The organism is Streptomyces sp. NPDC001544 (genome assembly GCF_042894285.1).
Lineage (GTDB): Bacteria > Actinomycetota > Actinomycetes > Streptomycetales > Streptomycetaceae > Streptomyces.
The window spans coordinates 1-42167 of record NZ_JBIAVN010000021.1 but is presented as its reverse complement, the minus strand read 5'-3'; the positions used below and the strand labels follow the sequence as shown (position 1 = coordinate 42167).

The 42167-nt window shown below is 72.3% G+C and carries 40 protein-coding genes and 3 pseudogenes; 15 read left to right on the top strand and 28 right to left on the bottom strand.

Annotated features, from left to right (window positions below; genetic code table 11):
• Nucleotides 1-124: 124 nt before the first annotated feature.
• The 5 genes from ACFY0F_RS34695 to ACFY0F_RS34675 all read left to right on the top strand — a co-directional run bounded on the left by ACFY0F_RS34695 (nucleotide 125) and on the right by ACFY0F_RS34675 (nucleotide 5760).
• Nucleotides 125-307 (top strand): hypothetical protein, encoded by a 183-nt coding sequence (locus tag ACFY0F_RS34695; protein ID WP_388803537.1) that lies wholly within the window; start codon nucleotides 125-127, stop codon nucleotides 305-307.
• Complete coding sequence (locus ACFY0F_RS34690; protein ID WP_388803534.1) at nucleotides 304-846, top strand: SixA phosphatase family protein; 543 nt, start codon at nucleotides 304-306, stop codon at nucleotides 844-846. Before ACFY0F_RS34695 ends, ACFY0F_RS34690 begins: the two co-directional genes overlap by 4 nt.
• A 26-nt stretch (nucleotides 847-872) precedes the next feature.
• Nucleotides 873-1499, top strand: coding sequence for a YigZ family protein (locus ACFY0F_RS34685; RefSeq protein ID WP_388803531.1), 627 nt, complete (start codon nucleotides 873-875; stop codon nucleotides 1497-1499).
• A gap of 107 nt (nucleotides 1500-1606) precedes the next feature.
• Complete coding sequence (locus ACFY0F_RS34680; protein WP_388803528.1) at nucleotides 1607-2770, top strand: exonuclease SbcCD subunit D; 1164 nt, start codon at nucleotides 1607-1609, stop codon at nucleotides 2768-2770.
• Nucleotides 2767-5760, top strand: coding sequence for an AAA family ATPase (locus tag ACFY0F_RS34675; RefSeq protein ID WP_388803525.1), 2994 nt, complete (start codon nucleotides 2767-2769; stop codon nucleotides 5758-5760). The genes ACFY0F_RS34680 and ACFY0F_RS34675 overlap by 4 nt, the downstream gene beginning before the upstream one ends.
• A 2-nt stretch (nucleotides 5761-5762) precedes the next feature.
• Here ACFY0F_RS34675 and ACFY0F_RS34670 read toward each other — a convergent pair whose 3' ends face one another.
• Nucleotides 5763-6209 (bottom strand): Lrp/AsnC family transcriptional regulator, encoded by a 447-nt coding sequence (locus ACFY0F_RS34670; protein ID WP_388803522.1) that lies wholly within the window; start codon nucleotides 6207-6209, stop codon nucleotides 5763-5765.
• Nucleotides 6210-6302: 93 nt separating this feature from the next.
• Here ACFY0F_RS34670 and ACFY0F_RS34665 point away from each other — a divergent pair.
• A pseudogene (locus ACFY0F_RS34665) lies at nucleotides 6303-6467 on the top strand (rhodanese-like domain-containing protein); the annotation flags it as partial.
• Between the two features lie 270 nt (nucleotides 6468-6737).
• The gene (locus tag ACFY0F_RS34660) at nucleotides 6738-7721 is read left to right on the top strand and encodes a phosphotransferase family protein (protein WP_388803519.1); all 984 of its coding nucleotides are present in this window, start codon (nucleotides 6738-6740) and stop codon (nucleotides 7719-7721) included.
• A 46-nt stretch (nucleotides 7722-7767) separates the two neighbouring features.
• Here ACFY0F_RS34660 and ACFY0F_RS34655 read toward each other — a convergent pair whose 3' ends face one another.
• From ACFY0F_RS34655 to ACFY0F_RS34640, 4 genes are read right to left on the bottom strand one after another with little or no spacing between them, the layout of a single operon-like run.
• A complete protein-coding gene (locus tag ACFY0F_RS34655; protein WP_388803516.1) occupies nucleotides 7768-8193 on the bottom strand; it encodes a hypothetical protein in 426 nt (141 codons plus the stop codon).
• Complete coding sequence (locus ACFY0F_RS34650) at nucleotides 8190-10274, bottom strand: hypothetical protein (protein ID WP_388803513.1); 2085 nt, start codon at nucleotides 10272-10274, stop codon at nucleotides 8190-8192. Before ACFY0F_RS34650 ends, ACFY0F_RS34655 begins: the two co-directional genes overlap by 4 nt.
• On the bottom strand, nucleotides 10271-12133 hold the full coding sequence (locus ACFY0F_RS34645) for a hypothetical protein (protein WP_388803510.1): 1863 nt from the start codon (nucleotides 12131-12133) through the stop codon (nucleotides 10271-10273). The genes ACFY0F_RS34650 and ACFY0F_RS34645 overlap by 4 nt, the downstream gene beginning before the upstream one ends.
• Complete coding sequence (locus tag ACFY0F_RS34640; RefSeq protein ID WP_388803506.1) at nucleotides 12130-13482, bottom strand: tyrosine-type recombinase/integrase; 1353 nt, start codon at nucleotides 13480-13482, stop codon at nucleotides 12130-12132. The genes ACFY0F_RS34645 and ACFY0F_RS34640 overlap by 4 nt, the downstream gene beginning before the upstream one ends.
• 161 nt (nucleotides 13483-13643) lie before the next feature.
• Between ACFY0F_RS34640 and ACFY0F_RS34635 the strand changes: the two are divergent.
• Both ACFY0F_RS34635 and ACFY0F_RS34630 read left to right on the top strand, forming a co-directional pair.
• Nucleotides 13644-13964: pseudogene (locus ACFY0F_RS34635) on the top strand (rhodanese-like domain-containing protein); the annotation flags it as partial.
• An 11-nt stretch (nucleotides 13965-13975) separates the two neighbouring features.
• Nucleotides 13976-14491 carry an immunity 21 family protein gene (locus ACFY0F_RS34630; protein WP_388803503.1) on the top strand — a complete coding sequence of 172 codons (516 nt, stop codon included), beginning with the start codon at nucleotides 13976-13978 and terminating at the stop codon, nucleotides 14489-14491.
• Between the two features lie 18 nt (nucleotides 14492-14509).
• On the opposite strand, the gene ACFY0F_RS34625 is transcribed toward ACFY0F_RS34630, so the two are convergent.
• The 5 genes from ACFY0F_RS34625 to ACFY0F_RS34605 all read right to left on the bottom strand — a co-directional run bounded on the left by ACFY0F_RS34625 (nucleotide 14510) and on the right by ACFY0F_RS34605 (nucleotide 19751).
• The gene (locus tag ACFY0F_RS34625; protein ID WP_388803500.1) at nucleotides 14510-15745 is read right to left on the bottom strand and encodes a cytochrome P450; all 1236 of its coding nucleotides are present in this window, start codon (nucleotides 15743-15745) and stop codon (nucleotides 14510-14512) included.
• A 38-nt stretch (nucleotides 15746-15783) separates the two neighbouring features.
• The gene (locus ACFY0F_RS34620; RefSeq protein ID WP_388803497.1) at nucleotides 15784-17172 is read right to left on the bottom strand and encodes an NAD(P)/FAD-dependent oxidoreductase; all 1389 of its coding nucleotides are present in this window, start codon (nucleotides 17170-17172) and stop codon (nucleotides 15784-15786) included.
• On the bottom strand, nucleotides 17162-17404 hold the full coding sequence (locus tag ACFY0F_RS34615) for a ferredoxin (RefSeq protein ID WP_388803494.1): 243 nt from the start codon (nucleotides 17402-17404) through the stop codon (nucleotides 17162-17164). Before ACFY0F_RS34615 ends, ACFY0F_RS34620 begins: the two co-directional genes overlap by 11 nt.
• A 128-nt stretch (nucleotides 17405-17532) precedes the next feature.
• Complete coding sequence (locus ACFY0F_RS34610) at nucleotides 17533-19224, bottom strand: DUF885 domain-containing protein (RefSeq protein ID WP_388803491.1); 1692 nt, start codon at nucleotides 19222-19224, stop codon at nucleotides 17533-17535.
• A 32-nt stretch (nucleotides 19225-19256) separates the two neighbouring features.
• Nucleotides 19257-19751, bottom strand: a complete 495-nt coding sequence (locus ACFY0F_RS34605) for an Lrp/AsnC family transcriptional regulator (protein ID WP_388803488.1) — start codon at nucleotides 19749-19751, stop codon at nucleotides 19257-19259.
• 60 nt (nucleotides 19752-19811) lie between these two features.
• Here ACFY0F_RS34605 and ACFY0F_RS34600 point away from each other — a divergent pair, with 60 nt between their 5' ends.
• Nucleotides 19812-21017 carry a trans-sulfuration enzyme family protein gene (locus ACFY0F_RS34600; protein WP_388803485.1) on the top strand — a complete coding sequence of 402 codons (1206 nt, stop codon included), beginning with the start codon at nucleotides 19812-19814 and terminating at the stop codon, nucleotides 21015-21017.
• 45 nt (nucleotides 21018-21062) lie between these two features.
• On the opposite strand, the gene ACFY0F_RS34595 is transcribed toward ACFY0F_RS34600, so the two are convergent.
• From ACFY0F_RS34595 to ACFY0F_RS34580, 4 genes and pseudogenes are all read right to left on the bottom strand, one after another.
• Nucleotides 21063-22523 carry a GNAT family N-acetyltransferase gene (locus tag ACFY0F_RS34595; protein WP_388803481.1) on the bottom strand — a complete coding sequence of 487 codons (1461 nt, stop codon included), beginning with the start codon at nucleotides 22521-22523 and terminating at the stop codon, nucleotides 21063-21065.
• 195 nt (nucleotides 22524-22718) lie between these two features.
• Entirely contained in the window at nucleotides 22719-24302 is a 1584-nt protein-coding gene (locus ACFY0F_RS34590; protein ID WP_388803478.1) for an alkaline phosphatase D family protein, read from the bottom strand.
• A gap of 155 nt (nucleotides 24303-24457) precedes the next feature.
• A pseudogene (locus ACFY0F_RS34585) lies at nucleotides 24458-24850 on the bottom strand (PLP-dependent aminotransferase family protein); the annotation flags it as partial.
• A 252-nt stretch (nucleotides 24851-25102) separates the two neighbouring features.
• Nucleotides 25103-25933, bottom strand: a complete 831-nt coding sequence (locus ACFY0F_RS34580; RefSeq protein ID WP_388803475.1) for an alpha/beta fold hydrolase — start codon at nucleotides 25931-25933, stop codon at nucleotides 25103-25105.
• A 322-nt stretch (nucleotides 25934-26255) separates the two neighbouring features.
• Between ACFY0F_RS34580 and ACFY0F_RS34575 the strand changes: the two genes are divergently transcribed.
• A complete protein-coding gene (locus tag ACFY0F_RS34575; RefSeq protein WP_388803472.1) occupies nucleotides 26256-27017 on the top strand; it encodes a GntR family transcriptional regulator in 762 nt (253 codons plus the stop codon).
• A 50-nt stretch (nucleotides 27018-27067) separates the two neighbouring features.
• Here ACFY0F_RS34575 and ACFY0F_RS34570 read toward each other — a convergent pair whose 3' ends face one another.
• Nucleotides 27068-28225 (bottom strand): ROK family transcriptional regulator, encoded by a 1158-nt coding sequence (locus ACFY0F_RS34570; protein WP_388803469.1) that lies wholly within the window; start codon nucleotides 28223-28225, stop codon nucleotides 27068-27070.
• 238 nt (nucleotides 28226-28463) lie between these two features.
• Between ACFY0F_RS34570 and ACFY0F_RS34565 the strand changes: the two genes are divergently transcribed.
• Nucleotides 28464-28739: an SHOCT domain-containing protein gene (locus tag ACFY0F_RS34565; protein WP_388803466.1), complete on the top strand. Its 276-nt coding sequence runs from the start codon at nucleotides 28464-28466 to the stop codon at nucleotides 28737-28739.
• A 60-nt stretch (nucleotides 28740-28799) separates the two neighbouring features.
• On the opposite strand, the gene ACFY0F_RS34560 is transcribed toward ACFY0F_RS34565, so the two are convergent.
• Both ACFY0F_RS34560 and ACFY0F_RS34555 read right to left on the bottom strand, forming a co-directional pair.
• Nucleotides 28800-29468, bottom strand: coding sequence for a response regulator (locus ACFY0F_RS34560; RefSeq protein WP_388803464.1), 669 nt, complete (start codon nucleotides 29466-29468; stop codon nucleotides 28800-28802).
• Nucleotides 29469-29482: 14 nt separating this feature from the next.
• A complete protein-coding gene (locus tag ACFY0F_RS34555; RefSeq protein WP_388803461.1) occupies nucleotides 29483-30640 on the bottom strand; it encodes a sensor histidine kinase in 1158 nt (385 codons plus the stop codon).
• Between the two features lie 108 nt (nucleotides 30641-30748).
• On the opposite strand from ACFY0F_RS34555, the gene ACFY0F_RS34550 reads away from it, so the two are divergent.
• From ACFY0F_RS34550 to ACFY0F_RS34540, 3 genes are read left to right on the top strand one after another with little or no spacing between them, the layout of a single operon-like run.
• Nucleotides 30749-31669, top strand: coding sequence for an ABC transporter ATP-binding protein (locus tag ACFY0F_RS34550; RefSeq protein WP_388803458.1), 921 nt, complete (start codon nucleotides 30749-30751; stop codon nucleotides 31667-31669).
• Nucleotides 31670-31671: 2 nt separating this feature from the next.
• Entirely contained in the window at nucleotides 31672-32397 is a 726-nt protein-coding gene (locus tag ACFY0F_RS34545; RefSeq protein ID WP_388803455.1) for an ABC transporter permease, read from the top strand.
• A gap of 41 nt (nucleotides 32398-32438) precedes the next feature.
• Entirely contained in the window at nucleotides 32439-32882 is a 444-nt protein-coding gene (locus ACFY0F_RS34540; RefSeq protein ID WP_388803452.1) for a hypothetical protein, read from the top strand.
• A gap of 4 nt (nucleotides 32883-32886) precedes the next feature.
• On the opposite strand, the gene mug is transcribed toward ACFY0F_RS34540, so the two are convergent.
• From mug to ACFY0F_RS34485, 11 genes are all read right to left on the bottom strand, one after another.
• A complete protein-coding gene (mug, locus tag ACFY0F_RS34535) occupies nucleotides 32887-33384 on the bottom strand; it encodes a G/U mismatch-specific DNA glycosylase (RefSeq protein ID WP_388803449.1) in 498 nt (165 codons plus the stop codon).
• Between the two features lie 44 nt (nucleotides 33385-33428).
• Nucleotides 33429-34871, bottom strand: coding sequence for an adenylosuccinate lyase (gene purB / locus ACFY0F_RS34530; RefSeq protein ID WP_388803446.1), 1443 nt, complete (start codon nucleotides 34869-34871; stop codon nucleotides 33429-33431).
• Between the two features lie 93 nt (nucleotides 34872-34964).
• Nucleotides 34965-35759 carry an SGNH/GDSL hydrolase family protein gene (locus ACFY0F_RS34525; protein ID WP_388803443.1) on the bottom strand — a complete coding sequence of 265 codons (795 nt, stop codon included), beginning with the start codon at nucleotides 35757-35759 and terminating at the stop codon, nucleotides 34965-34967.
• A 485-nt stretch (nucleotides 35760-36244) separates the two neighbouring features.
• Nucleotides 36245-37258, bottom strand: coding sequence for a hemolysin family protein (locus ACFY0F_RS34520; RefSeq protein WP_388803440.1), 1014 nt, complete (start codon nucleotides 37256-37258; stop codon nucleotides 36245-36247).
• Nucleotides 37255-38586 carry a hemolysin family protein gene (locus ACFY0F_RS34515; RefSeq protein WP_388803437.1) on the bottom strand — a complete coding sequence of 444 codons (1332 nt, stop codon included), beginning with the start codon at nucleotides 38584-38586 and terminating at the stop codon, nucleotides 37255-37257. Before ACFY0F_RS34515 ends, ACFY0F_RS34520 begins: the two co-directional genes overlap by 4 nt.
• A 168-nt stretch (nucleotides 38587-38754) precedes the next feature.
• Complete coding sequence (locus tag ACFY0F_RS34510) at nucleotides 38755-39183, bottom strand: GNAT family N-acetyltransferase (protein WP_388803434.1); 429 nt, start codon at nucleotides 39181-39183, stop codon at nucleotides 38755-38757.
• Between the two features lie 41 nt (nucleotides 39184-39224).
• Entirely contained in the window at nucleotides 39225-39473 is a 249-nt protein-coding gene (locus ACFY0F_RS34505) for a hypothetical protein (RefSeq protein ID WP_388803431.1), read from the bottom strand.
• A gap of 60 nt (nucleotides 39474-39533) precedes the next feature.
• The gene (locus ACFY0F_RS34500) at nucleotides 39534-39695 is read right to left on the bottom strand and encodes a hypothetical protein (protein ID WP_388803429.1); all 162 of its coding nucleotides are present in this window, start codon (nucleotides 39693-39695) and stop codon (nucleotides 39534-39536) included.
• 62 nt (nucleotides 39696-39757) lie between these two features.
• A complete protein-coding gene (locus ACFY0F_RS34495) occupies nucleotides 39758-40051 on the bottom strand; it encodes a DUF1330 domain-containing protein (protein ID WP_388803426.1) in 294 nt (97 codons plus the stop codon).
• 33 nt (nucleotides 40052-40084) lie between these two features.
• Nucleotides 40085-41488: an MFS transporter gene (locus ACFY0F_RS34490; RefSeq protein WP_388803423.1), complete on the bottom strand. Its 1404-nt coding sequence runs from the start codon at nucleotides 41486-41488 to the stop codon at nucleotides 40085-40087.
• A gap of 26 nt (nucleotides 41489-41514) precedes the next feature.
• Entirely contained in the window at nucleotides 41515-41877 is a 363-nt protein-coding gene (locus ACFY0F_RS34485; protein WP_388803763.1) for a MarR family winged helix-turn-helix transcriptional regulator, read from the bottom strand.
• Between the last annotated feature and the right edge of the window lie 290 nt (nucleotides 41878-42167).

The following is a 42167-nucleotide window of genomic DNA, read 5'->3' as shown; positions in this document are numbered from 1 at the left end:
CGAGCCGGTCCGGCCGGGTGTGGCCGAGTGCTGGTCGGGGCGTCGTGATGTGCCCGGGGCGGGCCGTTCTCCGGTGGGCGCCGGTGTCGGTGCGGACCCGGTGCGGGGACCTCGGGAGGCTGTCATGAGGGTTCGCGCGGGTGTCGGCCGGTTGCGGCGGGTGGTGGTGCTGTGGCATGCCGAGCCGGTCCGGCCGGGTGTGGCCGAGTGCTGGTCGGGGCGTCGTGATGTGCCCGGGGCGGGCCGTTCTCCGGTGGGCGCCGGTGTCGGTGCGGACCTGGTGCCGGACTTCGGGGGCCTGTCGTGAGGGGCCCCGCGGGTACGGGCCCGCTGCGCCGGCTGGTCGTCCTGCGGCACGCCAAGTCCGCCCGGCCCCCGGGCGTCGCCGACCACGAGCGCCCGCTGGCGCCCCGCGGGCGCCGTGACGCGCCCGCGGCGGGCCGCGCGCTGGCCGAGGCCGACCGGCTGCCCGACCTCGCCCTGTGCTCCACCGCCGTACGCGCCCGCCAGACCTGGGAGCTCGCCTCGGCGCAGTGGGGCACCCCGCCTCCCGTACGGTTCGATCCGCGGCTGTACGCGGCCGACGTGCCGGAACTGCTCCACGTCGTGCGTGAGGTGGCGCCCGAGGTCGCGACGCTGCTCCTCGTCGGGCACAACCCCGGCCTCGAGGACCTCGTCCTGGACCTGGCCGGGGACGACCTGGGCGACGCCCTGGGGCAGGTGCGCACGAAGTTCCCGACCTCGGCGATCGCCGACCTGACCTGGCACGGCCCGACCTGGCGGGACCTGACTCCCGGCACGGCACTGCTGACGTCGGTGACCGTGCCCCGGGGCCGGAAGGAGTAGGCGTCCGACGGGCATAGGCTGGCCGGATGCAGGACGAGTACCGCACAGTCGCCCGCGCGGGCGTGCACGAGACCGAGGTCAACCGCTCCCGCTTCCTGTGCGCCCTCGCCCCGGCGGCCACCGAGCAGGAGGCCCAGGACTTCGTCGCCGCGGTCCGCAAGGAGCACGCGGACGCCACACACAACTGCTGGGCGTACGTCATCGGCGCCGACGCCTCCGTCCAGAAGGCCAGCGACGACGGCGAACCGGGCGGCACGGCCGGCGTGCCCATGCTCCAGATGCTGCTGCGCCGTGACATGCGCTACGTCGTTGCCGTCGTCACCCGCTACTACGGCGGCGTCAAGCTGGGCGCGGGCGGGCTCATCCGGGCCTACGGCGGCGCGGTCGGCGAGGCCCTGGACGCGGTCGGCACCCGCACCCGGCGCCGCTTCCGGCTGGCCACGGTCACCGTCGACCACCAGCGCGCCGGCAAGGTGCAGAACGACCTGCGTGCCACCGGACGGGAGGTGCGGGACGTGCGCTACGGGGAGGCGGTCGCCATCGACATCGGCCTGCCGGACACCGACGTGGACGCCTTCCGGGCCTGGCTGGCCGACGCCACATCCGGGACGGCGGGGTTCGAACTGGGCGGGGAGGCCTACGGGGACGTGTGACGTTCGGCACGAACCGGACATAACTCGTCGCCGGAGCGGGGCCGATGACGGGGCGGTCCGGGAGCGACCGCCCGTGATGTCGGACCCGGCCGTTAGTCTCGGGGATCATGAGGCTCCTGCACACTTCCGACTGGCATCTCGGCCGGGCCTTCCACCGGGTGAACATGCTCGGCGCGCAGGCCGAGTTCATCGGTCACCTCGTCACGACCGTACGGGAACGCGACGTGGACGCGGTCGTCGTGTCGGGAGACGTCTACGACCGCGCGGTGCCCCCGCTCGCCGCGGTCGAGCTGTTCGACGACGCCCTGCACCGGCTGGCCGAACTGGGCGTGCCCACGGTGATGATCTCCGGGAACCACGACTCGGCCCGCCGTCTCGGCGTCGGCGCGGGCCTCATCGGACGCGCGGGCATCCATCTGCGGACCGAGCCCTCCGCCTGCGGAACACCCGTCGTACTCACCGACTCCGACGGGGACGTCGCCTTCTACGGGCTGCCCTATCTGGAACCCGCTCTGGTGAAGGACGAGTTCCGGGTCGAGAAGGCGGCCCACGAGTCCGTTCTGGCCGCCGCCATGGACCGGGTCCGCGCCGACCTCGCGGCCCGTCCCGACGGCACCCGCTCCGTCGTCCTCGCGCACGCCTTCGTCACCGGCGGCCGGGCCAGCGACAGCGAACGGGACATCACCGTCGGCGGAGTGTCCGCCGTGCCCGCCGGAGTGTTCGACGGGGTCGACTACGTGGCCCTCGGTCATCTGCACGGCTGCCAGACCCTCACCGAACGCGTCCGCTACTCGGGTTCCCCGCTGGCCTACTCCTTCTCGGAGACCGACCACCGCAAGAGCATGTGGCTCATCGACCTGGACGCCGACGGCGCCGTCACCGCCGAACGCGTCGACTGCCCCGTGCCCCGCCCGCTGGCCCGCGTCCGCGGCACCCTGGACGACCTCCTCGCGGACCCCGCGCTGGCCCGGCACGAGAACGCCTGGGTCGAGGCCACCCTCACCGACCCGGTCCGCCCGGCCGACCCCATGGCCCGGCTCACCGAGCGCTTCCCGCACACCCTCAGCCTCGTCTTCGCCCCCGACCGGGCACCCGAGGACCCCGCCGTCTCCTATGCCCGGCGCCTCGCGGACCGCAGCGACGAGCAGATCGCCCAGGACTTCGTCGCCCATGTGCGCGGCGCGGGACCCGACGAGCACGAACAGACGGTGCTGCGCGAGGCGTTCGACGCGGTGCGCGCCGACGACGCGGCACGGGAGGTGGCCCGGTGAGGCTGCACCGGCTCGACATCACCGCCTTCGGGCCCTTCGGCGGCGCCCGGACGGTCGACTTCGACGCGCTGTCCGCCGCCGGGCTGTTCCTGCTGCACGGACCCACCGGCGCCGGAAAGACCTCCGTGCTGGACGCCGTGTGCTACGCGCTCTACGGCGCCGTGCCCGGAGCACGGCAGGGCAACCAGGGCACGAACCTGCGCAGCGATCACGCGGAACGGGGCACACGCACCGAAGTCCGCCTCGAACTCACCGTCGCCGGACGCCGGTTGGCGATCACCCGGCAGCCGCCGTGGGAACGCGCCAAGCTGCGCGGCAAGGGAACGACGGTCGACAAGGCCCAGACCTGGCTGCGCGAGTACGACGCCACGCACGGCACATGGAAGGACCTCAGCCGCTCCCACCAGGAGGTCGGCAACGAGATCGAGCAGCTGCTCGGTATGAGCCGCGAGCAGTTCTGCCAGGTCGTCCTGCTGCCCCAGGGCGACTTCGCCCGCTTCCTGCGCGCCGACGCCGAGGCCCGCGGCAGGCTGCTCGGCCGGCTCTTCGACACCCGGCGCTTCGCCGAGGTCGAGAAGCACCTCGCCGAACGCCGGCGCACGACCGAGGCCCGGGTGCGGGAGGGGGACGCGGCACTGCTCGCCGACGCCCACCGCATGCAGCAGGAGGCCGGGGACGCCATGGAACTGCCGGAGCTGGCCCCCGGCGCGCCGGGACTGGCCGAGGCCGTACTGAGCGCCGCCGCCGTCGCCCGCAGCACCGCCCGCGAACGGCTCGCCCTCGCCGACTGCCGCCTCGCCGCGGCCGAGTCGGCGCAGGCCGCGGCCGAACGCACGCTGACCGACGTACGCGAACTCGCGCGGCTGCAACGCCGTTTCACGGAGGCCCGGGAGCGCGCCGGACGCCTGCAGGAGCGGGCCGGTGCCCACCGGGAGGCACAGACACGGATGGAGCGGGCGCGCAAGGCCGAGGCGGTGGCGCCCGCGCTGGACCTGCGGGAGGCCGCCGACGCCGAGCACCGCAGGGCGGCCGCCCTGCACACCCGGGCGCGTGGCCGGCTTCCGGACACCTGGGCGGACGCCGGGACGGCCGGACTCGCGGCGGCCGCCCGCCGCGCCGCCGAGGAACTGGGCGGCCTGGAGTCGGCCCGCCGCGCCGAGCAGCGGCTCGGCGAACTCGTCACCGAACGCGCGGAACTGGACCGCCTGGAGCGCGACGACGAGGACGTCCTGCGGGAGGCGGAGCACTGGCTCGCCGAGTGGGACACGACCCGCGCGTCCCTCCAGACCCGCATCGAAGCCGCTCAGGAGGCCGCCACCAGGGCCGAACAACTCGCCGTCCAGCGCGAACCCACCCGCCGGCGACTCGACGCGGCCCGGATGCGCGACCAACTGGCCGGTGACACGGAGGAAGCCCAGCGGCGTGCCCTCGACTCCGGCAACCGCGCACTCGAGGCCCGCCGCCACTGGCTCGACCTGAAGGAACAGCGCCTGGCCGGCATCGCCGCCGAACTGGCCGCGAGCCTCACCGACGGTGAGCCCTGCGCGGTCTGCGGCGCCACCGAACACCCCGCCCCCGCCCGCAAGGTCGCCGGGCACGTCGGCCGTGAGGGGGAGGAGCAGGCACTCGCGGCCTGCCGGCACGCCGAGGAACAGCACGCCGAGGACGAGCGGCGCCTGGGCGTCGTACGAGAGGCGCTGGCCGCCGCGACCGCCGAAGCGGGAGACACGCCCACGGCCCGACTGGCCGAGGAAGCGGACCGGCTGGAGCAGGAGTACGCGCGCGCCCGCCGGGACTCCTCCGGGTTGCACTCCGTGCGCGAGGAGCTGCGCCGGGCCGAGCAGGAGCGCGAGCGGCGCCTCGCGGCCCGCCAGCAGGCCGCCGTCCGGGCCGCCTCCCGGCTCACCCGCCGCGAGACCCTCGACCACGAACAGGCCACCCTGGAGCAGGAACTCGCCGAAGCACGGGACGGCGCCGACAGCGTGGCCGCCCGGGCCGCCCAACTGCAGCAGCGGGTGAGACTGCTCACCGAGGCCGCCGACGCCGCGCGCGCCGCCGAGGACACCGCCCAGCGCCTCAAGGACGCCGACGCCCGGCTCGCCGACGCCGCGTACCGCGCCGGCTTCGACACCCCGCAGGAGGCGGCCGCCGCACTGCTCGACGACGCGACCCACCGGGAGCTGCAGCACCGCCTGGACGACTGGCAGTCCGAGGAGGCCGCCGTGCGGGCCGTGCTCGCCGAGTCCGACACGGCCGCCGCCGCCCAGCACCCGCCCGCCGACCCCACGACGGCGGAGGAGACCGCCGTACGGGCGGCCCGGCGGCTGCGCGAGGCGGCCTCCGCGCGCGACGCCGCCGCCCACTGCTGCGCCGAGCTCGACCGGCTCTCCGCCCGCGCCGCCGACGGAGTACGACGACTGGCGCCGCTGCGCGAGGAGCACGAGCGCGTGGCCCGCCTGGCCGCCCTCACCGCGGGGACCTCCGCGGACAACGAGCGCCGGATGCGCCTGGAGTCGTACGTACTGGCGGCCCGCCTGGAACAGGTCGCCGCCGCCGCGACCGTACGGCTGCAGCGGATGTCCTCCGGCCGTTACACGCTCGTCCACTCCGCCGACCGCAGCGGGCGCGGCCGCAGCGGGCTCGGTCTGCACGTCGTGGACGCCTGGACCGGGCGAGAGCGGGACACGGCGACGCTGTCCGGCGGCGAGACGTTCTTCGCCTCCCTCGCGCTCGCCCTCGGCCTCGCGGACGTCGTCACCGACGAGGCCGGCGGGGTGCGGCTGGACACGCTCTTCATCGACGAGGGCTTCGGCAGCCTCGACGACCAGACCCTCGACGAGGTCCTCGACGTCCTCGACTCGCTCCGTGAACGGGACCGCAGCGTCGGCATCGTCAGCCACGTCGCCGACCTGCGCCGCCGCATCCACGCGCAACTGGAGGTGGTGAAGGGCCGCACCGGTTCGACGCTGCGGCAACGGGGCGTCGGATGAGGTCAGCGTCCCAGCGGTCGCCGGGGCAGAGGTGAGGAGTACACGACGCTGGTGGTCACCGAACCCAGCGCGCCGATCTTCCCGGAGATCTCCTCCAGATGGGACATGGACCGCGCGGCGACCTTGATGACGAAGCAGTCGTCGCCCGTGACGTGGTGCGCCTCCAGGATCTCCGGCGTCGCGGCCACCAGGTCGTGGAACGGCTTGTAGTTGCCGCTCGGATACCTCAGCCGCACGAACGCGAGGATCGACAGACCGAGGCGCTCGGGGTCCACGACCGCCGCGTACCCCTGGATGACGCCCGCCTCCTCCAGCCGGCGCACCCGCTCGGTGACCGCGCTCGGCGACATGGAGACGGCACGGGCCAGCTCGGCGTAGCCGGCCCGTCCGTCCCGCTGGAGGATCTCGAGGATGCGCCAGTCGGTGGCGTCCGGGGAAAACACGGCCATCCCGGATCAATAGCAGGGAATCCCCGGTCGATCAAGGGCAAGCCCGTGGATCCTCACTTCAGGGTGCGGGCCACCGACCGTAGATTTTCCGCCATGACCACCACCAGCACCGTGAACCCCGTCCTGCGGGTCGCCCCCGCCGCTCCCACCGAGGCCGCTGCCCACTTCCGCGCGAGCCTGGCCTTCCACGCCGACGTCTCCGACGTGGCCGCCGCGCTCGCCGTCGACGGTGACCCGGGATTCGTCGTCCTCGACGCCGTTATCCGGGCAGAGACCTGTCTCACCAGCGGATCTGTCTCTGCGGATGTGTGGAAGGGATTCACTCGATCGAGCACGTCGTCTCCGGACGAAGGCGCCGTCTGATGGTGGAAGCGATGGAGGGACAGTCGGTAGGGGGCGCTTCTCGACCCGGCAGGGATGGAAGCCCCTGTTCAACCTGGTCGTCGATAGTGAACGGGTGGACTTGGTGAGTGGCTGCTTTTGGAGCTTCGCCTCGGGCCGCACCCTCCTGATCATTAGGCTGCTGCCATGGCTGAAGGCGAGAGCGCGGCGGTTGTTGAGGCTGACATCGACGACCTGGGGTGGTCCAACACCCGCCTATGGGTGGAGCGGAGCCTGGGTCTCGGAGACCGGATCCGTGCTGTGACATGGCTGCGAGGGGGCTGGACATCACAGATGCGCCGCCTCGATGTCAAGGGGGATGGTGAGCCGTACTCCGTCGTACTTCGGTCCTTCGTCAAGCCGTTCTTCGTGAAGCACGCACTGGGACTGCTCACGCGGGAAGCGGACATTCTCCGTTTGCTCGCGGATACGAACGTGCCAGCCGCTCGTCTTCATGGTGTTGATGCCGCAGCGGAGCACTGCGACCATCCGTCGCTACTGATGTCGTTGCTGCCAGGGCGTGTCAGGCTGGACGGGGAGGACATCGAGCGAAAGACCGAGCTCCTTGCTCGGCAGTTGGTAGCGATTCACGGGCTGGTCGTTCCCGAAGAAGTTCGGCCGCGTACCTATCAGGCTTGGACCAGCCCAGAGCGAGTGCAGGTCCCCGAGCAACCGAAACAGCCGGATGTGTGGCAGCGTGCCGTGGAGGTGATCCGCCGTCCGGCGCCCGCCTACCAACCTTGTTTCCTGCACCGCGATTTCCACCCAGGGAACGTGCTCTTCGCAGGAGAAGGAGCCGGTCTGGCGATCACCGGTGTCGTGGACTGGGTGGAAACGTCCTGGGGGCCCGCTGACCTGGACGTGGCCCACTGCTCCACTGCGCTTGCTCTGCTGCACGGAGTGCAAGTGGGGATGCGGCTGGCGGATCATTACATCGCTGCCGGTGGAACGCTCAGCGACGACCCGGCTGATCATCTGTACTGGCGGGTGCTCGATGCCTTGGCCTTCGCGCCGGACGCGGAGAAGGTCGCCGAGCCATGGCGGGAACTCGGGAGGGCGGACCTGACGTCTCCCGTGCTCGCCCAGCGCTTGGAGGAGTACCTCCAAGCGCTCTTCAGTCAGTACGGCTGAGAACTCGCGGTCAGCGTCGTCCGGCGGCGGCATGTCAACGGTGTACTCATCCGGCAGACGGTGCGGTGGCCGTTGGAAGCGAGGTAATGGTGCCGTGCCGGGCGAGTTCGGCCCGCAGCCGTTGGTTGTCGAGAGTGAGGACTTGGACGTGCTGGGCGAGGGTGTCGACGGACCGGCGAAGGTCGCTGATCTCCTCGTGGCGAGCTCGACGCGCTTCGCGAAGTTCACCTTGTAGTTCGCGGATGCGTTCGCGCAGGGTGGCCGGGAAGTCTGGGCCGCTGAAACGTTCGTCGACGCGTTGCCGGAAGAGTTCCAGGACCTCGCCCGCCCTGTAGGCGCTGGCCCGGGAGATGCCCGCTTCGCGGGCCAGGGCGGCGACCGTGAGGCTGCCGTCGCTGCGCTGCGGAGTTCCGGCCAGAAGCCGGTCCATGGCCTGAATCAGGGCGGAGTGGATGGCGGGGGTGACACTCATCGGGCCGGTTCCTCGGTTTGGTCGCGCATGCGCTGCATTTGATCGATCTGCTGGTGCAGGGCGGTCTTCTGCAGACTGGTTAGGCGGCGGATGGTCAGCAGCTGCCGGGCGTCGTCGATGACCTTGTCGATCGCGGGGCGGTGTTGCGGCAGTACGCAGGAATTCGGGCACTTCGCCGGTTGGCAGTGATTTATCACCGGCTCCGTTTCCGGGCCGGCGGCCGGACGGCGCGAGAGGCAGAGGGCGGTGGAGGCCTCGAAGTAGCAGTCGTTGAGGACGCCCGGATAGTAGGTGCGGGCCGGGTTGGAGAGCATGGCTCGCAGCCGTGCGGCATCGATCGTGCGGCCGGGAAAGTCGCCGAGTTCGTCACGGACGCGGGCGAACTCCGTGGCCAGCCGGGGCGGCATCCGCACTCCGGCCTTGAAGTCCTCGTACTGGTCGAGGAAGTGCTCCAGCCGGGCCATCTGTTGTTCGTTCTCGACTTCCTTGCGGAAGCCGGAGGCCGAGCTGCCGGCGTATCCCTCGAACATCGCGACCTTCATGTGCTTGTACTGAATCTTGCCCGCGACGACCCCGAACGGCTGGTAGGCGATGTGCCAGGCGACCGTGCGACGGAACTGCCGGGTGGTGAAACGCCACCTCTTCCCGTCGATGAGCGGGATGGGGTCGTGCGGGCGGACCTCGGCGAGCCGGACGGCGAAGGCGTTCAGCAGGTCGTTGATGGTGTTGGCGATGCCCTCCCTGCTATGGCGGAAGCCGTGCCGGTAGAACAGCCGGTCGCAGTCCGTGAGGCTCTCCAGCACGGCGACCGCCTGGGCGACCGGTTCGATGACCACCCAGGTGTCCTCGTCCCCGGTGGGCCGTCGGCCCTTGAACACCGTGCCGCGGAGCTTGTGGCGCTCGATCACCCCGTCTGCGGATGGGTCGGTGAAGTGGCAGCCAGGCTTGAGGGACTGAGCCTCGGAGTCGCGCATCCCGGAGAGGTAGGCCGTGACCACGTAGCAGGCGGCCAGCAGCATGCGGACCTCGATCAGTAGAGATTTCGAGTGGAATCGCGGACGCCAGGGGCGGTCGGTCTCCTCGTCGATGCTGATCTCGGTGTCCATGCCGCCTTCCTCCCGGCCGAGTTCGGCGGTGGCCTGTCTCAGGAGCTCGACGTTCGCTGGCTGGTCCACGGAGTTGTAGCTGATCCGGGCGAGCTGGGCGACGAGCTTGCGGTTCACTCCGCCGTCGCTGCCGGTGCGGTGGTTGGCGGGCAGATTGATCTCTGTGGGCCGGGCGGGCATGCCCCGGCCTTCCCAGCGGCGCCGTTCGATGAATGCCTCCAGCCGGGCCCGCGTCGGGCTTTTGACCTCTTCGATGGGCTGGCGGATGCGTTCTTGCTCCGCCAGGGCGGCGAGGATGTCCTTCGAGGCGATGCGGACGTAGAACAGGGCGCCTCGTAGGTAGGGGGCCAGCACCTGCGGCGGGATGCGCTGGGTGGTGTTCTCCTGCGGGCGGCGGCCCGCGACGTCCTTGGGGGCCCGGCCGTCCCAGGGCAGCCGTTCCAGCCGATCGAAGGTGAGCGACTTGCGGGTGCGGAAGAGCAGGGTCAGGAACCATTTCACCCGGCCGCGTTCTTGCGCGTAGTTCTCAGGCTTGGTGCTCCCGCCGTCGACACGGTGGTGCAGGAAGGCGTCCAGCAGGGTGTCGTCGGTCAGCTCGCGCAGTCGCAGCCCTGGACAGCGGTCGGAGAGGAAAACGAACAGTTTGCGCAGCTCCCTGAACTCCCGGCAGACGGTGACCACCGACGGGAGCCGTTTGCACCCTTCGGTGATCTCGGTCAGCCGGCTGTAGGCGTACTCCTTCGCGGTCAGCCGCCAGACGTGGTCCTCGATCGTGGCGAAACGGATCGTGCTCTGCCCGTGGTGATGGTTGGGCAGATGGTAGGCCGCGGCCATGTTCCAGACGTCCTCGGCGAACCGCGGGCCCGGGCCGGCGCCCGTCATCAGTGGGCGGCCGGTCAGGACCAAGGCGTTAGCGGTGACGTGCGCCGAGACGAGGGGCTCCGCGTTCGGGGCCGTGATGTTCCTGGGGGTCATTGGCGGCTTCCGATCCCGCCCAGCAGGGGCGGCAGATGTTCCAGCGGGCGGGCGGCTTCGGCGATCGCGCGGGCCTCGGTGAGGACCGCTTCGGGGAACGCGGGCAGGACCTGCGTCAGGATCCGCTGCCGGGTGCGGCCGTGGACGAGTTCGAACGCCTCGGCGGGCATCCCTTGGCGCTGGTCTTCGATGTGGTCCAGGTAGGCCAGGACGGCGGGCAGCTTTCGCGAGGTGATCACTGCGTTGGAGCAGTCCAGGCAGCTCCAGAACGGAACCGGGCAGGCCTGCCCGGCACTGCCGAACGGGGAGTTGAAGAAGTCCCGGCAGGATGACAGCCACAGGTCCATCTCGCCGTCCAGCAGGCGCTTCGCCTCCTCCTGCCCGACGTCGAGCTCCTTCGCCGCCGCCGCGGCGTCCTGCTGCAACTCGGCCTCCCGCTGCGGCGGGATCACCCGCAGCAGGACTGCCTCCTCAAGGGCCTGTGTCAGGCCGTCGGCGACCGCGGCCTCGTGCAGCGGCCGAAGCGCCGGAATGTCGGCGTAGTGGGCGGCTGCCACCTCTGTCGAGTGGCCGCGCGCCAGAAGGGGGAGCTGACCCTTGGTTGCCCGGTAGAACTCCGCCTTGTAGGTCTTGCGGAGCCGTTTGAGCTGGACGGCCAGCCGTTCACCGTGCTCGTCGCGCAGGTCGTAGCGCTCGCAGAACAGGCCGGCCGCATGCCGTGGTCGGAAGTGCCGTCGGCCGCCGCTGATCCTCCCGGTCCGGTCCTGCCAATAGATCCACAACGCTGACTTCGAATCGTCCCAGGCATGCGCCCGGGCCCGCCGGGTCAGGCGCAGGGCCAGTCGGATCAGTCCGCCCGGTGTACTCACCCCGCCGTCACGTACCCGCATCCGGTTCAGCTCACTGCCGTGCCGGCGTCGCTTGATGTACTCGATCTCGACATAGCCGCGAGTCGGGTTCTTCAGGCAGTCCACCGACAGCTCCAGCGCGCACTCCGGCTCCAGCCCCGTGGACAGGACCAGCAGCAGGTAGAGGGCCGCCAAGTCCTCCGCCGTCGGGAACACAGCGTGGTGCAGCTCGCGCTGCCTGTTCTCCCAAGGCTCCGGCCCCATGCCAGCCTGCCGAGTGCGGTAGGCCATCAACTGCCGGACGGTCAAAGGACCGTGGCGATCCAAGTACCACAACACGTTCGCCCGCCGACCCCACCCATTGACCAACGGTTCGTCGCCTGCGGCCACCAGGGCGTCCGCCTCAACCGTCAGCCGACGTACCGCTTCACGGATGTGGTGGCGGCATGCCTCCCGCAGGGCCTGCGCGACCTGCGGAGAATAGGCATCCACCCGTTTGTCGAACGACGGGCGGGGCCGACGCCCGACGAACATCAGCCGATCATGCAAGGCCGGGCTCAGCGTCTCCGGCCGGGCGTCGCGGATCTCTCGCAGCATCGTCAGCGCGATCGTCAGCAGCGAATAGGCCGTCCGCACGGTCGGCGCCGTGTCGTAGAGCCAGGTCTCGAAGTCGTCCACGTCCTGGGGCGTGATCCGTCCGGCCGTCCAGGCGGCGCCGTCCCCGCCCGCCCGCAGGGCGAAGAACATGTCCATTTTTCGCGCGACCTGGGTGTATGACTGCACCGAGCCGCGCGAGGCGATCCGCCGCCCCACCTGTGCCATGGACCGGATCGTCGCCGCCAACTCCCTCGCGAGCAGTGGGCACTTCGCGTCCGTGAGGTCCACCAGGGTCGACGGGCGGCCGGGAAGCGGAATCCGGAAGGCCAGCGGCGAGATGTCCTCGCCCGCCTGCTCGGCCTCGGCCGGCGGCAGCGCGAAGTTTGCGCGGCGTGGCCGCCTCAGCCCGCTCACCAGGCACCCACCAGGGACGAAAGATCGTCGACACTGTCCTCCGTGAGCCGCCCGGCCATCTCGGCGACCGCCTCATCGATCAGCTCCTGGGCCTCCGCCAAGGAGTCCAGGTAGACGTAGGTCGAGCTGATGTGGGTATGCCCCAACAGCCGTTGCAGGATCCGCAGGGGATCCCCCATCACCCGTTGGTAGGCACCCATCCGCAGATCCGCCTGGCCCGACTGCATCGCTGCGATCTGCCCCCGGACCAGCTGAGTGAGCATGTGGACGGCGAACGTGTGCCGGCAGGTATGGGGCGACGCCTCGACCGGCATTCCGGCCGCCGCTGTGCGCGCGCAGGCCCGCGTGAACGCGTACTCCCACGAGTTCAGCGCCACCGGCGTTCCCCGCTCGCTCAGCCACAACGCCAGCGGCCCCAGGCGCGTCCCGACGTCATCGACTTCCATCAGCCGCATCCGCTCCTCTGGTGCAAGGTCCGCCCACCGCACCGAGGTCCACCGGCCGGATGCCGCCCGCACCCAGCCGCCCAGCGGACCCGCCTCACAGGTCTCGATCCATCCCCGACCCGACCACCCTCCCCGAGCCGCCGCACGGGCGAGCGACACCGCCCTCTCCACCTCCGCGTACTCCGTCACCCGACGCAGCACCCGCACCGGCACCCAGACCGCCCGCCCCTTGTCCCCCTTGGTCGTGAGCACCGCCAGATCCAGCCGCGCAGCACGCTCCTCCGCAAGGGGCCGCAGCCGGGCCAGCTCCGGCAGCAGCAGACTGCCGCCCTCCTCCAGCCGCACCCCCGTGGTCACCAGCACATCCGCGAACGCCGCGTTCCTCGCCCCGCAGCGCACCCGGCAGGCCGGATCCTCCGAACCGTCCGGCCGTAACCCCCGCAACCCCACATCCCGAAAGACCCGGTAGCGCTCCATCGACAGGAACTTCACCGCGGCGCCCCCGGCCCCCTTCTCCGTGGCCTCCGCCACCAGCCGCCCCGAGGCCCGCCCTGCAACAGCCACCTCCCGGTAGCCAAACGGCGCCGACGCCACCAGGCCCTCGTCCATCGCCCACCGGTAGAACTTGTCCAGCGCCGCAGCGGACCGGTTCCACGTCTTCGCCGTCACCCGAAAAGGTGGCTGCGACAGACGGCGGGCAGCGTAGAAGGCGTCGAAGTCCGCCCGGTCCGCATCCCACACCGACCGACCACGTACCTCCACCAAGAACCGCCCCCGCAACGCCAGATCGCGGGCGTAGCCCTCCCAACTGTTCGCCGAGCGGCAGCCCAGCGTCGGCAGAGCCCGAAGGAAGCGGTTCAGGTGCAGCTCGTAGGAACCGCCCGCGTTGAGGATGAACGGCATCCCTTCGCGTACAGGCTCCCGGTCCAGAGCTGCCACCAAGTCCGTACGCGGGCCAGACTCTTGTAGCAGAGTCCTCCGAGTGAAAAAGACCTCCATGAGTCGCGGACCGTAGCGGAATCAACACGCCTCGTGCGCCACTGAGACGCTGCCAAACTGCCCGGATAAACTCCCGCTCCACCGAGTCCTGGGACCAGGGTCACGTCCCGGGCGCGGTCCACCTCCCCACCGCGCTCATCCCCGAGCGGGCCGGGCAACTCCTCGACAGGTCCGTGCCGGTGGTGACGTACTGCTGGGGACCCGGCTGCAATGGTGCCACCCGCGCGGCCCTCGCCCTGGCCGAACTCGGCTACCAGGTCAAGGAGATGCTCGGCGGCTTCGAGTACTGGGTGCGCGAGGGCTTGGAGTTCGAGACCCGGCGGGGCCGCGAGCGCCGGGCCGCCGACCCGTTGACCGCGCCGGTGGACGGCGACTGCGGCTGCTAGGTTCTGTGCCCATGGCTCGATACGCGGATCCAGGCGCGCTGGAGTGGGTGGAGTCCGGGGGCGGCCCGCTGATAGCGGTGCCGGAGACGGTGCTGCCGTTCTGGGCGGGCGCCGACAGCGAGGAACTCGCCACGGACTACGACCGCGCGTGCGAGGTCGACGGCTACGTCGGTCTGCTCCCCGTCGGCGACAGCACGGCCCTCGTCTTCGGTGACGAACCCGCCTCCACCTCCTACCTGCCCGACCACGGCACGTTCGTGCGCTGGTCCGCCGCCAACTCCGAGAGCGAGCTGCTGGCCGAAGTTCCCGCCGCGCTCGACTCGGCCGTGTGGGACCACGAGATCCGCTGGAACGTGCCCGGCCCGGTGGTGCTGTTCGACTCCGCCTGGCCGGGCGGCGCGACCCGGGGCGCCGAACACCTGCGCGTCCCCCTGGAACCGGGCCCGTACTCGGTGCGCGCGGCGTACACCCAGCCCGGACCGGAGACCTGGGTCGGTCTGGTGCAGCTCAGACGGCTTGCGGACTGAGTCCGTCCCGTCCGGCGGTCAACGCAGGCCGTCGAAGGCGATCCGCAGGTGACGCGGGCCGCGCAGCACCGCGTTCGGCCGGTACGGCGGCGGATCCTCGACGAGACGGGGGTTGTCCAGCCGCCGGGCCAGCTCGGACAGCGCCAGCTGGGTCTCCAGCCGCGCCAGCGGGGCGCCGAAGCAGCTGTGGATGCCGCTGCCGAAACCGAGGTGCTGGATGTCCTCGCGGTCCGGGTCGAACCGGTCGGGGTCGTGGAAGCGCTCCGGGTCCCGGTTGCCGGCCGCGAGGACCAGCCAGATCCGCGAACCCTTGGGGATCGTGACCCCGCGCACCTCGATGTCCGCGATGCAGGTGCGCTGCGGCACCAGCTGCACCGGTGGCTCGTAGCGCAGCAGTTCCTCCACGACCTTGACCGACAGACCGGGGTCGTCGCGCAGCCGCTCCAGGATCCGCGGGTGGCGCAGCAGCGTGAGCATGCCGTTGGTGATGAGGTTGACGGTCGTCTCGTGGCCCGCGATGAGCAGCAGCACGGCCGTGCTCAGGACCTCCATCATCGTCATGGCGCCGTCCGGGCCGCGGCTGTTCACCAGGTCGGACAGCATGTCGTCCTGCGGCTCCTTGGTCCGCTGCTCGACCAGGCCGGCCAGGTACATGCCGAGCTCCATCCGCGCCTTCTGCGCGGACTCCTTGAACTCCGCGCTCGCGCCCTGCCGGGTGTCCGGGTCGAGGCTGGCGACCAGCGGGTCCACCCAGGCGCGGAATCGCGGCTCGTCCTCGCGCGGCACCCCGAGCAGCCGGCAGATCACGGTCACCGGGAAGGGGTAGGCGAACTGGTCGACCAGGTCGATCTCCCGGGCGTCGCCGAAGCCGTCGATCAGGTCGGTGACGATCCGGGCGAGATCACCGCGCAGGGAGTCGACCCGGTGGGGCCGGTGCGGCGGGCCGAAGGAACTGTTGGCGATCCGCCGCAGCCGGTCGTGCTCCGGCGGGTCCAGCCGGATGAAGCTCGGCGGCAGGCCCGTCTGCTCGGTGCCGGAGAGTTCGTCGTCGCCGGCCGCGGTCAGGTTGGAGGCGTCCGAGCTGATCCGCGGGTCGTGGAGCAGGCTCTCGATGTCCCAGTACGAGCTGACGACGTACGGGCCGCCCGCCTCCTCCTGCAGCACCGGGGTCTTGCGGAGCTCCTCGTACAGCGGATACGGGTCGGCGCGGTTGGCGTAGTCGGTGATCTGGCTCAGGAGCGGGGCGTGCGTCATGGCGGGTCCCTAGGAAGGTGAGGGGGCCGGTCGGCCGCTCAGTGGCGGCCCGGGGTGAAGACCAGGCGCTGGTCGGCCGGTGAGTAGCCGCTCAGGGTCACGGTGGGCCCGTGGGTCGGCAGGGACGGGTCGGGGAAGTCGGCCGGCACCGGGCGGCCCTCGGGGCGCCGGTCCACGGTCGGGAACTCCACCGGGAACGGGGCACCCCGTTCGATCTGCCGCTGGTAGAACTCCAGCCACCGCGTGTTGTCGAAGCTCACCGCGGCCACCATCCGGCCCTGGTGGCCGTAGACGCCGACGAAGCGGCGTTCCGCCAGCGACCCTTGAGTGATCATCAGCTGCTCCCCCATGGGGGGCACGCCGACCGACTTGATGTTCACCCCGAACTGGGACGACCAGAAGGCGGGCATCCACAGGTGCGGACGCCGCTCGGCGCCCGGGCAGATCATGTTGTGCGCGGCCGTCTCCGCCTGGGCGAGGGCGTTGCCCCAGTGTTCGAGGGAGAGGAACTGGTAGCCGAACAGCGCGTGCGGGGACCGCGCCACGTCACCCGCGACGAACACGTCGTCCGTGACGATCCCCCGGAAGTCGAAGGCCCGGCACCCCGCGTCGCAGGCGATGCCCCGGGGCCCCGCACCGAGCCCCGACCCGGTCAGCCACTCGGTGTTGCGCATCGAACCCAGCGACACCACCACCACGTCCGTCTCGACGGTGCTCTCGTCGGACAGATGGACGGCCCGCACCCTGCCGACCGCGTCCCCCTCCAGCGCCGTGACCGTCACATGGGTGCGCAGGTCGACGCCGTTCTCGACCTGCAGGTCGGCGGCGACCGCGCCGATCACCCCACCGAGGGCGCCGACCAGCGGGCCACCGGCGCGCTCCGCGACGGTGACCGCGAGGCCCATCTCCCGGCAGCCCGAGGCGATCTCCGAACCGGTGAATCCGGCACCGATGACGAACACCCGGCGTGCTCCGGCCTTCAGCCGCCGGTACAGCCCGGCCGCGTCCTCGCGGGTCCGCAGCAGGCAGACGCCGTCCAGGCGGCTCTCCTCCTCCTTCGGCCAGGGCCGGGCGCGGACGCCGGTCGCGATGAGCAGCCGGTCGTACTCCACCTCGTCGCCGTCGGCGAGTCGCACCCGCTTGGCCGTCAGGTCGAGTCCCGTCGCCGCGACGCCCAGCCGCCACTTCGCGTCGATCTCCCAGCGGTGGGGCAACTCGGTGTGCTGCGGCGTCGCCCTGCCCAGCAGAACGGCCTTGGACAGCGGCGGCCGGTCGTACGGCTCGTAGGGCTCGTCACCGATCAGGGTGAGCTCACCGGTGAAACCCTCGGCGCGCAGCGTCTCGGCGGCCCGCAGGCCGGCCAGCGAGGCGCCCACGATCACGATGCGGCCCTCGCGTCTGAGCCACTCCACGTAGTCAGCGGCCATCGGACGTCTCCCGGCCGGCCGCCGCATGCTCACCCGCGCCGTCCAGACCGTCGGCCGTGATCGCCTGCACCGGGCAGGCGGCGACGGCCCGGGCCAGCCTTTCCCGCTGGTCCTCGGCGGGCTGCGGGTTGTAGATCAGCGACTCCTCGCCGTGCATGGCGAACACGTCGGGCGCGAGGAACGCGCACTGCGCGTACCCCTGACACTTGTTGAGATCCACGACGAGCCTCATCGACGCTCCGCCCTTCCGGTGGCCAGGTCTCGCAGGCCAGCATGGAAGCCGCGGCGAGGTCCCGCGCGCGGGGAGCGGCCGATCGGGTGACCGGGGCTCTCCCCGCGGCGCGGGACCTGGGGCCGGGGTCAGAGCCGGGACAGCTCGTCCACCAGGTCGTCCAGGCCCAGTGAGCCCTGGGAGAGTGCCGCCATGTGCCAGGCCTTCAGGTCGAAGGCCTCGCCGTGCCGCCCGCGGGCGTTCTCCCGGCCCAGCAGCCAGGCCCGCTCGCCCAGCTTGTAGCCGATCGCCTGCCCCGGAATGGTGAGGTAGCGGGTCAGCTCGCTCTCCACGAAGTCCGCCGGCCGGCTGCTGTGCGCGGCGAAGAACTCCTGCGCCAGCTCCGGCGTCCAGCGCTCACCGGGGTGGAACGGGGAGTCCGCCGGGATCTCCAGCTCGAGGTGCATGCCGATGTCGATGATCACTCGCGCGGCCCGCATCATCTGCGCGTCCAGATAGCCCAGCCGCTCCTCGGCATCCGTGAGGTAGCCCAGCTCGTCCATCAGGCGCTCCGCGTACAGGGCCCAGCCCTCCGCGTTGGCGCTGACCCCGCCGATCGACGCCTGGTAGCGGGAGAGGTCCTCGGCCACGTGCGCCCACTGCGCGAGCTGCAGATGGTGCCCGGGCACGCCCTCGTGGTACCAGGTCGAGACCAGGTCGTACACCGGGAACCGGGTCTGCCCCATGGTCGGCAGCCAGGTGCGGCCGGGGCGCGAGAAGTCCTGGGAGGGGGCCGTGTAGTAGGGGGCCGCCGCACCGCCGGGCGGTGCGATGCGCGCCTCCACCTTCCGCACCCGCTCGGCGAGTTCGAAGTGTGTGCCGTCCAGCTCCTCGATCGCCCGGTCCATCAGGCCCTGCAGCCACTCGCGGACCTCGTCGACGCCCTCGATGTGCCTGCCGTGCTCGTCCAGGTGCGCCAGCGCCACCCACGGCGTCTCGGCGCCCGGCAGGATCTTCTCGGCCTCCTGCCGCATCTCGCCGAGGATGCGGTGGAACTCGGCCCAGCCGTACGCGTACGCCTCGTCCAGGTCCAGGTCGGCGCCGTTGTAGTAGCGCACCCAGCGGGCGTAGCGCTCACGGCCCACGGTGTTCGGGGCGCCCTCGAGAGCGGGCGTGTACACGTCCCGCATCCAGTCGCGCAGCTCCACCACGGACGCGGTCGCCGCGCGGGCGGCCTCGTCCAGTTCCGCACGCAGCGCCTCGGGACCCGCCGCGGCGAAGTCCTCGTACCAGCCGCGGCCCTTTCCGTCCGTGTCCGACCATTCCGTGAGCTGTTCGACGAACGTGGCGGTGGGGCGCGGCGCCGCGTACAGCCCCCGTTCCAGACCGAGCGTCAGGGACTCGCGGTAGCCCGCCAGCGCGGCCGGCACCGCGCGCAGCCGCTCGGCGATCGCCGCCCAGTCCTCCTCCGTCTGCGCCGGTGTCACGGTGAACACGTCCCGCACCGCGTGCCCGGGCGTGCTCAGGTTGCCGACCTCGCGCAGGCCCTCCTCGGCGTCGTGCACGGCGAGCTGGGCGGTGAGCCGTTCGCGCAGCAGCCGTCCGCAGCGGCGCTCCTGGTCGCTGTCCGCGCCGGGCAGGCGCTCGGCCTCGTCGAGCCGGGCGAGCGTGTCCCTCGCCAGTCGCGCACGGGCCTCCTGCCCCGCCGGTGAGAAGTCGGGCAGCCTGCTCGAACTCTCCTTGACGCCGAGGTAGGTGCCGAGGACCGGATCGAGGGCGATGAGCTCGTCGACGTAGGCGTCGGCGACCTCGCGGGGCAGCGGGCTGTTCGTCTCAGACATGCGGTCATCCTCGTACGGCACCGATGTCCGCGTCACCCGGATTCAGCTGAGGGCGTGCGCGGTGGCAGCAGTGGTCCGCAGTCCCACTGCTGGAAGATCAACCGGGTCTCCACCCGGGCCACTTCGCGCCGCGCCGTGAACTCGTCCAGCACCAGCCGCTGCAGGTCCGCCATGTCCGCGACCGCGACGTGCACCAGATAGTCGTCGGGCCCGGTCAGATGGAACACCGTCCGCGACTCCGGCAGCGCCCGGATCCGCTCCACGAACGGCCCCACCAGCTCCCGGCGGTGCGGTCGGACCTGCACCGACAGCAGCGCTTCCAGCCCGCGCCCGAGCTTCGCCGGGTCGAGCCGCAACTGGTGGCCGAGGATCACGCCCGAGCGGCGCAGCCTGGTCACCCGGTCCAGACAGGTGGAGGGCGCGACGCCGACCTGCGCGGCGAGGTCACGGTAGGTGGTCCGGGCGTCGTTCTGCAGCAGTCGCAGCAGATGCAGATCCACCGGATCCAGTTCGACGGATTCGGCCATCGCCCGAACGTAGCACGAAGTATGCGCCCGAAGAACCGTTCACTGTTCACCCTTCCGCCCATGGACTCAGCGAGCATCCGCGCACACGACGACACGCGCACCGTGTCGAGAGCACTCGCCACCGAGGCCGTGCACGCCGGCCGTGACGACCTGGCCCGGCAGGGACTGCACGCCCCGCCGATCGACCTGTCCACGACCTACCCCTCCTACGACAGCCGCGCCGAGGCCGCCCGTATCGACGCCTTCGCCGCCGACGGCGCCGAACCCGTCGGCCCGCCGGTCTACGGGCGGCTCGGCAACCCGACCGTGGCCCGGTTCGAGACCGCCCTCGCCCGGCTGGAGGGCACAGAGGCGGCGGTCGCCTTCGCCAGCGGCATGGCCGCGCTGAGCGCCGTCCTGCTCGCGCGCGGCTCGACGGGGCTGCGTCATGTCGTGGCCGTGCGCCCCCTCTACGGCTGCAGCGACCACCTGCTGACCGCCGGTCTGCTCGGCACGGAGGTGACCTGGACCGATCCGGCCGGGATCGCGGACGCGCTGCGCCCCGACACCGGGCTGGTGATGGTGGAGTCACCGGCCAACCCGACCCTCGCCGAACTCGACCTGCGCGCGATCGCGCACGCCTGCGGCAGTGTGCCGCTGCTCGCGGACAACACCTTCGCCACCCCCGTGCTGCAGCGCCCGGCGGAACACGGCGCCCGCCTGGTGCTGCACAGTGCCACCAAGTACCTGGGCGGCCACGGCGATGTGCTGGCGGGCGTGGTGGCCTGTGACGAGGAGTTCGCGCGGCGGCTGCGGCAGATCCGGTTCGCGACCGGCGGTGTCCTGCACCCGCTGGCCGGCTACCTGCTGCTCCGGGGGCTGTCCACCCTCCCGGTGCGGGTGCGGGCCGCCTCCGTGAACGCCGCCGAACTGGCCCGGCGCCTGACGGCCGACCCGCGTGTGGCCCGGGTCCGCTACCCGCGTCTCGGCGGCGCGATGATCGCCTTCGAGGTGCACGGCGACCCCCACGAGGTGATCGGCCGGGTGCGGCTGATCACGCCGGCCGTGAGCCTGGGCAGCGTCGACACCCTCATCCAGCACCCTGCGTCCATCAGTCACCGCATCGTCGACGCCGCGGACCGGCGGGGCGCCGGAGTGAGCGACCGGCTGCTGCGGTTGTCGGTGGGTCTGGAGGACGTCGAGGACCTGTGGACGGACCTGGACCGGGCGCTCGGAGCCGGAACCGGGGACCCCGCCCGGGCGGGTCACCGGCAGGCGGTGGGCTGACCCGCGCCGGCGCCAGGCCCGGGGGCCGTCCCACCGGGCCGGGCGTCAGTCCCGTGCGATGCGCCCGGCGGGCGGCTGCTGTGCGGCGTCGGCGTCGGCGTCGTAGGGCAGCCTCGAGACGACCGGGGTGGCGTCCAGACGGGCGGTGATGACGAGAGTGCCCTCCTCGACCTGGTAGTCGAGGGGCAGGTCCAGCCCGCGCATCGCGGCGACCATGCCGGTGTTGGACGCCTGTGTCACCGCGTACACGCTCTCGCAGCCCGCCTCGACCGCCATCGCCACCAGCCGGCCCAGCAGCTCGCCGCCGATGCCGCGCCGCTGCCAGTCGTCCTCGACGAGCAGCGCGACCTCCGTCTCGTCGCCGTCCCACAGCAGGTGGCCGAGGCCGACGACGCGTCCCGACGCGGTTTCGACGGCCAGTGTCCGGCCGAAGCGGGGGCTGAGCAGGTGGTTGAGGTAGCGGTCCGCGTCGGCGACCGGCCCGTGGTACCGCATGCCGAGGGTCCGGGACGAGCAGCGCTCGTGCATCGCCCTGGCCGCCTCCAGGTCCCGCGGGTCGGCCCGGCGCACGGTGATGGCGTCGCCCTCCGGCAGGGTCAGCACGTCCCGGCCGTGCGGGACCCGCGGCCCGAGCCGGGCGTCCAGCTCCACCAGGGCCCGGGCGCGCGCGAACTCGGTCGGCGTGAACGGCAGGTACGGCCGCTCCACGGTGATCACCGCGCCCTCCGGCGCCCGCAACCGCATGACGGTGTCCTCGAGCACCCCCTCGACCGGTACGGCCTGAGAGCCACGTGTCTTTCCGGCCGGAGCGGCGGGCAGCGAACGGATGGTGCACCGTCCCAGCAACTGCCGCAGTGCAAGCGGAAGTTCCGCCGCGTCCAGCGCGGTGCGGGCCGCCAGACCCAGCACCCGGGTCGGCGCGTCCACCAGATCGTGCGCGTCGGCCCGCTCGATCCAGGTGCCCGCGCCCCCGGCCAGCGAGACCGCCCGGCAGATCTCCGCCGCCGACGCTCCGCCGGGAGCCCGCAGCAGGAACTCGTCCACCGTGCCCTCGGCCAGCGGGTGCGTCTGCAGGCTCAGGATGTCGACCCGCCGGCCGGCCAGGGCCGTGCACAGCGCGGCCAGCGATCCCGGCTGGTCCTTCACCGTCGTCCGCATCCGCCACAGCGTGCTCGCCCCGGCCACGGCCTCGGGTGCAGCCGCGGACTCGGCGGACGGCCCGGCCTGCCGCACCTCGGCGGACGGCCGGGCACCGGTATCACCGGTCGGCGGTGCGTGGCCGTGGCGCCGTGCCCACCAGACGTGGAACCCGGCCGTCGCCGCCAGGGCGATCGCCGAGATCACCAGCAGCGCCGGGCCGTCCGGCCCGTGTCCGACCAGGTTGGCCGTTGCGTCCGCCACCGCGACGGCCGTGAACAGGGCGGCGAGTTCGACGACGTCCCGTCGCCAGTGGTGCACCGGACGCCCGTCCTTCGCACGCTTCACATCGAACATGTCTCGAGTCATGCACCCACTGTGAAGGAACGGTGTTGCGTGATCACAAACGCATTGTGACTGATGGGTAAAGCGTGGTTCTGTCCCTTTTGTTGCTTTTTCTATGACTCGTCATGTGGTGGCTTCGGGCTGTACTGGGGGCGGGACGGCACGCCGCGCACCGGGGGACGACTCCGATGCGCGGCGCGGGTGACGAGGGCAGGGGAGTTACTGGCCGACCCGGCCCGGGTGCAGCACCTGCGTGAACAGGACGGTGCCGTCGTACTCGCGCAGCCGGACCGTCAGCTCACCGCTGCCGCCGTCGATGTCGACCTCGCCGAAGAACTGGTAGCCCTCGGCCGGCGACACGTTGGAGGCCGTCGGCGCCTTGACGAAGACCCGGTCGGGGCCGAACGTGCCGTCGAGCGCGTTGGCCGGGAAGGCGCCGGCGTTGAGCGGGCCGGAGACGAACTCCCAGAACGGCTCGAAGTCCTTGAACGCGGCCCGCGACGGGTCGTAGTGCTGGGCGGAGGTGTGGTGGACGTCGGCCGTCAGCCACAGCGTGCCGGTGATCCGACGGTGCTTGATGAACCGCAGCAGCTCGGCGATCTGCAGCTCCCGGCCGAGCGGCGCGCCCGGGTCGCCCTGGGCGACGGCCTCGAAGTTCGCCTTGCCCTCGACGGGGTCGGGCACGACCAGGCCGAGCGGCATGTCCGCGGCGATGACCTTCCACAGCGCGCGCGACCGGCCGAGCTCCCGCTTCAGCCACTCCAGCTGCTCCCGCCCGAGGATGCCCTGCGGGTCGGTGGTCTGGTTGTCCGGCGAGTTGGCGTCGCGGTACGTCCGCATGTCGAGCACGAAGACGTCGAGCAGCGGACCGTGGTTGACGACGCGGTAGATCCGGCCGTCGGGACGCCCGCTGATCGTGGAGATCGGGAAGTACTCGGAGAAGGCTCGCCGGGAGCGCAGCGCGAGGTCGTCGAGCTTCGTGCCGGCCGGGTACGGGGTGCCGGTGCCGATGACCTCACCCGGGTACCAGTTGTTGCGGACCTCGTGGTCGTCCCACTGGATGACGTTCGGCACCTGGGCGTTGAACCGGCGCAGCGCCGCGTCCAGCAGGTTGTAGCGGAAGTTGCCCCGGAAGTCGGCCAGCGTGACGGCGACGTGCGACTTCTCCTCGGTCGTGACGTTCCGGTACAGGCTGCCGTCCGGGAGCGTTGCGGTGGCCGAGATCGGCCCGTCCGCGTAGATGTTGTCGCCACTGCACAGGAAGAAGTCCGGGTCGAGCTTCGCCATGGCGTCGAAGATGCGGTAGCCGCCGATCGACTCGTTGATGCCCCAGCCCTGGCCGGCCAGGTCGCCGGACCAGACGAAGCGCACGTCCTGGCGCCGCCGTGCGGGAGCGGTGCGGAAGGTGCCCGTCACGGGGGCGCCGGTACGGCGCGGGTCGTCAGGGTCGGCGAGCAGCACGCGGTAGTGGATCTGCTCCCCGGAGGGCAGCCCGTGCAGCCGGGTGGTGCCGGTGAAATCGGTGTCCGCGCCGAGCAGCGGGCCGTGCCATCTGCGGGGGTTGCGGAAGGTCTCGGTGGCCGACGTCTCGACGATCATGCGGGCCGGGCGGTCCGAACGCACCCACACCAGGCCCGAGTCGGACGTCACGTCGCCGGCCTGTACGCCCCAGTCCGCCTCGGGGCGCCCGGACAGGGCGAACGCCGGTGCCGCGCCGACGGCGGTGGGCAGGGTCAGGGCCGCCGACGCGGCGAGGGAGCCGCGCAGTACGCTGCGGCGGCCCGGGAAGGGGCGGTGGGACATGGGGAGGCCTCCAGGGGCGGGATCCGGCCGGTGTGCAGTGCCACAACTACTGGCGCGCCGCAGCGCGCACGCAAACCGTGGGTGAACAACGAGCCGCGAGCGGAGGGGAACCGGCGTGCGATGTCGAGGGGCCGTACCGCCGGGCGTCGGACGGTGAGCGACTCCGCCATCGGCTTGACGTCCTCGCGGATCCGCGCCGGGGTCAGGTGGGCGTACCCGAGCACCAGCCGCACCTCGTCCGCGTCGGCTCGCCCGGACGTGCAGGAGCTCAGCGGGCGGACCATGACACCGGCCGCGGCGAGGAGAGCGGCCGGGTTCTCCTCGGGTGCGTACCGTCCGGGCAGTTCGGTGATGGCGTGCAGCCCCGCGGCGATCCCGGACACCCTCGCGTCCGGGAAGTGCTCCGCCGGCGCGGCGACCAGGACGTCACGCCGCTCACGGTAGGCGCGCCGGCAGCGGCGCAGCCGGCGGTCGTAGTCGCCGCGCTCCACGAACCGCGCGAACACCGCCTGGTCGAGGACCGGGTGCCCCGGATCCATGGTCCGCTTGAGGACCACCGCGCTGCTGTGGCAGGCGGCGGTCGTCACGGTCGTCGGGTTCGTGTGCTGGTACATGGGCACACGCAGCGGATCGGCGCGGAGCGTGCCACGCTCTTCTCCGGGCTCATCCCGGTGGCCGCCGCCTGCACCGCGCCCCTCGTCGGAACGGGCTCCTACGGGACCGCGCAGGCCGCGGGCAGTGCGCTCGTGGGAGCCGGGGCGCCCTGGGCTCGGGCGCCCTGCCCCGGCCTTCCGGGTCGGTCAGCGGCTGCCGTCCAGGATGACGCGCGCGACCAGCGCCGGGTCGTCGTTCATCGGGACATGGCCGCAGCCGGGCAGCCGGACCAGCCGCGCCTTGGGAATGATGCCCTTCGCCCGGACGCCCTGGCGGGGCACCAGCAGCCGGTCGCTCGAACCCCAGGCGACGGTGACGGGAATGCCGGGGACGTCGTCGGTGAACCGGACGGCCGTACCGGCCCGGAGGGTGTCGTCGAACCCGGTGGCGTTCGCCAGTGCCAGCGTCTCGGCGACCACGGCCTCGGGTGAACGGCGGGCGGGCCGGGCGTAGATGGTGCTCGTCAGCGCCACCCGGCCGACCGCCGTACGTGCGACCCGCTCGACCAGCGGCACCGGCAGCCGCCGGGAGATCCGGCGCATGACCGAGAGGACGCCGAAGGCCCAGACCCGCTCGGCCCCGGACCAGAACCCGGCGGGCGACAGGGCCGTGACGGACCGTACGAGTTTCTCGCGGCCGAGTTCGAGGGCTATCAGGCCGCCGAGCGAGTTGCCCGCGACATGCGGGCGCTCCAGTTCCAGCGCCTCGCAGAACGCACGGAACACCGCGGTCGTCGTCGACAGGTCGTACGCCAGGCCCTCGGGCAGCCCGGGCGACGCGCCGAAGCCGGGCAGGTCCACGGCGATCACCTCGCGCTCGGTCGCGAGGACGTCCACCACCGGGTCCCAGGCCTGCCGGTGGTGACCGATGCCGTGCAGCAGGAGCAGCGGCTCCCCGCTGCCCACGCGCGCGTAGGAGACGGTCGCGGTCCGCGGGCCGTGCGGTGTGGGGACCGGGAAGGAGACGGTGGCGGACATGGTGCTGCTCCTCGTCTGGACTCGCTGGTGGACGCCGTGGGGAGACAGACTGTCAGCGATTGCTACCGACGGGTAGCCCCCTGGGGCCGCCAATCCTGTCGCCCTCCTGTCGCCGTGGCGGACGGATGCGGCCGGACGGTGCGCATCGTTCGCGCGGGACGCGTGTGCAGGCCCCGCGGCGGACACCTCCGTGTTCTCTGCGGGAACGAGGATTGGTCTTGACCAGGGGTGGGGGCCGCCTTATCGTCGCAGACAAGTGCAACAACCTTTAATAAACAAGGGCGCTAAAACGCCGCGGACCACGGCGATTGCGGAGGACAGGGTGGGGACCACGCAGCTGGAAACGGTGCCGGAACCGAAGTACTGGCACCTCAAGACCGTGCTCAGTGAGGCACTGGACTCCGAGTTCGCCGTGGGCGAGATCCTGCCGAACGAGCGCGACCTCGCCGCCCGGTTCGGTGTCGCCCGTGCCACGCTCCGCCAGGCCCTCGAGCAGCTCGAGCTGGAAGGCCGCCTCCAGCGCCGGCGCGGTGTCGGCACCACCGTGGCACCCCCGCGCGTGGGTGTGGCCGTCGGTACCGAGCAGCAGGCCTGGCCGGGCGCCCCCGGCGACGCCTGGCAGCCCGTCGACTGCGCGCAGGACGCGCCGCCCGCCGCCGTCGCCACCGCCCTGGAGGCCGGCGAGGACGAGGCCGTGCACGTCGTGCGCCGCTCGCGCGTGTCGCACGGCCAGCCGGTCGCCGCCGAGCTGCTCTACATCCCGGCGTCCTCGGTCCCCGCCCTGTCCGGGATCGACGCGCCCTCCGGACCCGCACGCGCGCGTGCCGTCCTGCGTGAGCTGCAGCACCTGGAGCTGGAGGGCCAGGACCGCGCCGTGGAGCTCGGCTCGGCCCGCGCGGACGACGCCAGGGAACTCGACCGGCTCCCCGGCGCCCCCGTCCTCGTCGTCACCACCCGATTCTTCGCCCAGGGCCGCACCGCGGCGGTCTCCGTCGCCACCTACCGCGCGGACACCTGCCGGCTGACCTTCGGCGACTCCGGAGGTGTGGAGATAGACCACGGGCCGGAGCGCCAGGCCTCCTAGGCCGGGTCCGGCGGACCGGATCCCAGGGCCCGTCGGTCTCCGGCGGGCCCTCACCGTCGCGCCGTCACCGTGCCCTCCACCGCGAACAACTGCTCCTCGACGTGATCAAGGGCGAGCCGCAGAGCACCCGTCGCCACGGCCGCCTCCCCGAGCAGCGACAGCGCCACCCCGGGCGGCCGAAGGCAGTAGCGGGACAGCTCGCGGCGCAGGGGCTCCAGTACGCCGTCCAGTCCGGCCGCCCAGCCGCCGATCACCACCAGCTCCGGGTCGAGCGCGAGGACCAGCGCCGCGACGTCGTGCACCAGCCGCTGGATGAACCGGTCGACGGCGGCCCGGGCCCGCTGGTCGCCCTGGCGGGCGAGCGCGAACACCTCGGCGACGGCCTGCTCGTCCAGCGGGTGCAACGGCTCGTGCGTGGTGGACAGCAGCGTCTCCGGCGTCGCCTCCCGGCCCAGCAGATGCAGCGCGCCGATCTCACCGGCGGCCCCGCCGTAACCCCGGTGCAGCCGTCCCCCGATCAGTGAACCGGCGCCCGGACTCAGCCCGGCCAGCACGAACACGACGTCGTCCGACTCGGCCGCGGCGCCCTTCCAGTGTTCGGCGACCGCGGCGGCGTTGGCGTCGTTCTCCACCAGAACCGGGCACCGGAAGGAACGGCTGAGCCGTTCGCCCAGGCGCAGACCGGTCCACTGGGGTAGCGCGGTGCCCAGCCGTATCGTGCCGTCGGCCTCCACGATCCCCGGTGTGCCGACCCCCACCGCCCGCAGCGAGCCCCGCGCCGTCCCGGCCCGCCGCAGCAGCTCGGCCACCGCGGTGCGCAGCCGCTCCAGGCGCTCGTCCGCGTCGGCCGTCTCGGAGACCTCCTTCGCCTGCGAGCCCAGGATCCGCCCGTCGAGGTCGGCCAGGAGCGCGGCGACGCGATGCGCCCCGATCTCCAGCCCCAGCAGGTGCCCGGCCTCGGCCCGGAACCGGAACCGCCGCGCCGGCCTGCCCTGACGCCGGGCGGCACCCTCCTCGGCCTCCTTCTCGACGACCAGACCGGCCCCGATGAGCCCCTCGACGACGCCCTCGACCGTGGGCCGGGACAACCCCGTCACCCGGGTGATCTCCGTGAGTGTCGCGCAGTCCGTGGCACGCAGCGCGTGCAGCACCACCGCGGAGTTGATCCTTCGCAGCAGCGAGGGATCCCCGCCGGTCAGCCGCGCCACCGTCCGTCCTCCCAGCTCGTGCGCCGTGTGGGGCGGATGCTACTCGGCACACCGCACCCCGGCGAGAGCCGGGCGCCCGCGACGCACGCGGTGCCAGGGCCGGGCGGCCCGGAGGCAGGGGCCGTCCGGCCCCAGACCGCGACCACGAGCGGCGGGACCCTGGGGTCGGGGGGGGGCGACGCCCCGGGCGCCACTCGGCGTCCGGGGCACGGAACACGGCCGGAGCGGGTGAGTTGCGATGATCTTCTGGTACGGCCACGGCTCCGGCGGCTGGGGCTGGTTCGCCATGTCCGCCGGCATGATCCTGTTCTGGGCGCTGATCGTCACAGGTGCCATCCTGCTCGTCCGCGCCCTCAACAGGCCCTACGAACGCACCCGCACACCGGTCACGCCCTCGGCGGAGGAGATACTCAAGGAGCGGCTGGCCCGCGGGGAGATCGACGAGGACGACTACCGGCGCCGCCTCGACGCGCTGCGCAGCGGCCCTCCGGCCCGGTGGAAGACACCACCCTGACCAGTGCAAGCGCCGCCGGAAGCACCGCCGGAGGCATCAAGCAGGCACCTGTCCGCCGGATCAGCCGGGAGCCACGAACCCCGACTCGTACGCCGCGATCACCGCCTGGGTGCGGTCGCGCGCCCCGAGCTTCGCCAGTACGGCGCTCACATGCGACTTCACCGTCTCCGTGCCGACCACCAGCCGGCCGGCGATCTCCGCGTTCGACAGCCCCCGGGCCATCAGCCGCAGCACCTCGGCCTCCCGCTCGGTCAGCCGGGCCCGCTCCAGCACGGCACGCGCGGCCCGGTCGCCGCCGTCACCGTCGGTGCCGTACCGGGCGGCGAGCTGCCGTACGGAGGCCGGGAACAGCAACGACTCGCCCTCCGCCACCAGCCGCACCGCGTGCACGATCTCCGCGGGCCGGGCCCGCTTGAGCAGGAAGCCGTCGGCGCCCGCGCGCAGCGCCTCGTACACGTACTCGTCGTTCTCGAAGGTGGTCACGACCAGGATCTTCGGCGGGCTGTCGACGGTGCGCAGCACCGCGCGCGTGGCCTCGATGCCGTCCAGCAACGGCATCCGCACATCCATGGCGACCACGTCCGGCCGCAACTGCCGGACCAGCGGGATCACCGCCGCGCCGTCGGCCGCCTCGCCGACGACCTCGATGTCGGGCTGGGCCTCCAGCACGGCCCGCAGACCCACGCGGACCAGGGGTTCGTCGTCGACGAGGAGAACGGTGACCGGCACCCCGCCAGCGTAGATCAGCGCAGCGGAAGCTCTGCATGCACCTGCCAGTCACCTTCGTCCGGGCCGGTGAGCGCGCGGCCGCCGAGCAGTGCCGCCCGCTCGCGGATCCCGCGCAGACCGCTGCCCCCACCGGCACCCGGGACGCCGGCGGCGAGCGGATTGCGGACCTCCAGCGCGAGCGCGCCGCCGTCGACCCGCACGCGTACCTGGACGGGGACCGGCCCCGCGTGCCGGAGCACATTGGTCAGCGACTCCTGGAGGATGCGGTACCCCTCACGGGACACAGGGCCCGGCACCACCTCCAGGGGACCGGAGAACTCCGCGTCCACCTTCGCTCCGGAGGCGCGGGCCGACTCCAGCAGACGATCCGCGTCCGTCAGCGTCGGACGGCTGCTCACGGGCCGCTGGGCCTCCCGCAGGACGCCGAGCACGCGCTCCAGATCCTCCAGTGCCGCCCGGCCGGTCTCCTCGATGGCGTCCAGGGCACGCTCGGTGAACGCCGGGTCGCCGGCCGCACGAGCGGCGCCCGCCTGCACCACGGCGACGGTCAGCGCGTGACCGATCGAGTCGTGCAGCTCGCGCGCGATGCGGGTGCGCTCCAGGAGCAACTCGGTGCGCTCCTCCAGAGCGGCGATGCGTTCGGCGGGGGAGGGGCCGAGAAGACGGCGGGCGAGGGCGGTGCCCAGCTCACCGAGGCCGACGACGGCGGCGTACAGGGCGATCACCGGCAGGGGCGCCAGCAGGGCGTAGACCCAGCGGGGCTCGGAGACCGGCAGCAGCGGATTGCCGGTGGGCACGTGCCCGAGCGCCGCGCCGGTCAGGTCGACGGCGAGGAACGACAGCCAGGCGGTGGCGAAGCAGACGGCCGCCGACAGCGCCATCCGCGTCTCCAGCCACAGCATCGTGCGGAACCGGTCGCGCCATGTCGCCGACGGGGCCGTGGAGATGCCCGAGTCCTCCTCACCCGGCGTCAGCAGCAGATGCGCCTGTACGCCCTCACCCCTGCGTACCCCCGGGATCAACAGCCCCACCGGAACCAGAGCCAGCGCGGGCACCCACGGCGTGGCCGGGTCGATGAACAGCCACACGCTGACGATCAGCATCGGCACCCACAGATGCAGTAGCCGTGTGTACGTCGTCCCCCGAAGCAACGGGCGCAGGAAGCGGGCCATTTGGTCATCGTGCCAGCCGCCACCGACAGCGGACCTCCCCCGCGCGGGGGAGACGATCTCCACCGGTGGGGGAGGCCCCGCCCCCTGGCCGGCGGCCAGGCTGCTGCCATGACCAGCATCGACGTCCAAGACCTCACCAAGGAGTACGGCACCCGGCGAGCCGTGGACCACCTGACCTTCCATGTCCTGCCCGGCCGCGTGACCGGTTTCCTCGGCCCCAACGCCGCCGGGAAGTCGACCACCATGCGGCTCGTGCTCGGCCTGGACCGGCCGACCTCCGGCTCCGCCACGATCGGCGGCCGGCTCTACGCCACTCTCGGCGAACCCCTGCGCCACGTGGGCGCCCTCCTCGACGCGCAGGCCGCGCACGGCTCCCGCACCGGCCGCGATCACCTGCGAGCGCTGGCGGCGAGCAACCGCATCCCCGCGCGCCGGGTGGACGAGCTGCTGGAGGAGACGGGCCTGGCCTCGGCGGCACGCCGCCGGGTCAAGACGTACTCCCTGGGCATGCGCCAGCGGCTCGGCATCGCCGCGGCCCTCCTGGGCGATCCCGAAGTGGTCCTGCTCGACGAGCCGTCCAACGGCCTCGACCCGGAAGGCATCGTCTGGATCCGGGAGTTGCTGCGCCGGCTGGCGAAGGAGGGGCGAACCGTCCTGGTCTCCAGCCATCTGATGAACGAGACCGCGTCCTTCGCGGACCACCTGGTCGTCCTCGGCCGGGGCCGCCTGCTGGCAGACACCCCGATGCGGGAGTTCATCCACGCGCGCGTGCAGCCGAGTGTGCGGATCCGCACGACCGATCCCGCCACCCTCAGGAGCGTCCTCGCCCGGCACGATCACGATGCCGTGGAGCACGAGGACGGCCACTGGACCGTGCCCCACGCACGCGTGGACGACATCGGACGTCTCACCTCCGCCGCGGGCGTGCCCATCCTCGAACTCTCCGCCGAGGAAGGCACGTTGGAGCAGGCCTACCTCGACCTGACCGCCGCCGAAGCCGAGTTCACCGCACAGCGCCAGGAGGCCTGACCATGTCCTTCGCACCCGTGCTCCACTCCGAGTGGATCAAGATCCGCACCCTGCGTTCGCTGTGCGGAGCGCTGCTGGCGCTGTTCGCGGCGACCACGGCGTTCTCCGCGCTCGCCGGGGTCTCCGACACCTCGGACCCGGGATTCGACCCGCTGTTCATGGCGCTGTCGGGCGTCCTGCCCGGCCAGATCGCCGCGGTCTCCTTCGGCGCCATGGCGGTGTCGTCGGAGTTCCAGGGAGGCGGGCTCCGGCTGTCGCTGGCCGCGGTCCCGCAGCGTGGACGGTGGTTCGCGGCCAAGGTGACGGCCATCGCCGCACCGGCCCTCGTCGTGGGGCTGATGACCGCCTGCGCCGCCCTCCTCGCGGCGCGTACGGGCCTCGGCTCCGCGGCGAGCGGGCTGACCCTCGGCGAGCAGGTGCGGGGCGTCGTCGGCTGCGGGATCTACCTGATGCTCATGGCCCTGTTCGCGGCCGGTCTCACGGCCCTGCTCCGCAGCGGCGTGGTCACGCTCTCCGTCCTGAGCCCGTTCCTCCTCGTCGTCCCCTTCGTGATCGGCTCCGCGGCGGGCGGCGCCGCCGACTTCCTGCCCGACCACGCCGGGCAGGTGGTCATGCGCCAGTCGTACGACGGGACCCTGGGGCCATGGGCGGGGCTCGCGGTGACCGCGCTCTGGACGGCCGCGGCGCTCGGAGCGGGTGCCTGGAGCCTGCGCCGCCGGGACGCTTGACGCCCCGCCAATTGTCAGTGGTGGGCGTTTTACTGGATCACATGGACATCGCGCGGTACCTCGGCACCATCGAACTGCTGTGCGCGGCGGACTTTCCCGCGGAGCACGGCGGGACGGACGTCGGCACCGGCGGGCCGGGGTATCACGTCGCCGCTTTACAGACGAGCGGCGACTTCTGGGAGGACGACGGGACGGACCGGGAGCGGAGCGAGGAGCAGTACGAGGCCGACAGGGACGGCCTGAGCGAGGGGCTGACCCGGCGCTGGGGACCTCCGCAGGTCCTCAGCCTGGTCGGCGTCCTCGTGCGCGCGGAGAGCGGCGAGGACATACCCGAGCCATGGGCCTCGCTCAGCGCCCATGTGCCCGACCTGCACCTGTGGCGGTCGCCGGAGACGGACCGCTGGGTCGCCCTCGGTGTGTCCCAGTGGAACAGGGAACTCCCGTTCCAACTGCTCGCCCTGGTCACGGACATAGACCCCCCGTGACCCGTCAGCCCTGCGCCGCCTCCCGCAGCCGCGCGAACTCCTCCGCCATCGTCGCCGCCGTCCAATGCGCGTTCAGACCGCTCGGGTTGGGCAGCACCCACACACGCGTGTCCCCGATCGTCCGCTCCTGCGGCCCCACCCGGGCCGCACGGTCGCCGAACGCGGCCCGGTAGGCGGTCACCCCCACCACGGCCAGCCACCTCGGCCGCAGCCGCGCCACCTTCGCCGCGAGCAGCCGGCCGCCCTCGACGTACTCCTGCGCGGTCAGCTCGTCGGCCCGAGCCGTCGCCCGCGCCACGACGTTGGTGATGCCGAGCCCGTACGACAGCAACTCCCGCTGCTCCGACGGCTTCAGCCGTCTGGGCGTGAACCCGGACAGGTGCAGTACCGGCCAGAAGCGGTTCCCGGGCCGCGCGAAGTGGTGTCCCGTGGCCGCCGTCATCAGCCCCGGATTGATGCCGCAGAACAGGACGTGGAGGCCGTCCGCGACCACGTCCGGCACCAGACGGTCGCGGGCGGCCTCGAGTTCCGCCTGGGTGAAGCGGGTCAGAGGATCGCCCCCGGGGTGTAGCCCGCGGCCTCCGGGTGCTGCTTGGCGATCTCCTCGATCCGGGCGACGACGACGCCGACCTGGTCGGCCGCCGCGCCGGTGAAGGACAGCTTGTCGGCCATGAGCTGCTCGAGCTGCGTCCGGTCCAGCGGGAGGCGGTCGTCAACGGCGAGCTTGTCCAGCAGGTCGTTGCGCTCGGCGCCCTGCTCGCGCATCGCCAGTGCCGTGGCGACGGCGTTCTCCTTGATGGCCTCGTGGGCGACCTCGCGGCCGACCCCGGCCCGCACCGCCCCCATCAGCACCTTGGTCGTGGCCAGGAACGGCAGGTAGCGGTCCAGCTCACGGGCGACGACCGCCGGGAACGCGCCGAACTCGTCGAGGACCGTCAGGAAGGTCTCCAGCAGCCCGTCGAGGGCGAAGAACGCGTCCGGCAGCGCGACCCGGCGCACCACCGAGCAGGAGACGTCGCCCTCGTTCCACTGGTCGCCCGCCAGCTCGCCGGTCATCGAGGCGTAGCCGCGCAGGATGACCATCAGGCCGTTGACGCGCTCGCAGGAGCGGGTGTTCATCTTGTGCGGCATGGCGGAGGAGCCGACCTGGCCCGGCTTGAAGCCCTCGGTCACCAGCTCGTGGCCCGCCATCAGCCGGATGGTCTTGGCCAGCGACGACGGCGCGGCGGCCAGCTGCACCAGCGCGGTGACGACCTCGTAGTCCAGCGAGCGCGGATAGACCTGGCCGACCGAGGTGAAGGCCTGCGAGAAGCCAAGGTGACCGGCGATCCGCCGCTCCAGCTCCGCGAGCTTGACCGCGTCCCCGCCCAGCAGGTCCAGCATGTCCTGCGCGGTGCCCACCGGGCCCTTGATACCGCGCAGCGGGTAGCGGCCGAGGAGCTCCTCGACCCTGCCGTACGCCACGAGCAGTTCGTCGGCGGCGGTCGCGAAGCGCTTGCCGAGGGTGGTTGCCTGCGCGGCGACGTTGTGGGAACGGCCGGCCATGACGAGTTCGCCGTACTCGGCGGCCAGCTTCGCCAGCCGGGCCAGGACGGCCACCGTGCGATCGCGCACCAGCTCCAGCGAGAGCCGGATCTGCAGCTGCTCGACGTTCTCCGTCAGATCGCGGGAGGTCATGCCCTTGTGCACGTGCTCGTGCCCGGCGAGGTCGTTGAACTCCTCGATCCGCGCCTTCACGTCGTGCCGCGTGACCTTCTCGCGCTCGGCGATGGAAGCCAGGTCGACGGTGTCGAGGACACGCTCGTAGTCGGCGAGCGCTGCGTCGGGAACCTCGATCCCGAGGTCCTTCTGGGCCCGCAGCACGGCGAGCCAGAGCTGCCGCTCCAGCTTCACCTTCTGCTCGGGCGACCAGAGCGTGGCGAGCTCGGCGGAGGCGTAGCGTCCGGCGAGGACGTTCGGGATGCGGGGCTTGGCGGGCGCTGAAGTCACGTGCACGGATTCTACTGGCGATTCGTGCAGGCCAGCCCCACGGGCCTGTTCGTCGGAAGCTACGAGACCGCCGTCACGCCCTCCGCCGGGGCGTCACGCCCCCGAGTCCTCGTACGACAGCAGCTCGGGCCGCTTCGCGGGGCGGCCGTCGCCGGAGGAGCGGCCGGTCAGCCGCCGGCCTATCCACGGCAGCAGGTGCTGCCGGGCGAACCGCGCGTCCGCGACCCGCCGGGTGACCCAGCCCGGCGGCAGGGTCGCCGCCATCGGAGTCCGCCACTGAGGGTCCTCGGCTTCGTGGCCGAGCGCCTGCCAGACCGCCTCGGCGACCCGGCGGTGCCCCTCCGCCGTCAGGTGGAGCCGGTCCACGTCCCACATCCGGGGATCGGACAGCGAGGGCGCCCCGTACAGGTCGACCACCAGCGCGCCGTGCCGTGCGGCGAGCTCGTCGACGCAGACGAACAGTTCCTCCATGCGCGGACGGAACCGCTCCAGGACCGGTCCCTGCCGGGCCGGGCTGCGCATCAGCACCAGCTGCTTGCACGCCGGCGCCAGCTGTTCCACGGCCTCCGTCAGCAGGTCCTTGACCCGGTTCATGTCGCACTTGGGCCGCAGTGTGTCGTTGAGGCCGCCGACGAGCGTGATGACGTCGGCTCCCATCGCGGCCGCCACGGGTACCTGCTCGTCGACGATCTGTCCGATCAGCTTGCCCCGCACCGCGAGGTTCGCGTACCGGAACCCGGGGGTGCGGGCGGCCATCCGCGCGGCGAGGAGATCGGCCCAGCCCCGGTAGGAACCGTCGGGCAGCAGGTCCGACATGCCTTCGGTGAACGAGTCGCCGACGGCGACGAGGCTGGTGTGGGCGGGGTGGGGTGCGGAATTCGTCTGCATGGCGACAGCGATGGTATCCCGGCGCCATACCCGCCGGTCGGTCACCCGGGGGGGCCGGGCGGGTGGGGCCCCCGGCCCGGCGGGTCGCTCGTCTCCCGGCTGGTCGTCCGTGTCGCGGCGGTCGCCGGACTCGGCCGGAGCTGGGCCCGGTGGTCGTCGGGTCCTGGCCGGCCGTCCGGGCCCGGTGGTCGTCGAGTCCTGGCCGGCCGTCCGATTCTCGGTGGTCGTCCGAGTCCCGGCGGTCGTCCGCGTCCCGGCGGTCGCCCGGGCTCCGGTGCATCGTCTGGGCTCTGCGGACCCTTCCGGCCTGGTGAGGCGGCTGTTCCTTCCGGCCTTCCGGCCTGGTGAGGCGGCTGTTCCTTCCGGCCTTCCGGCCTGGTGAGGCGGCCGTTCCTTCCGGCCTTCCGGCCTGGTGAGGCGGCCGTTCCTCCCGGTCTCCCCGCCTGGTGAGGCGGCCGTTCCTCCCGGTCGGCCGGAAGGCGCCGTCACGCGGGCTGCCCGAACAGCTGCCGCAGCACGTCCTCCATCGTCACCAGCCCGGCGAGCCTGCCGTCTGCCCCGAGTACCGCCGCGAGATGCGTCCGGCTGCCCCGCATCGCGGTGAGCACGTCGTCCAGCGGTGTGTTCTCCCGCACCCGCGCGATGGGCCGCATGTCCCGCAGCCGGAACGGAACGTTGCGCGGTGAGGCGTCCAGCGCGTCCTTCACATGCAGATAGCCGACGATCCGGCGTGCCGCGTCGACCACCGGGAAGCGCGAGAAACCGGACTGGGCCGACAGGTGTTCCAACTGCTCCGCCGTGACGCCCACGCGCGCGTACACCACGCGTTCCAGCGGGACCACCACGTCCCGCACCGGGCGGCTGCCCAGCTCCAGCGCGTCGTGCAGCCGCTCCTGCGCGCGGTTGTCGATCAGACCGGCCTCGCCGGCGTCCTTCACGATCTCGGCCAGCTCGGCGTCCGAGAAGGTCGCCGAGACCTCGTCCCTGGCCTCCACCCTCAGCAGTTTCAGCAGTATGTTGGCGAAGGAGTTCACCGTGAAGATCACCGGTCGCAGCGCCCGGGACAGCGCGACCAGGGGCGGGCCGAGCAGCAGCGCGCTGCGCACCGGTTCGGCGAGCGCGATGTTCTTGGGCACCATCTCGCCGAGCAGCATGTGCAGATAGGTGGCCAGGCCCAGGGCGATCACGAAGGAGACGGCGTGGCCCGCGCTCTTGGACACGCCCACCGCGTGGAACGCCGGTTCCAGCAGGTGCGCGATCGCCGGTTCCGCGACCACACCGAGGACCAGCGTGCACAGCGTGATGCCGAGCTGGGCGGCCGCCAGCAGTGCGGACACGTGCTCCAGGCCCCACAGCACGAGCTTCGCCCGCCGGTCGCCGGCTTCCGCGTACGGCTCGACCTGGCTGCGCCGCACGGAGATCAGGGCGAACTCGGCGCCCACGAAGAAGGCGTTGACGACCAGCGTCGCCAGCCCGATCAGCAACTGGACGGCGGTCACCGTACGGCCTCCCGCTGTTCGTCGTCGAGCGGCGCGTGCAGCAGCACCCGGGCCGCCCGGTGGCCCGAGGCGTCCACCACGTCGAGCCGCCACCCGGCGACCTCGACGCGGTCCCCGGTCTCGGGTATCCGGCCCAGTTCCGTCGCCATGAGCCCGGCCAGTGTCTCGTAGGGACCGTCCGGCACCCGCAGTCCCACCCGGGTGAGCTGGTCGATGCGGGTCGCGCCGTCCGCCGAGTACAGGGCGCGGCCCTGCTCGTCGGCCCCGGCCGGGGCGAGGTCGGGCGTCTCGTGCGGGTCGTGTTCGTCCCGCACCTCGCCGACGACCTCCTCGACGATGTCCTCCAGGGTGGCGACGCCCGCCGTGCCGCCGTACTCGTCGATGACGACGGCCATGGTGCGTTTGCCGGAGAGCCGGTCGAGGAGCCGGTCGACGGTGAGCGACTCGGGGACCAGCAGCGGCTCGCGCATCACCTGCGCGACGGAGCGGTGGGGCCGCTGGTCGGCGGGCAGGGCCAGGATGTCCTTGATGTGGGCGGTCCCGACTACCGAGTCGAGACTGTCCCGGTAGACCGGGAACCGGGACAGCCCGGTGGCCCGGGTCGCGTTCGCGACGTCCTGGCAGGTCGCCTGGACGTCCAGGGCGACGACCTGGACGCGGGGGGTCATCACGTTCTCCGCCGTCAGGTCGGCGAGGTTCAGGGTGCGGACGAACAGTTCCGCGGTGTCCGCCTCCAGGGCCCCCTTCTTGGCGGAGTGCCGGGCCAGCGCCGCCAGCTCCTGGGGGCCGCGCGCGGAGGCCAGCTCCTCGGCGGGCTCCACGCCGAGGCGGCGTACGACGCGGTTCGCCGTGTTGTTCAGGTGGGTGATGAACGGGCGGAAGACGGCGCTGAACCAGCGCTGCGCGTTGCCGACCCGTTTGGCCATGGCCAGCGGAGAGGAGATCGCCCAGTTCTTGGGCACCAGCTCGCCCACGACCATCAGGAACACCGTGGACAGGGCCGTGCCGACCACCAGCGCGACCGAGTTCGCCGCGGAGGCGGAGATGCCGAGCGCCTGCAGCGGACCGGAGAGCAGCGCGGCGATCGACGGCTCGGCGAGCATGCCGACCACCAGGTTGGTGACGGTGATGCCGAGTTGCGCCCCGGAGAGCTGGAACGTGAGGTTCCGCACCGCCTTGAGGGCGCCGGCGGCACCGCGCTCACCTCTCTCGGCGGCCCGCTCCAGCTCGCGCCGCTCGACCGTGGTCAGTGAGAACTCGGCGGCCACGAAGGCACCACAGGCGAGCGAGAGCAGGACCGCCACCAGAAGGAGGAGCACTTCGGTCATCGGGTCACCTCCTTCCCATCCTCGGACAGGGCAGGGAGGGTCGCGCGACGTCGTCGACCGGGAGGCTCGCCCATGGGCGCAGGCTCACAACCTTTCATGCAGAACCGAGTGATCCTCCCATGGTAAAGGATGGGCAAAAAAGTGTGGAGGGGTATCGGTAAGGGGCGATCAGTCGGTGGAGAGTGGCTTGACCCAGCGTCGCCAGTGGTCCTCGCGGTGGTAGCCGGCCGCGCCCCAGGTGAGGTGCGCCCGTTCGTTGACCTCCAGGACCATGGCGTCGACGCGCCGCCCGCCGAGGGCGGCGAAGCGCTGCTCCGCGGCTTCCAGCAGGGCGGTGGCGATGCCCTGCCTGCGGTGGTCGGGGTGTACGGCCAGCCGGTAGGCGGAGCACCGCCATCCGTCGAAGCCGGCTATGACGGTCCCGGCGAGGACGCCGTCGCGCTCTGCGAGGAGCAGCGCCTCGGGGTCTCGCCTGATGAGCCGGGCCACTCCGTCGTGGTCGTCGCTGATGCTCGTGCCCTCCGCGGCCTCGCGCCAGAACCGCAGCACGGTGTCGATGTCCGAGAGAGCGGCGCGGCGGATGTGAAGATCACTCATGGGGTGAGCCAAGCAGAGCGCCGGCCTGCCCGGCGAACGGGTTACCGACCGAGTTCGCGGGAGAGGCGGCGCAGCCAGGGCTCGGCGAAGGCGGGCTCCGAGCTGAAGGTCCGGACGAGACGCCGCCGCACCGTCCGGGTCCGCCCGGCCTCGACCAGGGCGACGGCGGTGGCGAGGGCGCGTCTGGGGCCGTCCCCGCGGACGGGCGCGCTCACCGTGTCGTCGTGCCAGCGGCGGGGCGGGAAGGAGGGCGCGGTCCTCGGCTCGACGTCGCCCAGCAGTTGCCACACGCGTCGGTCGACCTGTGGTTACGGGCCGAAAATCTGAGGTGTCCCGCGCGCGGACCGCTGTCAGAACCGGTTGCGGCGGCCGTCGCCGGCTCCCTCGGCGGCAGCGGGCGGGGCGTCGGCAAGCTCGGCAGCCCACCGCTGCGACCACTCCGTGACCGAACGCAGGGGCTCGCGGGCGTCGTGGCCGAGCGGGGTGAGGGTGTAGCTGCCGTTGCACAGCACCTCGGCGAGCCAAGCCTCTTGGAGCTCTGTGACCCTTCAGTGCAGATCCGACTGGGCCTCGGTCAGTCGATGCCTTCGACGATGCGGAAGTCGCGCTCGACGCCGTCGGAGAGGGCGACCAGCGCCTCCTGGTAGGCCGCACTCTCGCGCGCCGCGACGGCCTGCTCGAAGCTGTCGAACTCGACCAGGACGGTGCGCTTGGCGATTCCGGCGTCATACGCCACGACCCGACCGCCACGGACGAGGGTCCGGCCGCCCCCGGCCTCGACGGCCGAACGGGCCAGCTTGTTGTAAGCAGCCGGCTTCTCGGGGTCGGAAATGGTGCGGTAGACGCTGACCCAGTAGCCCTTGGGCATGGAACCTCCAGTGTGGGGATGAGTGCATCTGACTTACGGGTTGGTCTCGGACGAGCGTCGGCGGGCGAGAGCGAGGCTTGTCAGCGCCGTGATCGCCATGGCGCCGATGCCGACCAGCGCCGCGGTGGTGTAGGCGCTGTCGTCGGGGAAGAGATGGCCGGGGCCGGTGCCCGCGGCGAGGATCAGGCCGCCGATGGCGCTGCCCAGGGAGTACCCGACGCTGCGGACGACGTAGTTGAAGCTCATGGCGCTCGACGTCTCGCTCTTGGGGGTGACGGCCAGGATGACGCCGGGTATCGCGGCCGAGAAGCCGCCGACGCCGAAGCCGAGCACGCCCATCGCCGCGAACAGTTCGGCCAGGTCCGACCGGGCCGCCGCGAACAGAGCGAACCCGCCGCCGACCACGACGGCGCTGCCGGCCAGGAGCAGGGGGTCGGCGATCCGCGTCCGAACCCGCGGCGTGACCTTGCCGGCGACGAACCCCAGCACCGAGAACGGAATGAGGACCAGCCCGGCAACGAAGGTCGTCAGCCCGAAGCCGTAGCCGGCGCCGTGCGGCGTCTGCGCGTACCGGGTGATGAGCGTGAGCAGGAGGTACATGCCGATCCCGCCGACGAACATGGCGAGGTTCGCCCCGACGACCGCCGGGTGCCGCGCCGCCCGCACATCGACCAGGGGCGCAGTGCTGCGCAGCTCGATCACGGCCCAGACGCACAGCAGCACCACCGCGACGACGGCGAGGCCCGCCGCCACGGCGAGGTGCCGGCTCCACAGATCCCGTTCGCCCGCGAGGAACAGCACCAGGAGCAGCGCAGCGGCCAAGACGACCGCGCCTGCCACGTCCACGTGGGCCAAGCGGCCTTCGGGGGCTTCGGGCATCGAGCGCCACGCGGTCAGGAGGGCGACGGCGGTGACGACCAGGCCGAGGCCGTAGGCGGCCCGTACCCCGCCGAACTCGGCGAGCAGTGCGGCCAGCGGGTAGCCGACGCCGGCCCCGATGATCGAGACCACCGAGATCAGGGCGATAACGGCCGCGCTGCGCTCCTCGGGGAGGTGGTCCCGGGCCACGCCCATCATCAGCGCCGTCAGCCCGAGCCCGACGCCCTGGGCCGCCCTGCCGGCCAGCAGCCACGCGAACGGCAGCGGCAGCACGGTGAGCGCGCTGCCGACGACGACGACCGCCAGCGTGGCGAGGATCGTGGCCCGCCGGTGCCGGCCGGCTCCAAGCCGGCCCAGGACCGGCGTGGCAACGGCGCCACTGAGCAGCGCGGCGGTCAGCGTCCACTGCGCGCTGCCGAGCGAGACGTGGAACGAGGTCGCCACGCTCGTGATGAGCGGCGTCCCGAGGCTGCCGACCGCCGCCACGACCAGAGCGATGAACAACAGCGCGGGGACCAGCAGCCGCGCCTCGGAACGCGCCACCGGGAACGCGTTCACCGCGGCCCCGTCGACCGGCTGCCCGGTTACTGCTTCGGCCCTTCGCGGTCCTGGCTTTCGAGCTCTGCCAGATGCTTCAGCGCCGGAAGGGCCGCCACCAGCGCCTCGACCTCGTCGGCGGTGAGCTCGCCGATCAACCGCTCGAACGCGTGGACGCCCGCCTGGCGCCGCGTCCGGACATAGGAGGCGCCGGCCTCGGTCAGGCACACCAGCGTGACCCGCCTGTCGGACGCGTCGCCCCGCCGCTCGACCAGGCCGGACTCCTCCATCACACGGACCAGGGCGGTCATCGCGGGCTGGGTGACGCCCTCGACCGCGGCCAGATCGGTGATGCGCCGCGGGCCGGTCCGGTCGAGGGTGGCCAGGGTGGCGGCGGACGTCAGGCTCATGTCCCGGGGCAGGCGTCTCGCGGCCCTGGTGGCCAGGCTGTAGAGGGCTGCCCCGATGGCGGCGGACGCGCCAGGAGCGGTGTCTTGACGACTCATGCTCGAAGCATAACATTTTTATATTCATACTCTATGGAAGTGGTCGACTGGCGCGGTCGGCGCTCCCCTTGGGCAGGCCGGCCCGCCGGATCCGGTCAGCGCTAGGGGGTGTCTTGTGGATCAGGCCGGTTGAGACCGACGGCGCCTTCCAGCCGACCCGAGCGGGGGCGATGGGGGTGCCCCCGCGCGAGTCT

Coding starts and splice junctions, on each gene's coding strand:
- ACFY0F_RS34670 (WP_388803522.1), bottom strand. CDS start 6,209: ATGGCCGTGTTTTCCCCGGACGCCACCGACTGGCGCATCCTCGAGATC.
- ACFY0F_RS34695 (WP_388803537.1), top strand. CDS start 125: ATGAGGGTTCGCGCGGGTGTCGGCCGGTTGCGGCGGGTGGTGGTGCTG.
- ACFY0F_RS34630 (WP_388803503.1), top strand. CDS start 13,976: ATGGCTCGATACGCGGATCCAGGCGCGCTGGAGTGGGTGGAGTCCGGG.
- ACFY0F_RS34515 (WP_388803437.1), bottom strand. CDS start 38,586: ATGACCGAAGTGCTCCTCCTTCTGGTGGCGGTCCTGCTCTCGCTCGCC.
- ACFY0F_RS34655 (WP_388803516.1), bottom strand. CDS start 8,193: ATGAGTGTCACCCCCGCCATCCACTCCGCCCTGATTCAGGCCATGGAC.
- ACFY0F_RS34620 (WP_388803497.1), bottom strand. CDS start 17,172: ATGGCCGCTGACTACGTGGAGTGGCTCAGACGCGAGGGCCGCATCGTG.
- ACFY0F_RS34590 (WP_388803478.1), bottom strand. CDS start 24,302: ATGTCCCACCGCCCCTTCCCGGGCCGCCGCAGCGTACTGCGCGGCTCC.
- ACFY0F_RS34605 (WP_388803488.1), bottom strand. CDS start 19,751: ATGGCCGAATCCGTCGAACTGGATCCGGTGGATCTGCATCTGCTGCGA.
- ACFY0F_RS34595 (WP_388803481.1), bottom strand. CDS start 22,523: ATGACTCGAGACATGTTCGATGTGAAGCGTGCGAAGGACGGGCGTCCG.
- ACFY0F_RS34600 (WP_388803485.1), top strand. CDS start 19,812: ATGGACTCAGCGAGCATCCGCGCACACGACGACACGCGCACCGTGTCG.
- ACFY0F_RS34650 (WP_388803513.1), bottom strand. CDS start 10,274: ATGACCCCCAGGAACATCACGGCCCCGAACGCGGAGCCCCTCGTCTCG.
- ACFY0F_RS34580 (WP_388803475.1), bottom strand. CDS start 25,933: ATGTCCGCCACCGTCTCCTTCCCGGTCCCCACACCGCACGGCCCGCGG.
- ACFY0F_RS34680 (WP_388803528.1), top strand. CDS start 1,607: ATGAGGCTCCTGCACACTTCCGACTGGCATCTCGGCCGGGCCTTCCAC.
- ACFY0F_RS34685 (WP_388803531.1), top strand. CDS start 873: ATGCAGGACGAGTACCGCACAGTCGCCCGCGCGGGCGTGCACGAGACC.
- ACFY0F_RS34495 (WP_388803426.1), bottom strand. CDS start 40,051: ATGCCCAAGGGCTACTGGGTCAGCGTCTACCGCACCATTTCCGACCCC.
- ACFY0F_RS34610 (WP_388803491.1), bottom strand. CDS start 19,224: ATGTCTGAGACGAACAGCCCGCTGCCCCGCGAGGTCGCCGACGCCTAC.
- ACFY0F_RS34555 (WP_388803461.1), bottom strand. CDS start 30,640: ATGGCCCGCTTCCTGCGCCCGTTGCTTCGGGGGACGACGTACACACGG.
- ACFY0F_RS34510 (WP_388803434.1), bottom strand. CDS start 39,183: ATGAGTGATCTTCACATCCGCCGCGCCGCTCTCTCGGACATCGACACC.
- ACFY0F_RS34615 (WP_388803494.1), bottom strand. CDS start 17,404: ATGAGGCTCGTCGTGGATCTCAACAAGTGTCAGGGGTACGCGCAGTGC.
- ACFY0F_RS34565 (WP_388803466.1), top strand. CDS start 28,464: ATGATCTTCTGGTACGGCCACGGCTCCGGCGGCTGGGGCTGGTTCGCC.
- ACFY0F_RS34545 (WP_388803455.1), top strand. CDS start 31,672: ATGTCCTTCGCACCCGTGCTCCACTCCGAGTGGATCAAGATCCGCACC.
- ACFY0F_RS34485 (WP_388803763.1), bottom strand. CDS start 41,877: ATGAGCCTGACGTCCGCCGCCACCCTGGCCACCCTCGACCGGACCGGC.
- ACFY0F_RS34660 (WP_388803519.1), top strand. CDS start 6,738: ATGGCTGAAGGCGAGAGCGCGGCGGTTGTTGAGGCTGACATCGACGAC.
- ACFY0F_RS34525 (WP_388803443.1), bottom strand. CDS start 35,759: ATGCAGACGAATTCCGCACCCCACCCCGCCCACACCAGCCTCGTCGCC.
- ACFY0F_RS34540 (WP_388803452.1), top strand. CDS start 32,439: ATGGACATCGCGCGGTACCTCGGCACCATCGAACTGCTGTGCGCGGCG.
- ACFY0F_RS34640 (WP_388803506.1), bottom strand. CDS start 13,482: ATGCCGTTCATCCTCAACGCGGGCGGTTCCTACGAGCTGCACCTGAAC.
- ACFY0F_RS34625 (WP_388803500.1), bottom strand. CDS start 15,745: ATGACGCACGCCCCGCTCCTGAGCCAGATCACCGACTACGCCAACCGC.
- ACFY0F_RS34550 (WP_388803458.1), top strand. CDS start 30,749: ATGACCAGCATCGACGTCCAAGACCTCACCAAGGAGTACGGCACCCGG.